This is a genomic window from Aquirufa aurantiipilula, assembly GCF_019923745.1.
Lineage (GTDB): Bacteria > Bacteroidota > Bacteroidia > Cytophagales > Spirosomataceae > Aquirufa > Aquirufa aurantiipilula.
In genome coordinates, this window is the sequence record NZ_JAANOG010000004.1 from 1 (window position 1) to 57,671 (window position 57,671).

Here is a 57,671-nt window from a genome sequence, read left to right on the forward strand (position 1 = left end):
TGACCTGAAGATGAGTATTCCATGAAGGGTCCGTGTAGACGACACGGTCGATAGGCTACAGATGTAAAGGCAGTAATGTCAAAGTCGAGTAGTACTAATTACCCGAAAGCTTACTTTTATAAAAAAAATGCAACGACTGTTTATTTTATCTCACAATATGGAAAAAGGCTAAAACCTTGCAAGATTTATGGAGCCGATAGGACGGGTGTTCACCTCTTCCCATCTCGAACAGAGAAGTTAAGCCCCGCACCGCTGATGATACTGGGATCAAACCCGGGAAAGTAAGTAAGCTCCAAGTTATTATTATCAAGCCCGCTAGTCTTCTAGTGGGCTTTTTTTATTATTAGGGTTTAGTGATTAGGGAAATGTAGAATGTAGAATGAATCTATTTATAATTCATCATTAACCATTTACCATTTACATTTCTCCCCTCTTGTCTATATTTTTAAATACCTTACCTTTTAATCAATTCATTTAGAGCCTTATTTTATTTATTTAATACATTTACGGTATGAAGCATTGCTGCCTCTTATTGTTTCTTTTTATTTTCCCTTCTTATATCAGGGCTAATCAATTCGCCTATTATTTAAGTAATGTAGACCATCAAGCATACCGTATTGATTTATACAAAAAAGAAATCGCTCGATTAGATTCCAATTCAATTTGGGTTTTCTATCACAGCCTTAGCACTGATTCCACCTATCACCCTGATTTTATGAAGACCGCTGAATTTACGGTCTTACAAAAGAAAAACACCAACCGTATTCATATCTTTCAGGAATGTACCAATCAAATTTATGTGGTTGATCTTACGGATTTTCAGTTGAAACGAAAAGACGATACCTATTACCGTGGCGACAATTGTTTGGCATACCGCTTTTTTAGAGGAGATGAGATATTTTCTTTAGGAGGATATGGTTTCTGGAGAACTAACAACCATTTGATTTATTTTGATAAAAAAACCAAAGAATGGGAAGCTACTAATTCAAAGGGTCAATCTCCCGCTGGTATGTACCACGGGTTCGTCTCTTTTATTCCTGAAAAAGATGTTATCGTATCATTTTCTAATTATTTCACGGATGTAAGTGATGATTATGGAAAATTGAAACTGGATCAAACAATTTACCAATTTTCATTTTTCACTAAAACCTGGAAAAAATTGGGAGAAATTACTCATCCTATCATTAAGCAAATTTTGGAAGAATACAGCTATGATGATAGACAACATTTATTCTATACCGGTAAGTATTTTGTATTTGAACCTTCTAGTAACAAAAATGGCATTCATAAATATTATTTTATTAACCCCCGTAATTTTGAGGTATTAGAATATAATGATCTCGAGCTTAAGTATGCACGTATTGCCTTGGGAGTTTCTCAACCGCAAAATCCAAGTACCTTTAGAAATGGGCCTTTATTATTAACGGTTTTGCAAAATCCCAATCCTACTTCTTCTGATACTTTTTTACTTATAAACTTTGATGAATTAGCTTCTCGTGCCACCTTTATCGGTTACTTGACAGATTTGCCTTGGTATCAAAGCGACTGGTTTTATGGTGTTATTTTACTCCTTTTGGCCTCTATTCTTATTCTATTCATGAAGAGAATTAAACCAAAGCGCAAGAAAGCTATGGCAAGCGATTCTCCCATTCAAGATGCCAAATTGGACATTGATCTTACCTCTTTACGTTTACTGAAATCAATTCTTGAAAATCAAAAAGAAGATGGATTAGCCATTGATGAGGTTAATCGGATTCTGGATATTGAGAATTTGGCATTTGATACGCAACGCTATAGAAGAAGTGCCATGATTAACCAAGTGAATCAAACACTTACTTTATTAACAGGGGAAAAGAATAGCATCATTCGAGTGAATTCTGAAGAAGATCGAAGACAGAAGCGTTACAAAATTAATCCTAATTGTCTCGAACTACTTCAAAAGAAACTAGCTAATTAAGCTTGATTGCACAAATTGCAAATTCCCTGTATCAGTAGATTACTTTCTTTTTTTGTAAAATTGGCTGGTAAACTAATGCTAGGTATATGTACCAATTCCAAACATGTAGTTTGCCCACATTGGTCGCATTTGAAATGCACATGATCATGTTGATGAGCATGTCCTCCCTGATGACATAACTCTTTACACAGCGCATATTTGATACCTCCAATATCATCTAATACTTTATGGATTAGTCCTTGACTTAGGAACGTTTTAAGTGTACGATACACCGTAACACGATCAAATTGACTACTTAATTCCTGTTCAATATCTCCCTGACTTAAAGCATAATCATGTGACTGCAATAAACCAAGTACCTCCATTCGACAAGGAGTAGGTCGAAGGTCAAAGTCAGATAGACTAAGTGCTTTTTGCTCCATCGTATTAGATATGATCAGACTGCAATTTGACCATTTTTTGATAAATTCCATCGTTCAAGTTCATCAATTCCTCATGATTACCTGTTTCAACGATCTGACCTTCTTGCATCACTATGATTTTATCAGCAGAACGAATGGTCGATAAGCGATGTGCAATGATCAAACTGGTACGATTCTTCATTAACTCTTCCAAAGCGGATTGAACCCACTTTTCCGACTCTGAATCTAAAGCACTCGTTGCTTCATCCAACAATAAGAACTTAGGGTTTTTTAAAATGGCTCGAGCGATTGCAATACGCTGCCTTTGCCCACCAGATAATTTAACTCCTCGTTCTCCAACCATCGTATCCCATTTTTCTGGAAAGGATTCAATGAATTGTTTAGCAAAGGCTAATTCTGCAGCTTTCTCAATTTCTTCCATAGATGCTCCTGGCTTACCATAAGCAATGTTTTCACGGATACTTCCTCCAAATAATAAAACTTCTTGTGGTACCAATGCCACTAATTTTCTCCAATCACTCACGTCAAATGATTGTATCTCTTGATTACTCAAGGCAATTGTACCAGAATTTGGTTCATAAAAACGCATGAACAACTGAGCCAAAGTGGATTTACCAGTTCCTGAACTACCTACAATGGCCACTTTTTCTCCTGGTTCAATGGAGAAAGTAATTCCTTTTAAAATAGGGACATTGGGTCTGCCAGGGTAGGTAAAATGTAAATCTTTTACGTCAATCTTGCCAAAAGGAATTTCTAGGTCAGATTCCTTTTCCATGTTTATTTCCGATGGATCATCTAAGATTTCTAAAATTCGTTCTGATGCCCCAATGGTTTTTTGTAACTGAGCATAAATGTCACCCAGTCCACCCACAGAACCTCCAATGAATGCCGTATAAAATATAAAAGTTAATAATTCCGCTAAAATTAAATCTCCAGATGAAACCAATTGCGCGCCATACCATACTACGCCAACGATACCACCAAATAGGGCAAAAATGATAAAGCTAACAAAGCCTCCCCGGAAGGTTGCAGCCTTTAAAGCCTGCTCAACTACTAAATTTAATGATTGGGTATACCGATTAACCTCCCATTTTTCATTGGTAAAGGACTTAACTGCTTGAATGGATTGAAAAGTCTCCTCCACAATGATGTTGGTAGAGGCTAATTCATCCTGAGATTTTTTGGAAACTTTGCGGATAAATCGACCAAAAACTAAAGCCGCAATCACCAATACGGGAAATGTTGCCAACATGAATAAGGTAAGCTTCCAAGAGATATAGGTTATCAAGGCTATCCCTCCAACAAGTGTAAAGATTTGTCTGAAAAATTCTGCCAATGTAATGGAAAGTACATCTTGTAATTGAGTAATATCAGAGGTTATTCTACTCATCATTTCACCCACCCGGCGTTTTTCAAATTGAAAGATAGGGAGCGTAATGATTTTGGAATACAGATGTTGACGAACATCACGCATCGCTTTTTCCGACACTTGAGCAAAGGTGTAAATCCTAAAAAAAGATAAAACTGCTTGTACAACTAGTATGGAAAAAAAGAAGATGGTTACCTGATTGATGGAAAACTGCGATTTGCCTTCCATTACCTTGGTCATTTCTCCAATCAATAACGGGAAACTCAAGGTGGTTAAATTGGAGAAAAATAAAAAGAACATTCCTGCTACGAAAGTCCATTTATACGGTAAAATAAATTTGTATATACGTAATGCTTTGCGAATTCCTTCTTTATTGACTTTTTTGGCATCTTTAGGATCAGCTCCTTCTCCAAATTTCTCGTGTCTCTTAGCCATATGTTTATTCTTTCGCTTTACCTCTATATCCTGAGGCCTGGAATAGTTGATTGGCATCTGGTTTTGCCATTACTTCTGCCAAATTTTCTTTTGGATGATTACTTTGATAAGCATCAATGATTTTCCAACCTAACCATCGACCAATAGAGCCTGGACATGCTGGACCTATTTCAATGGTTTTAGGTCTTTCTCCTAGGTATTTAGCTTTGGTGAATTCATCCTGTTTGTACAACAAGGATTGATCAATAAAATGTTCCCAAATTTCTTGTTGGAACATTTCTGATTCAGCTAATTCCGTTTGTGTATACCCAAATAACAAGCTATCCGCTAAGGCTGGAGCCATATTTTTGGCAAATGCATAGCTTTTCCCATACCAAATCATATCACTGAGCATGGTGGCATTTTCTGCCTCGTGTTGATTGAAATATCCTGCATACAATAGTAAAATTTGACCCACTAGTGCTCTAGGCTCTAAGCGCCTTAATTGGTAGTCATATACATTCTGTGGGAGATACAACCCATTTTTTCCCATGAAATAATCTAAACCAATGACAATTAGACTATCACTAACTACTAAATGTTGCGTTTTGAAATTTCCTACAGCACCAAATCCAGTAAATACAGTTCTGATTTTTGGGATTTTAGCTTGTGGAAACTCATTCTTTATTTCTTGAAATGCAGCTTGCAATTCTTTTTCCAATACTTTGCCTCCAAAATAGGCTGCCTCTTGGCTCTGTTCATAAAACTTCCGAAGGGCAGGGTTTTGGAAAAGAGCAAAGAAATTTTTTGCTAATTCTGAAGATCGATTTGTTCCAACAGAAAAATAAGCCTGTAAAACCTCAGGATGCTTACGAAGGATGCTGTCAATTTGCTGGACATTTTGACTATTTGCAATCGATTGATCTAAACGCTGAATATCCAACTGAATGGCAGGGGCCTTGATTTTAATTTCCTTATTTTCATCCTTGCTTCCACAAGAGCCCATGAAAAAAGAGGAAATCAATAGCAATAAGAATCCCAAACAACGTTTATGGTTTTTCATCTAGCTTAAACGGGCTAATAACTCTTTCAAGGATTTGATTTTATTTTCAGCATCCGAAAGTTTTTGTCTTTCTCTTTCAACCAAATCCGCTTTCGCATTCTGAACGAATTTTTCATTAGCTAATTTTGCTTCTACCGATTTTTTAAATCCTTCTAAATAAACTAACTCCTTTTCAGATTCTTCTTTTAATACTGCAGGATCCTCGTCGTTGGCTAATGGAACAAAGAACTGATCCGATTTTACTACAAAAGTTTGAGCCTCTGAAATAGATTCTTGAATGAATACGACCGAATCTAAATTCGCCAATTTAACCAGTATAGCTTCAAGTGAAGCATAGGCTTGTGGCTGTTCCGACTTAATGCATAAACTCAAAGCCACTTTAGGTGAAATTTGTTTGGAATTTCTGATTTCACGGATTTTAGTCACAATCTCAAACAAAGCATCAAACTGAGCAATGATGGGAGCTTGGACAGGTTTCGCTTTCGGGAATTCAGATTTACAAATACTGATTCCACCTTTTCTTTCTTCCATATTTTGCCAAATTTCTTCTGTAATAAATGGCATATATGGATGTAATAAACGCATCAATTGATCAAACAAACCTAAGGCCGTAGCTAAGGTTTCTGATGCAATAGGACTTTGGTATGGAGGTTTGATAATCTCCAAATATTTGGCACAGTAATCATCCCATACCAAATTATAAATGCTTAATAGGGCATCCGAAATACGGAATTTTTGAAAATGATCTTGTACATCTAGTATCGTTTGAGATATTTTAGACTCAAACCATTCTGTAGCCAACACATGTTCTGGCAAGGATGGCCCATCCTGAATTTCTAATCCTTTTAAAAAACGGAAGGCATTCCAAATTTTATTAGAGAAATTTCTCCCTTGTTCGCACAATTTATCATCAAATAATAAATCGTTTCCTGCTGGCGCAGAGAACAATAAACCCGAACGTACTCCATCTGCTCCAAATTTCTCAATCAATTCCAATGGGTCCGGTGAGTTGCCCAAAGACTTAGACATTTTACGGCCCTGTTTATCGCGTACTATACCCGTTAAATACACATTTCTGAAAGGTAATTCACCTCTCCACTCATATCCTGCCATGATCATACGAGCTACCCAAAAGAATAAGATATCGGGACCTGTAACTAAATCATTGGTAGGGTAGTAGTAGTTGATTTCTTCATTATCTGGATTTTCGATACCATCAAAAACAGAAATTGGCCATAACCAAGAAGAGAACCATGTGTCCAATACATCCGGATCCTGGGTTAAATCATCTTCTACCAAAGCAAATAGCTGGTATTTATCTCGAGCTATGCGTAAGGCTTCTTTCTTATCTTTCGCCACAATCAGCGTTCCATCTTGCAAGTAAAAAGCGGGGATTTGTTGGCCCCACCACAATTGACGTGAAATACACCAATCGTGCACATTTTCCATCCAAGAACGGTAGGTATTTTTAAATTTGGCTGGATGCAATTGGATGTTGTCATTCATGACATTTTCCAAGGCAGGTTTCGCCATATCCTCCATTTTCAAAAACCATTGCAAGGAAAGCTTCGGCTCAATAACCGCTCCAGTACGTTCAGATGTACCAATAGTGGACTTGTATTCTTCAGTTTGAATTAAATAACCTTCTTCCGTTAATTGTTTAACAATGCGTTTTCTGGCTTCAAAGCGATCCACGCCGACAAATAAAACGGCCTTTTCATTTAATGCACCGTTGTCGTCAATGATATCAATAACAGGTAATTTATGCTTAATGCCTAGTTCATAGTCATTTAGATCATGTGCCGGTGTTACTTTAAGGCAGCCAGTACCAAAGTCTGTACTTACATACTCATCAGGTATGATGCTGATTTCACGATTGATTAAAGGAATAAAAACTTTTTTACCATGCAGGGAAAGGTAGCGCTCATCTGTTGGATTGACACAAATGGCGGCATCAGCCATGATGGTTTCTGGTCGAGTAGTCGCTATGGTAACATGTCCTGAACCATCTACCAATGGATATTGGATATGATATAATTTGGCTTGAACGTCTTTGTAGATAACTTCTTCATCAGACAAAGCTGTTTTACCTTGAGGGTCCCAATTGACCATTCGCACACCCCTGTAAATCAAGCCTTTGTTGTATAAACGAACAAAAGTATCGATAACAGCCTTATATAATTTGGGCTCCATGGTGAAACGAGTACGGTCCCAATCACAAGAAGCACCTAGTTTTTTTAATTGATCAAGAATAATTCCGCCATACTTATCTTTCCACTCAAAGGCATATGTTAGAAATTCTTCTCGACTAATATCTTTTTTCTCTATGCCTTTTTCTTTCAACATCGCTACCACTTTGGCTTCGGTGGCGATGGAGGCATGGTCTGTTCCTGGTACCCAACAAGCCTCTTTTCCTTCCATACGTGCTTTACGAATTAGCACGTCTTGGATGGTATTGTTTAACATATGCCCCATGTGCAAAACTCCCGTAACATTGGGTGGAGGGATGACAATGGTATAGGCTTCTTTATTCGGATCGGGTTTAGAAGCGAATAGCTTATTTTCCAACCAGAAGGCATACCATTTTTGCTCTATTTCTTGGGGGGCGTAATTTTTGTCAATCATAAACGAAGGGTCTGACCGTTTTCCTCGAACGGTTTCATTATAGCCTACAAAGATAATTGATTTAGCTCAAAGAGGAAGGTGGAATATTAAAACAATTCGATGTAATTTCGGTTGAAATTGAAAACGGAAATCATGGAAATACTATTGTGGCTAGGAACTTTTTTATTCATGGAGGGAATGGCCTGGTTTACCCACAAATACATCATGCACGGTATCATGTGGAATTGGCATGAGTCGCACCATGTCCATCATAAAAATGTGTTGGAAAAAAATGATTTGTTTTCGGTGGTATTTGGCGTCATGTCAACCTTAACCATTATCATAGGTGCTGAAATGGAAGCTTATAGACCCTTATTGTGGATTGGCTTAGGGATAGCAACCTATGGGTTATGCTATTTCATCTTTCATGATATCATCGTACACAGAAGAATCAAAATCAAGTTTAAGACAAAAAATACCTATTTAAAACGCTTGATTAAAGCACATTATGTACACCATGAAGTGCATGAAAAAGAGGGCGCAGAAGCTTTCGGTTTCTTGTACGCCCCCAAAAAATACGAATAGGTTTATTTGACGAAACCTACTCCGACAGTTGAGTTCGAGAACTCATCAATTAATATAAAAGCGCCATTAGAAGGATTTTCTGCATAGACATCAGCCATGATAGGCTGGGCAGTCCGTAACTGAATTCCTCCAATTTCATTGAGTTTCATGGAATCCACATCTTGGCTAGATGTTTGTGCCACTACATCCAATCGCTCAGTAATTTGTGAGATTTTGGCTTTGGTCAAGTTGACTCCGTGTTGTAATAAGTAGGTTTTCCCAGGACTTAATGCTTGATGGTCCAACCAGCATATATGAGCTGCAAAATCTTTTAATTGTGGAGCTTGGGTATCAGAGGCTAATACCAAAGAGTTTCCGCGTGAAATGTCAACATCAGTCGTTAAGGTAATAACAACCGAATCACCTGCTTCGGCACGCTCTAATTGCTCACCAAATTTTTCAATGGATGCAATGGTGCTTTCTTGTCCTGTAGGCAATGCTTTGATTACATCCCCAACTTGAAAAGTTCCTGAACTAATTTTTCCAGCATAACCTCGGTAGTCGTGGTATTCTTCTGTTTTAGGGCGTATTACCCATTGAACAGGAAAACGGGCTGGAGCATGGGCGAGGCTTTCAGCAAATTCAAATGCTTCTAATTCCCCTAACAAGGTGTTTCCTTGATACCAAGGCATTTTATCTGCTGCTTGGGTGATGTTTTGTCCAAACAAAGAAGAAATAGGTAAAAAGCTAATTTCTTGACCTACAAAGGTGGTTTGGGCAACTAAAGAACGTAAGCTTTCTTTGATGGCTTCAAATTTGGCTTCATCGTATTGAACCAAATCCATTTTATTTACACAAATGATGACTTTGGGAATTCGTAGTAAAGCCGCAATGGATAGATGCCTGGCGGTTTGTTCTACAACACCTTGACGAGCATCCACTAAGATTAAAGAGACTTTGGCATTCGAAGCACCCGTAACCATGTTACGCGTATATTCTACGTGACCAGGAGTATCTGCAATGATGTATTTGCGCGTGGGTGTGGAGAAATAAATGTGCGCCACATCGATGGTGATGCCTTGTTCTCTTTCCGCTATTAAACCATCTGTTAAAAGAGAAAGATCTAAAAAATCTAATCTTTTTCTTTTGGAAGCACTTTCCAATGCTTCAATTTTATCTTTAGTAATTGAATTGGTTTCATACAATAATCGACCAATCAATGTACTTTTTCCATCATCTACAGAACCTGCAGTAGCTATGCGTAAAATATCCATATTCCTTTCTCTCTCCTATTAAAAATATCCCTGTTGCTTTCTTTTTTCCATGGCGGCCTCGGAGCGCTTATCGTCGATACGGGCCCCGCGTTCTGAAATTTCCGCTGATAAAATCTCTTCAATGATGATGTCAATTTCTACTGCATCTGATTCGACAGCAGCAGTACATGTCATATCTCCGACTGTTCTAAAGCGAACAGTGGCTTCAAATGGAATTTCATCGGCTTCTTTATTCAAGTATTCTGAATCAGCCCAAAGCATCCCATCGCGCTCAATAACTTGGCGTTGGTGTGAGAAATAAATGCTTGGGATTTCCATTTTTTCTTCTTTAATGTAATTCCACACGTCTAACTCTGTCCAATTGGAAATAGGGAAAACACGTACATTTTCGCCAACAGCAATACGACCATTTAACATATCAAATAGTTCAGGTCTTTGTCTTTTGGCATCCCATTGGCCAAAATCATCGCGAACAGAAAAGATACGTTCTTTAGCTCTCGCTTTTTCTTCATCTCTTCTGGCTCCACCGATACAGGCATCGAATTTAAATTCTTCGATAGTATCTAATAAAGTGACTGTTTGTAGCACATTACGGGAGGCATATTTGCCTGTTTCTTCTTTGGCTTTTCCCTGGTCAATGGAATCTTGTACATAACGTACAATTAGCTCAGCTCCTGTTTCCTTGGCCAGCCAATCTCTAAACTCAATGGTTTCAGGGAAGTTATGTCCCGTATCTATATGTACCAAGGGGAAAGGAATTTTCCCTGGGAAAAATGCTTTTTGGGCTAATCTAACTAAGGTAATGGAATCTTTACCTCCAGAAAATAGTAAAGCGGGACGCTCAAATTGGGCGGCAACTTCACGCATAATATAAATAGATTCATCCTCCAATTTTCTTGGAAACTGTCCTATTTTGTCCTTAATGGTTGAATTTGTCATAAAATGGATAATAAATTAGGCGTGTAAACCACATTCTTTTTGGGAGTTTTCCCACCACCATCTTCCTGCCCTTGGATGCTCTCCTTCAGCAATGGCTCGAGTACAAGGTGCGCAGCCAATGGAGATAAATCCTTTTTTGTGCAATGGGTTTTGCGGTATTTTATGGTCAACTAAATATTGATTTAATTCATCAAATGTCCAATCAATCAAAGGGTTAATTTTGATCAATTTTCTTTGTTCATCCCATTCTACAATAGGCATATTGGCTCTGTTTTCAGATTGCTCAGCTCGTAATCCAGTAATCCAAACTTTTGCTCCTTGCAAAGCTCGGGATAAAGGTTCCATTTTACGAATAAAGCAACATTCTTTTCTGTTTTCTACCGAACTATAAAATGAGTTGAAGCCCTTTTCCTTGACTAGTTTCTCTACCGATTCCGTTTTTGGGAAATAAGTATCAATCGTAATTTGATACTTTCTGCTTGTCAAATCCATTAACTCATAGGACTCTTGAAATTGACGGCCTGTATCTAAAGTGAACAGGTGAATGGGAAGAGATTGGCTAGCAATGGCATATAAAATAGCCTGATCTTCTTGTCCAAAAGAAGTAGAAAATACAATTTTCTCCTGAGGGAATAATTGAGTTAATACCTGCAATCGTTCTTCTAGGGAGAGATTTAATAAGGCTTTTTCAATGGTTGAAATATCCATACTCTTAAAATTTTCACAAAAATACACAATGTCTATTGAATTGCTATACTTGATTTTAAAAAGATTTACAAGACTTCATATGAAGGAAATAAATCTTTTGTAAATTCATCACAATAAACAAAGTAGGATGTATCAAGGCTCAGAGATTTGGATGAATGAGGGAATGGAGGATGATAAATCTCCTTTTTTGGACTTGAAAGCAATAAAAAGCTTGGTAAAGCAAGGTGAAGGGCATCGCTTGGAGTTTAAAATGAAAGTTAAATTTCCAGAAAAGATTATCAAGGAAATGGTAGCTTTTGCCAATACAGACGGAGGGACGCTCTTAGTTGGGGTAAGTGATGAGGGCCAGGTACAAGGAGTGAAGTTTGTGGATGAAGAACAATTCCTATTAGATCGTGCCATTGAGAAGTATTGTTTTCCTGTTTTTTCCTATACCAATTATCGAGTTGAAATTGATTCTCAAAGAGCTATTTTAGTTTATCATATATTTCCTAGTATCGATAAACCGCATTTTGTGCAATTATCCGATGAACCACAGCCTAAGTGTTATGTGCGCATTAAAGATCGTACGGTACAGGCGAGTAAGGAAATGAAACAAATATTGAGACGGGAAAATGAAGAGGGAATTCAATTTAATTTTGGTCCATCTGAAAAATGGTTGATGGAGTATTTGCATGAAAATCAACAGATTACATTAGCTTTGTTTGCAGAGAAGCAATCCTTACCACTTTGGCTAGCTTCAAGAAAATTAGTTCTATTAGTTTTGGCACGTGTTTTACGTATTTTGCCAGGCGAAGTATACGATATTTATACCTTACGATGAAAAACAGTTATTGGGCATTATTTGCTTTAATCATGCTTTTTTCTGCTTGCACCAAGCAATCAGTTGAGCCTGTTAATTCACCCAATCCAGCTAGTTCGCTGACCTCTTCATTTGATTTAATTCAGGATCGCATATTTACGCCAACTTGTGCCACTTCGGGATGTCATCTTTCTAATACTGATGCTTCTTTTGCACAGCACGGTTTAATACTAGCAAAATCTTCTTCATATGCACAGTTGGTAGGAGTGGCTTCTAAAAACCCGAATGCCGTTCTCAATAAAATTTTACGAGTTACCAAGTTTCAGTCTACCCAAAGTTTACTGTATCATAAATTAAATTGGGATGTAGCGCATCATTCTAGTATTGATTATGGTGTACCCATGCCCTTGGGAGGGAAGCCCCTTTCTGTTGGTCAATTGAAATTTATTCAAAATTGGATTGAGGCTGGAGCCCCAGAAAAAGGGGAAGTTGCCGATGCCAAATTATTAGATGATACCACCCCGAGTTATGCTGTTAGTTCCGATTTTAGTCCTTTAATAGAACCTTCTGCTGAAGGAAAGGAAGGGATTCAATTGAAAGTTGAGAAATTTTCTGTGGCACCAAATTTTGAACGTGAGTTGTTTGTGCGCAAGCCATTGAATAATTCTGCACCTGTGTATGTTTCGCGGATCAAGTTAAAGTCAAGACCTAATAGCCATCACATGGTCTTGTACGATTTTGAAAGTAAACAGTCTTTACCAAATCTGAATGAAGTAAGAGATTTACGAAACAGTGATAATAGCATTAACGTGTTTACTTTCCTGCAGATGCAAAACCACATTTTTTTAGGGGGAGGTACGGATCCTAATTCAGATTATTCTTTTCCTGAAGGAACTGCTCTACTGCTTCCTGCCAATAGTTCGATTGATTTGAACCCACATTACTTTAATAAAACCAACGAAGTAATCTTTGGAGAGAACTATGTCAATCTATATACCGTGAAAGCCGATCAGGTGAAAAAAGTGGTACAAATGATTGATTTTAATAATACCAATTTGACGATACCTGCCAATCAAAAGACCGTTATTTCTAAAGATTTTATTTTTGATAAAGCAGTAGCCATCGTTTCATTAACCTCTCATACCCATCAGTGGGGCAAGTTATTTCAGATTAAAATCAAAGGTGGTGCCCGGAATGGAGAGGTGATTTATGAAAGTACAGACTGGGCGCACCCTACTGTCATTAATTTTCCCAAAGTGATTGAGCTAAAAGCAGGAGAGGGATTAACTTCGGTGGTTACCTATGAAAATAATACGAATCGCATCATCCGTTTTGGTTTAACTTCCGAAGACGAGATGAACATCATATTTGGATATTACTACGCACTTTAAGACAGAGCCCATAATACATATTCACTCACATGCTTAAATGAAAAAAAGATGGATCAGAAAATTATTAACCTGTTTGATGAGTACACCCACAAACCATTAAAAAGGGAAGTGTTTTTAGCTAAGTTGAGCAAATTAGCTGGTGGAACAGCGGCGGCATTAGCTATTTTACCTATGTTAGAAGGCAATTATGCCATGGCCAATCAAGTATCTGTACAAGATGCCGATTTATTGATGGAGGATGTTTCATATCCTTCAAAAAACTGTACCATGAAAGGGTATTTGGTACAGCCTAAATTATCCAAAGGGAAATTAGGCGCTGTATTGGTTATCCATGAAAACAGAGGATTAACCCCACACATCAAAGATGTTACCCGTCGAATTGCTAAAGCAGGATACATTGCTTTAGGTATTGATGCGCTTTCTCCTTTTGGAGGAACACCAGTCAATGAAGATGAAGGACGCGCTTTGTTTGCTAAATTAGACGCAGTTCAAAATTTAGAAAATATTAAGAGCGGTCTTGATTATTTACGAGGATTGAAAAACAGCAATAAGAAAACCGGTGTCGTTGGATTCTGTTGGGGTGGAGGCATGGTCAATTCCATGGCTGTGATGGATCCTGAGTTAACTGCTGCGGTGGCTTATTATGGTCGACAAGCCGAAGTGGCTGATGTGCCAAAAATAAAAGCCAAGTTAATGCTTCAATATGCTGGTTTAGACGAAAGAATAAATGCTGGAATTCCTGCATTTGAAGAAGCATTGAAAGCCAATAAGAAGGATTATCAAATCTTCGTATACGAAGGAGCGCAACATGCTTTTAATAATGATTCTTCACCTGCACGCTACAATGCAGAAGTGGCCAAGTTGGCTTGGACAAGAACCATGGGTTTATTTGACCAAACATTGAAATAGTCATAAATGGGGGAAGCAAAAAGCTTCCCTTTTTTTGTAGTCCAAATGAATGCTTTCTCCCACTTAATCGGTATTTATCAGGCATAGCTAATTTTATTTCTTTTGAATATGTGCGAATTAAGCGCTGTAAATCAATTTTTTAAGTCATTTTTAAGAAAATGAAAAATAGCTGTTTTTTATATCAAAATTGAAGGTATATTTGCTGCCGTTTCTTGAAATATGTCAAGAAATTAACCAATAATAGTACAATTTTTTGCAATTTTTGCATTCTTTCGATAAACAGATTCGCTTGGTAATAATTTTACGCTCCCACACATTATAATGGAACAAAAACACAAAAACACGGCTACTGCTGCTGGACTGCTGGTAGCCATGGGTATCATCTACGGAGATATTGGGACATCTCCTTTGTATGTTATGCAGGCCATTATTGGAAATGATCCAATTAATGAGCTGATGATATTGGGAGGATTGTCATGTATTTTTTGGACACTGACTCTCCAGACCACTCTCAAGTACGTTATTTTAATTTTACGTGCCGATAATAAAGGAGAAGGTGGAATTTTTGCCTTGTTTGCTTTGGTTCGTCGACATGCCAAATGGTTGACACTTCCTGCCATCATCGGGGGAGCAACACTGTTAGCAGATGGTATTATTACACCCCCCATTTCAGTTTCTTCAGCTGTAGAGGGTTTGAAAATGCTTAAGACCAAAGAAGGCTTGCCTTACGTTACAGACACAGTACCGATAGTTATTGTCATCTTAACCGGATTATTCATTTTTCAAATTTTAGGTACCAAAGTTGTAGGTAAACTGTTTGGTCCTATTATGCTACTTTGGTTTAGCATGTTAGCCGTAACTGGATTATTATGGATTGAGCATGATTGGAGTATCCTACGCGCGGTTTCACCTCATTATGCATGGGAACTATTGACTTCTCATCAAGCAGGAACTGCTGGATTCTGGACTCTCGGAGCCGTGTTTTTATGTACTACAGGAGCGGAGGCATTGTATTCCGACCTAGGACATTGCGGCCGAGATAATATTCGTATCAGCTGGATTTTTGTTAAAATTGCTTTGTTGCTTCAATATTTTGGACAAGGGGCTTGGTTATTGCACCATCAAGGTATGTTGCTTGGTGGCAGAAAACCTATTTTCGAATTATTACCTAGAGAGTTCTTGTTTACAGGTATTTGTATCGCAACGGCCGCTGCAGTGATTGCTAGTCAGGCCTTGATCTCAGGATCATTCACCTTAATTTCCGAGGCCATCCGTTTGAACTTTTGGCCCAAGGTGCGCTTGATTTATCCATCCGATCAAAAAGGTCAGTTGTACGTTCCTTCCATCAATATCTTTTTATGGTTAGGCTGTGTCGGGGTGGTGCTTTGGTTCAAAGAATCCTCCAATATGGAAGCAGCTTATGGTTTGGCAATTACCTTAACCATGTTGATGACTACTTCCTTGATGGCATATTATTTGCACATTAAGAAGATTGACATGTGGTGGATCCTCTTGTTTTTGGTGGTTTATATTTCCCTAGAAGGGGCATTTTTAGTCGCTAATTTGCAGAAATTCTCTCACGGTGGTTATGTATCCTTATTCATTGCTGGAGTCATTTTATTAGTTATGTATGTCTGGTTTAGGGCCACTCGTATTAAAAAGGATTTGACGGAATACGAAAAGCTATCGGATTATGTAGAACCACTAAAAGAGCTTAGTCGCGATGAAACCATTCCTAAATATGCCACACACTTGGTATTTATGTCCAATGCAGGTAGAGTTTCAGATATAGAGTCCAAGATTATTTATTCCATCTTCCAACGTAGACCTAAGCGGGCAGATATTTATTGGTTTGTACACGTAGATACCTTGGATGAGCCCTATACCATGGATTACAAGGTGACCGTAATAGAGCCAGATGATATCATCAAAGTGAATTTTAAATTGGGTTTCCGAGTGGAACAAAGAATCAATTTATACTTTAGAAAAGTTGTGGAGGAAATGGTTGCCCGCGGAGAGGTAGATATCACGTCACGTTATAAGTCTTTGAATGAGCAAAATGTAATTGGTGATTTCCGATTTGTGGTATTGGAGAAATTCTTATCTTTTGATAATGAATTGCCATTGATGGACAGACTGGTGATGAAGTTTTATTTCTTCTTAAAGCAGTTTATGAATTCAGAGGATAAATGGTTTGGTTTAGATAGTGATGCGGTGAAATTGGAAAAAGTACCGTTGATTATTAAACCTATTTCAAGATGTAATTTGAGACGTGTAGACTAATATGAGCACAATATTTAGTAAAATTATTTCAGGAGAAATCCCTTGTCACAAAATTGCTGAGAATGAGCATTTTTTGGCATTTTTAGATGTCATGCCTTTGGTAGAAGGTCATGTGTTAGTGGTTCCTAAAGTGGAGATTGATTATATTTTTGATATGGTACCTGATCAATTGGCTGACATGATGAAGTTTGCTCAATCGGTAGCTCCGGCCATCAGAAAAGCCATTCCATGCAAAAGGATCGGTGTAGCCGTTATTGGTTTAGAAGTTCCTCATGCGCACGTTCATTTAGTGCCCATGACTACGGCCAATGATTTGAATTTTACCCGTGCCAAATTGCAAGTTAGTCAAGAATCTTTGGCAAAAACAGCTGATTTGATTCGCTCTTTTTTGTAATTACTTAAGGAAGCCCTTCAGTTTGTTCATTTCCAACTGAGGGTTAGCTTTCTCATAAACAATCGCATATACTGCCTCTATGATAGGTAATTGGATTTTATGTTGTCTGGAAATATGGTAAATACTTCTTACGGCATAGTATCCTTCCGCAATCATGTTCATCTCAATCTGCGCTGATTTGACGGAATAGCCTCGTCCGATCATATTTCCAAAAGTTCTATTTCTAGAGAACTGGGAATAAGCCGTAACAAGTAAATCGCCCAAATACCCTGAGCTATTTAAATCACGATTGGTTTCTGGATATACGGCATCCAAGAATAGCTTAATTTCCTGCATGGCATTGCTGACCAATACTGCTTGGAAGTTATCTCCAAATCCTAGTCCGCGAGTAATACCACACGCCATGGCAATGATGTTTTTAATAACCGCACAATATTCCACACCATATAAATCTTCGATGGCATGGGATTGCAAGAAACGACTATTCAATAGGTTGGAGAAAGACTGTGCTAATGCCAAATTAGGAGAGGCAATGGTCAGGTAAGATTGTTTCTCCAATGCTACTTCTTCTGCATGACATGGACCCGCAATCACGCAGGTTTGACCCAAGGGTAGATTAAATTCTCGTTCGATCCAATCAGTCACTAGCATGTTTTCATCAGGAATCATGCCCTTAATGGCAGATACTACTTTTTTACCCTCAAAATGCTTTTTATTTAGGTCCTTTAAAGTGCTGGGTATAAATGCAGCAGGAACGGCTAAAATGATGTATTCCACTCCATGAAGGGCATCAGACATTTTATGGTATGTCTTTACTTTCCGCGGATTTATGGCCACATCTGTTAAATAGCTTGGATTATGGTTGTATTTACGGATAAAATCAACATCTGATTTTCTTCGTATCCACCACTTGATTTTCACTTGATTTTCAGACAATATTTTTACGAGAGCGGTAGCCCAACTTCCTCCTCCCAACACCGTAATGTGGGTAGGGATTTTTTTCTTAAGTTCCTCGATTTGACTCATAGCGCAAAATTAATTTAAAAAGATGGAATGAGTTTAGATTAAAAGGAATATGTAAGTACACCACCGAAATTATAGCCTAGACTTGGGTAATTCAGGTATCGTTGGAAGTTTCTATTCAGTAAGTTATTTAAATTAACTCCTAAGGCAAGCTTTTCATTAAATTTAAAGTTGACATGGCAATTTAAATCAAAAATCTCTTCCATAGCCCTCACTTTTGATTCTGTAGGGCTCCAGGCAAATAAGCCATTGATGTATTCAATGGTTGGAATGATGGAAAGTTTATTGCCCAATAGAATGGTTCCATTCCAATTGATTTTCCATGCTGGTCGATGGAATGCTTTTTCTACATCTCCCAATGATTCGTAGCTGTCATAATTAAATCGAACTGCACTTTTTATAGAACGGCTCACTTGTAAATCGAAGTTGCCAGAAAAGGTAGTCACTTGCACCTTTTTTAAACCTCCAACGTAACTTAAAACAAATTGGGTGGGATCTACTAGGGAATTGGAGATGATAGGAAGATCTGTGTATTCCGAATAGGCAATTTTGAATTCAAAGTCGATATCCCCCGCCTTATCTTTATCTGTTCTATTCGTTCCTTTAATTCCTGCATAGAGATTTCCTACTTGAGAGGAGTTTTTTAGGAGAATATTGGGAGCCATCCAAGGGTTTTGCTTCACGAAATTGGCATAGGTGTTAAATTGGACATCCCCGCCTAATCCTGCAAAAAAGTGAATGTAATCTAAGCTAGAAAAGTCGATTAAAAATTGAGGGAAAAAACTTGTTTTAGCGGGCTCTGGTCCATCGCTGGTTTCTTGTAAGAAATGGGCTCCAGCAGATACCGTCACAAAATAACTAGAGAAAGTATAAAATGGTCTTAACCTAGAAAAACTTCTCGTAAGGGTCATGGCAGGCGTTTTGTACTCTGACAGGATCATTTCCCCACTTAAATTAATGAAGGAGTTGGACTTCAATTTAATCTTGGAATAGAATGAACCATTGCTGGTTAATTCGCTCACATCACTCAAATTACTGATTCTTGAGACATCGATGCTGGCATTAAAATCAAAAGTTGATTTAGGTATATTGGTGCCAAATTTTCCGAAAAAATTATAGGTATCATACACCAAACGCTGATCACGGAAACTAGGGATTTTTTGTCCTGGTTCAAATCCATAGTAATTTGTACCCAGTTGAGAATAGGCCACATGTGTCTCTAATTCTAATTTGCTATCGGCTCTTGAACGGCTCCAAACTTTGATATTATTCAGTTTTTTCTGAGAAAAAATATCAGCTACCGGCCCTTCTGCGTAGGCATCATGGGATAAATAAAAGCCCAGTCTTTGATCCGCTTTATTGAGGTTTAAGTTTAAATAAGTATATCCAAAACTTCCAGCCCCAACCCGAATGATGTTGTTGTTTAAGGAGTCCAAACCAAAAACTTCTCCTTCTCTTGGATTGATTTTGGACCATTTTAAGGGATGTTCTTCGTGGCTATTCCATTCTAATGGAACTTCTACGGGTTTTTGATTGCTTTTCTTATCTCGAAATGTGGGTAATTTTATTTTCTCTTGCGAAAGTTTCAGCTCTCCCAAATTGACTTCTCGGTATATACGTATGGTATCTGCCGTTTGTGGAACAAAAGACATGGCCATTTCGGCCTTTAAAATGAAGCCAATGAAAATAAGGATATAGCGTAGGTATGAATTGCTCATTGTTGTTTCAATCTATTTTAATCGACTCTTGGCTATGGTTCTAACATCATTTTCTTTGGCCATGTTTTGGGATAAAGCCGTATAATATCCCATGGCTTTATCCTTTTGGTCGAGTGCCATTAAATTATCTGCATACAATAAAAGTCCTCTAAAATAGGTTTTTTTGGTGCGGATATTAGTAGCAATAACTTTACGAATTAAGGTCTTATCCAGTAATTCATCCAATTCTTGGTGTTTCTTTTCTTGGTATAAAATCTGAGCCAATTTCAGTTCAGCTTCAGCGCCAATGATAATCTGCTGAAGTACCGGACTTAGATGATTATTGACACTGATTCTTTGTAACCATTTTTTGATTAAGTCGGGTTGCTGTGCCTCCATGGCCAATTGTAGGTAATTTTGGAACAAAGCATTTTTTTCATCTACTTCATACAATTCATCCCAAGTAGAAGTCAAGTTATAAAGTGAATCCAGTTGTTTCGATTGTAAGTAAATGTTAACCAATTGATCATTGGCCATTTTTTGATGACGGCTGACTTTGGTAAATGATTTGATAAATTGAAAAGAGCGAATAGCCGTTTCCATTTGTTTATTCTCTAAAGCGAGCTCTCCTGCTCTTTTGGCTGCACTGATGACTTCTGCTTGCTTAAATTTCTCTTTTTTTAGGATAATTTGTTGGTATTGTTCGATAGCACTCGGAACATCATGTAGGCTATCAGAACAAGCGGCAAGATTCTTGAGTAAGGTATTGCTGTTGAGGGATTTAGGATAGATTTTTTGGAATTCCAAGAAAGTAGTTCGTGCCACATCCCAGCGTTTGTTTTGATATAATTCTAAACAATCTTCCCAAAATTTCTCTTCGCTACCATATTCTTGATAGTGCTTCTTCACCCATTCTACCTCTAGGTTCAATCGTTTGTATAGGTTTTTAAGCTTATTTACTACACTGACACGAATGGTATCCCCTTGACTACTAGCTAATTGTTCTTCTTTGTCTTGAATGGCTAAACGGCCAAAAGACATTTGTTCATCTCCTTGAGCAAGAATGGATAGCTTTTCATAGCTCTGAGAACGGAAGTCCAACGCTCTTTTATAAGGAACGGAGGTTTTTGCATTTTTTTGCAAAATTTCCGTGAAACCTTTGATGGCTTGAACGTAGTTTTCTCTTCCTCCTTTTTGGTATAAACTGATCCATTGATTTAATGTAGCGATCTCCTTGTTTTTGGAATTAGGAAACTCTCGTAAGAATTTTCCGTATAAATCACTTACATCATCATATCGACGAAGCTTTTCTAGAATCTTAATTTTGTCCCATAGATAACCTTCTTTTTCCAGAGTACTTCCTTTGTCGTAGGCAATATCCAATAAGCCAATTGTTTGGGCCAAAATGTTGTTTTCTTGGTACTCCGTTGCCTCTTTGGTAGAGTTGTATTTCCAAACCTCAATGACCTTTTTACGAGTAGAGGCATCGGCTAATGGGGAATGAAATAAAAAGGATGCTAAAGCCAATTGTGCTGGTCTCTCTTGATTTAGGTCAATCAAGGCATTCAATAAAGCTGATTTTAGTTGGTATTTTAAAGCAGAACTATCCAGTGCTAATTCTCTTCCTGGATTGGTTGGGATAGTGCTTTGGTGTAAGGGTGTATAAATGTGAACGAGAGAATTCAAATAAAACTGATAAACTTTTTCTTCCTCTTTGTTTAGGGTTTTATTTTTCTTTTGTTGGTAAGCATTTGCCAATAATCCATATGTTTCTCCTTGTAAGACCTTAGCTAAATAAACTAATTGAGGGTTGTAAGGATAGGCTTTCACTTCCTCGATCAAACCGAACAATTGATCCACTTGGGCAAGGTTATTTTCTTGATCAAATAAGGTTACTGCTAAGCTATACGCTCTCTCTTGATAAGCTTTTTTAAATTCTTCTGTTTGTAAGAAATTGAAGCTAAAAAATTCTTTTACTTGATAAATGCCAGAGGATTGCATACTACTTTCACTGATGCCATGAACAATCATATTGTTCAATTGAGCCAAATGCTTGCTTTGAGGGTACTGCTGTAAAAATCCTTTGATTTTACTCAATAAGGTATCCCATATTCCTTGATTTTCTAAGGCCACAAGTTGATTGAAATAAGCGTCTTCGGACAAGGATTTATTCCAATTGATTTGAATGGCTTTATCCAAACTGAGGCTTGCCGCGGAATATTCTTTCAAATGAAATTGAGACATTCCAATTTGGTAATAAACCAGTTGACTTAAAGAATCACTTAGGGTTTCAGTATTGATTACTTTATTCAGCAGACTTACGCTAGCTTGGTATTGGCCAGACTTAAATAAGGAAAATGCTTGTTTCAATGGAACATCTTCAATATTACTTTGTAAAACAGACTTTTTGCTTTCATTCAAAGTCAGGTACTTCGCATATATTTCTGCCGATTTGTTGAATTTCCCTTGATTGAAATAAATATCTCCTAATAGCCTGGCTATGTCGGCCTTTTCCACCTCCCTTGTGTCTAACATGACAATAGGTTCAGCATAAGCTATGAATTCAGCATATTTTTCTGGACCCATTTGGTAATACGCTTGGCTAATCATGGTAGGGATTTGTCGCTTGATTTTCACCCAAACCGAGTCAGAAAGCGGAACTTGTGCCAATTGGAAAGGTGCTTCATCAGCTTTTTTTAGATCAAAAATGGCCGCAGAGAATTGCTTTTGATTGAGTTTTAATAATCCTGAGTAATAGGAAGCCGCGTAAGCTACTGATTCATTATCATCATTGCTTAATAATTCAAATAAGCTTTGGGCTTTGGTACTAAGTCCAACTTGCAAATAGCAGATAGCTAACTGAAATCGTATTTCTGGATCTAAAATGGAAACACGCTGTTCTATGTATTGAATGGCATCTTGGTATTGCCCTGCCTTGTAAAGGAAACTACCTATTTCCTTGACCAGAATAGAGGTCTTCAAGCTAGATGGATGATTGGCAATAAAGCGTTCAACCGCTACTTTAGCTCTCGTAGTATTGATGTAAAAATCACACAAAACGATGAAAAACTCAGCATCTACTATTTCATTGGAATTGCGATCAAAGTCTTTCGCATTTTTTTCTAGAAAGATAGAAAATTCCATTCTGGCTGCGGCATAATTGGCTGCATTGTAATAATCTTTGGCTATTCTAAATTGCTCGGAAGGGCTTTTATTGATGTTTGAATCTTGTGAATTTGCCTGATAGGGTATCATGCTCCCCATTCCCAATAGGAAGAAGAAAAGATATATGCTAGTATAAAAAAGGGCTGGTTTATTTGCCTTCATCATGTCAATTTTCAATTGGGTATCGCGCATTAATTCAAAATGTAATCTTTTTTTGAAGAGACAGCTTGTCCGATCCCCACTTTTTTGGTGTTTTGCAATACAAAACGGTGGTTTTTGAAATAATTAGTTAAAATGCCTTCTACATTGCTCTCACAATCGCTGTTGGCTTGAATTTCTTTTACGGTTCCATCTGCTTTAATCTTTATCCTAAAATCAATGGAGCAGGCCGTAGAGCCATTGGGAATTAGGCTCTGTAGACTTTTACCACTAGGCCATTCCCAAATCCCATTGTTTAATGGAAAGGGTACTACAGGAGGTTCTTCCTCAATTTCGGGGCCATCAGGCTGACCTTCATTGACATCTCCTATGGCATCAATTCTACCCGGGTTACCTTTGATTTTATCTTGTTCAGGAGGCCTTACCACAGGTGTTGGATCATCATCTGGCCTGATTTCTGGGGGTAAGAACTTCGTGCTTGTAACTTTCGGAATTTCCTTGGGAGGAGGAGGGGCTAATTCATCTTGTTTTTTAACAGGAGGGGCAGGGGCCAAACGCATGACTTCAGCAGTTACTTCTTTACTGAAATCGGTTTTATCTTGTTTTGAATCCAACCATAGATGCACGCAAAACATCAGCAAAATGGCGATGGTAAAAATAGCTGCACCTTTAATAGCTGATTTATATAGCGTAGAAGGGTAACTGTTCCTTATTTGAAATGCGCCGTATTCTTGATTTCTATGCTGAAATACGATTTCATCTAAAGTAGTAAGTTCTTCTAAATTTGCTGACATAATTAATCTGGCTAACAAAAAATGCTAGGAGGTTGATAAACCGCTTTAACTTATAAAACGACCGCAACCATCACATATTTCCTTTGAAATTTTCTTTGTAACATGCCTAAATAATATATAAATTTCTAATGCTCATGAAATGACCATAGACGAAAAGAATTTAGGCTAAGGTCATTTAATTACCATCAATTCCTTCCTAAAATTCGGATGGTAGGATAAGTCAAGGCTATGGTTATTTTGGTTTTTGTTAAGTTCAAAGTAAAATTACATCAAAATACAGCTTTTCGGCCTTAATTGCAAGATGTATAGACCAATGGGACTAAATTTAGTATAGTTCAGTCAGGTAAGTCGGGGAATGAGTTGCAATAAATAGTTTCATTTTACCTTAGGATGAAATGATTATTGGAATAATTTCGGAACTTTGGCATGGAAAAATTAATGTATGTCAGTGAAATTTTTTACCATCTTATTGTTTGTATTTAGTGGGGCCTTTTTTTCCATGGGACAAAGGGCCAACGTCAAAGCTCCTCAAGAAAAATTGGGGGGGTATTTAATTTTTGAAAAAGATAACCATGGCTTAGTCGCAACGACCAAAGATATTGGCCAATTTGATTATCCCAATGCGAAATCAGCCTGTGAAAATCTGGTTTTGAATGGATTCGATGATTGGAGATTACCTACTCAGGAGGAATTTGAATTAATTCATCAAAAATTGAATCTCAAAAAAATGAAGTCCAATAATGTCTTTAAATCGGCATGGTACTGGACTTCCACAGAAATAGATCAAGAACACGCAGTAACGCATAACCTCAATACAGGTATGCAGACCAACTATTTCAAACGCTTGAACATGCGGGTTATAGCGGTTAGATCTTTCTAAATTATACACCAAATTGTTTCAAATGGTGATCTAGGTGCTTATACAGCATGTTATTCCATTCTGTCTCATTCAACATGCCTAAACTTAAGGATGCTTGCAAGCAAAGTTGTTCAGCACCCATTTTTTCAATAGCTATTATGTAGTTTTTCAGGCGACTTTTCTCCCATTCAAAATCATGTACATCTACTTTGAGAAATGCGGGTGCTGTCGGGGAATTTTTTTGATAAGGGACCTCATTGGTTAAGATTTTTTTGAGAAAGATTTTTAGTATCAATTTCATGAACCAAGGAGGCTGCTGGGTATTTTCCCCCTTAATTTGTTCATAAGGAACACAAACATGGGCCAGCATTTGGGCAACATTCATTTTTCCCCATAAAGCTGGAGAATGTGGATGAAGTGCATCAATTCGGTCAAAAAGCTGTTGACTTGTCTCAGGAGAGAAAATAGATGGATAAGGCATATTAGTGGGTTTATTTATCCAATGTTAGCTCTTTCCCAGAAAATTTCCAATGTTGAACATGATAAAGTTCGCTTTTGATGTTTTTGTTTTTTGTAAATATAACCTGCTCTAAATCAATGCCGTCGGCTTCAATGGCCCGGTAAGCTTGTTCACATTCCATTTCAATATCCTGTAATTTGATTTGTCGGATGGGCATTTCTGGTAATCCCCGAATGAGCAAGCCTGTGGCGGCTCCTTTCACACGAATCCGCTCAGCCCAAATAGATCTAAATTGCGGGGTTCCATCGTTGACAGGCATAGCTGCTATAACAGGCTTTTCCTCGCCATTCCCAAAGGTGCTTAAAGGATCTTTCCCTTGGTAGTACATGTCGAACAGAATAGCTTCTCCAGCAATGTTTTTCATCAGGATATCCCGGATATACACATTTTCAACAATTCCGCCGCGGCCCCTAGCTGTTTTAAACCGAAGCCCCACATCAGTTCCTAAAAACTGACAATTTGAAACAAATAAATCATGTACACCACCCGACATTTCACTTCCCACTACCACACCTCCGTGTCCATGGAATACTTGGCATTGGTCTATCCAGATATGTGCACTTGGTCGAGCTCTTTTTCGACCTTCTTCATCCTTTCCTGATTTGAGACAAATCCCATCATCACCTACATCAAAACTGCTATTTTTAACCTTTACATATTCGCAAGATTCAATGTCTATTCCATCTCCATTTTGTGCAAACCAAGGATTTTTCACTTTGATTTGGTTAACAGTTACATGCTTACATAGAAGTGGATGAATATTCCACGCAGGGGAATTTTGAAAGGTTACACCCTCCAACAATATTTGCTCACATTCAATCAGGCTGATCATGTTGGGCCTTAAAAATTCTTTTATTTCTTGAGCCTTTTCAATGGTCCAACCTGCTGCCACAACTCCAGGTCGGTCTAGATTGGCTGCTTTTAATGCACCTGCCGTTGGGTACCATGTATCTTTTGATTCGTTCAACACTCCTCCTGATTTAACTAAGTTTGCCCATTCTCCTCCAGTTAATTTACCTTTCTTGACTGGTCTCCATGCTTCACCAGCCCCATCAATGATTCCTGCTCCACTAATGGCGATATTCGTAGCCTTAAAGGCAGAAATAGGGGATTGTGCTCGAATGGCCTCTACGCCTTCCCAAAATGTTTTAACCAATGGGAAGTCTTTACTTTGATGGCTGAATTGCAATAAAGCCCCAGATTCAAGATGCAGATTAACATGAGATTTTAAAACAATGGGGCCACTCAACCAAAACCCTGCGGGAATGTTAACCACACCACCACCTTGGGCAGAACAGAGATCAATGGCCTGTTGGATGGCACTTGTATTTAAAAAGGTAGGGGAAGATTTTGCCCCATAGGAAACAATTGAAAAGGTATCTTTTTTAAATACAGTTCCAGCTACCAGGGGTAATTCATATTGGTATTTTTGACTGAAAGCTGATTTTTTTAAAAAGCTCCTAAGCGCTTCATTGGAATCAAATATAGCGGAGGCAACAGCCTGAGCCATCCATGAAGCACCATAAACAGAAAAATGAGTGTCATCTACTACCCCTTTCATGAATTTTTTGAAGATGCCAGCAGGGTAGTGTAGGTATATTTTTTTGGACAGTTCAGGTCCCAGTTTTTCAATTTGTGCCCGACTGATTTTTTCTAAATCGATAAGTAATACTTTTTCTTGTTTGGCAACTTCTCGTACTACTTGAGGATATTCCCCATGTTGGTCTACAAAAGTTCCTGTAGAATCAAATTTTCTTCTTTGAATCGAAGTTAACAATACGGGTATTCCGCCTTTGGAACGGGTTTCCTTTACATAGCGGCTTAAGTTTTCACGGTAATCGGTTTGTGCAGCGGCATAACGGCTTGTGTCTGATATTTTGGCATCATTATGCCCAAATTGGATAAAGACATAATCTCCTTTTTTGATTTGTTGAAATACCTTAGCCCACCTTCCTTCTCGACGAAAACTTTTGGTACTTCGACCGTTGTAAGCGTGGTTTTGTACTTCTACGGCCTCATTGAATAAATGAGCAAATGGCATTCCCCAACCCGTTTCGGGAAAGTCGGCAGGGACTTTGTCGGCCATGGTGGAATCTCCAATCAGAAAAACCCGCAAAGGTTCTGTGGCTTGAAAGCTAAAAAGAGCTAGGCTCAAAAAAAGAAATAGTAAACGCGTTTTCATAGACAGGGATTTCATTGCCTATAAAAGATAATCGAGAATTAAATTTACCCGTTTTCCTATCGATTAATCGCGACGCTACTTAAAATAGATTGGATAATCTGAAGCGTGCTGATATTATCTGCTTCTGCCACATAATTTAAAATGATACGATGATTTAATACATCGGGAGCCATTTCTTTGATATCTTCAGGCAACACATAATCGCGTCCTTCTAAATAAGCCATCACTTTGGCGGCAAGATTTAAGTGGATACTAGCTCGAGGAGATGCACCAAACTGAATGTAATTAGCTTCTTGAACTAGGCCATATTCATCCGGGTTTCTTGTAGCAAAAATAAGTTCAATGATGTATTTTTCTAGCGTTTCACTAATGGTAATTTGATTAATTTCTTTTCTGATCTTCTGAATGTCTTCCAAATTCATGATGGTTTTCACTTCATATTGGAAATCCATGTTCGACATTTTACGCATCACTTCTAATTCCTGTTCTTTATCTAAATAGTTCAGGAATACTTTCAGCATGAAACGGTCTACTTGAGCCTCAGGTAATGGAAATGTTCCTTCTTGTTCTACTGGATTCTGCGTAGCTAAAACCAAAAAGGGTTTATCCAAAGGGTAGGTGGTATCGCCTATGGTTACTTGTTTTTCCGCCATGGCCTCCAACAAGGCAGATTGAACCTTTGCTGGAGCACGATTAATTTCATCGGCAAGGATGATTTGCGCAAAAATTGGCCCTTTTTTTACTTCAAACTCGTTTTTTAGAGGATTGTAAATCATGGTACCTACCAAATCAGCAGGAAGTAAATCAGGAGTAAATTGAATACGGTGAAAATTGAGATCCAGTATCTTGGCCAATGTATTGATGGTCAATGTTTTTGCTAAACCTGGCACACCTTCTAAAAGTACATGACCGCCGGTGAATAAGCCCACTAAAAGTCGATTAATCAACCGCTCCTGGCCCACCACCACCTTACTCATCTCGTTTAATAGGGCATTTATTTTTTCTCTAGATTCCATCGTATCAGTATTTTATATCCCTTCGGAGCTTACCATTTTTTAAAAATAACATAAACTGCCAGAAGTATTAGGCCAAATCCCAAGAAATGATTCCAAGCTAGTTTTTCGGACTTGACAACTAAAATAAGAAAAAGGGTGAAGACTATCAGGGAAATAGCTTCTTGAATGGTCTTTAATTCGAAAAAGGAGAACGGGCCTCCATTTTCTTTAAATCCAATTCGGTTGGCAGGTACTTGCATGACGTATTCAAAAAAAGCGAGTCCCCAGCTAAAGAGAATGATGGCCCAAATGCCTGCATGCTTCAGCCAGGAACTTTCTTTCCATTGTAAATGTCCATACCAAGCCAAGGTCATGAAGACATTGGAAAGTACCAACAATGCAATGGTGATTACGCCTCTCATTTAACTTAATTTCTTGTATCGAATACGTTTAGGAATGATGTCATTACCCAAGCGTTTTTTTCTAGCTTCTTCGTATTCCGAATAATTACCTTCAAACCATGTCACTTGAGAATCCCCTTCAAAAGCTAAAATATGTGTTGCTATGCGGTCAAGGAACCATCTATCGTGGGAAATAACTACAGCACATCCTGCAAAATTCTCCAAACCTTCTTCTAGGGCACGCAGCGTATTCACGTCCAAGTCGTTGGTTGGCTCATCCAGAAGCAATACATTGGCCCCTTCTTTCAACATCATGGATAAATGCACTCGGTTGCGTTCTCCTCCAGAAAGGTTACCAATTTTTTTCTCTTGGTCAGCTCCGTTGAAGTTAAATTTGCTCACATAGGCACGGGCATTACTTTGCTTTCCACCCAACATGACCCAATCATTTCCATCAGAAATGGTTTCAAAAACGGATTTTTCAGCTTTTAATTGATGGTGTTCCTGATCTACATATGCCAATTGTACAGTTTCTCCTACTTCAAAGCTTCCCGTGTCGGGCTGTACTTGTCCAGTGATTAGTTTAAACAAAGTTGTTTTACCCGCACCATTGGGTCCAATAATGCCCACAATACCTGCTGGAGGTAAAGAAAAACTTAGGTTTTCAAAAAGTAATTTATCTCCATAAGTTTTGGATACACCTTGAACTTCGATGACCTTATTCCCCAAACGAGGGCCTGCAGGGATATAGATTTCTAATTTGTCTTCTTTCTGTTTGTTTTCTTCAGAAAGAAGCTTTTCGTAGGCACCTATACGTGCTTTCGATTTAGCTTGTCGGGCCTTTGGAGCCATTCTTACCCATTCTAATTCACGCTGTAAAGTCTTCTGACGACGAGACTCTGTTTTTTCCTCTTGGGCCAAACGATTTTGTTTTTGTTCTAACCAAGAGGAGTAATTGCCTTTCCATGGAATACCTTCACCACGGTCTAGTTCCAAAATCCAACCTGCCACATTATCCAAGAAATAACGATCGTGGGTTACGGCAATAACGGTTCCTTTGTATTGGCGTAAATGTTCTTCTAACCACCAAACAGACTCGGCATCCAAGTGATTAGTTGGCTCATCAAGTAATAATACATCGGGCTCTTGAAGTAAAAGTCGACATAGCGCTACACGTCTTTTTTCTCCACCTGATAAAGTACTAATCAGGGCATCGGATGGAGGACAACGCAAGGCATCCATGGCTTTTTCCAAGCGATTATCCAGTTCCCAAGCATTGAAATGATCCAATTTTTCTTGCACTTCCCCTTGGCGAGAAAGCAATTTATCAAAGTCGGCATCTGGATCACCAAAGGCTTCATTGATCTCATCAAATTCCTTCAATAAGTTTTTAATTTCAGATACACCTTCTTCTACTACATCTAGTACCGTTTTATTGGGGTCAAGCTGAGGTTCTTGTTCTAATAAACCCACTGAATATCCGGGTGAAAAGACGACTTCTCCGGTATAGGATTTATCGATACCAGCAATAATTCGAAGTAAGGTTGACTTACCTGAACCATTGAGACCGAGTACGCCAATTTTGGCTCCGTAAAAGAATGAAAGGTAAATATTTTTTAAAATGGTTTTCTGAGGAGGGATGGTCTTGGAGACCCTTTCCATGGAAAATATGATCGTTTCGTTGCTCATGCGGGGTTTGAAATTTTAATAAGCTACAAATATCGGAAAAAGCTGGAAACAGTTTCTTGATTATTTTTGGATTGCCTATATTTTTAAAAAGATTATTAATTCAAAATGTTTAGAGATTTATTAAAATTTAAATAATTTAGGGCTTTGTTATAAGATTATTTAAACCACACCTAATTTTTGAGCCAGGGCATTTGCCTAAAGCTCACTCAGATCAAAAAGATGGAAGCAACCACCTCCAATGAATTCGGATTTTGTCGAGACGGCAAAGTCTACATCAAAGCATTTCTAAACTTTCCCGAGCGTGAAATAGGCTTTGTTCGTAACACCGAACAAGAAGCACTTCAGTATTTTGTCAATCGATTTGAACTGGCAAAGAAAAAAGTAGCTGACTTATCTAGTGAAGTAAAGGAAGTTCAAAACAAAGGGTCATTTTTGACAAAGGTAGTTCAAATGAAAGCCTATTTGGCGGAGTTTGATGGTTTGGGTGATTTCAAGCCTTTGTTTGATGAACTAGAAAGAATAGAAGAGTTTTTACGCTCTTTGATTCAACAAAATCAAGTTAAGAATTTAGAGATTAAACGTGCGCTCATTGAGGATGCTAAACAAGCGGCTCACGGAGAGGATGTGTTGTTGGCCACAGAACAATTGGTGGAAATAAAATCTAAATGGGTGAAAACAGGTCCTGTTGATCGCCAATATCAAGATGAATTAACCGATACTTTTCAAGCTATTTTGGAAGCATTTTTCTTACGTAGAAGAGTGTATTTTGAAGAAAAGAATCGCATTATAGATGAGAAAATTGCCAAACTTCAAGGATTTATCGATGGTGTGCACCAGCTAAGGAAAGCACCCGATATCGATGATTCGGTGGGTAAGGTAAAAGATTTACAAAGGGAGTGGAAAACGGTTCTTGGTTTGCCTCCTAAAAAACAATCGATGCTTTGGAAGAATTTCAAAAAGGCAAACGATATGTTTTTTGAAAAATACAATCGAATTAAAGGTATAGAAGTTAAGCCACGTATTGACCCTCGTGTTCAAGAGTTAGTGGCTATGACTCAAGAGTTAGAATCTAAATTGAGCGATCAGGTTAATATGCCTGCCATTGCTGATAAGGCGAAAGCCTATTTAGTTAAATGGAAAGAAATAACTGCTCAAATGAAATCCTTGGATCGTAGTTTAGCTGAGCGATTCAGAACCATTTGTGATAAGATATTCGAAATGAATTACTTATTACGCGTTATCTCCTACCGTCATCCGGCGTTGAATGATAAACCAAGAATTGAGCAATTGAAAATCATGATTAATCAGATGGATTACATGACAAAAAAAGAGCGCAGTGAATTGGAAAGTTTTATCGCCCAAGCTGAACAAGATCGCCAAATGGAAGAGAAGCCAATTCAAAGTAAGATAAATACGCAAAAGCGTAAAATCAGCATGAAGGAGATTCTCTTGACTGGATTTAAAACAGAATTAGATCAATTACTCAACGCTTAGTCCCATTTGACGGGCTAAGCCTACAAAATCGAGTCCATCAAAAGTGCCTGATGACATCATCAACAGGTTGCTTTCTGACCAAGACTGATTTTGTAAATGGGCTAATAAATTAACTGGATTTCTTAGAATGAGTAAATTCGGGTGCTCAAAATATTGTTGCACTTGCTCATCTTCCATTCTATCCATCCTTTTTATTTCTCGAGCATGTTCGCTTAGATAGATGACCGCGGCATCAGCAGCTTGTAGCGTCTTGGCATAATGCGGTAAAAAAGCGGGATTTAAACTGCTGAACGTATGTAATTCTAGGCAGGCAACTAGCTTTCTTTGTGGATACTGATCTTTAACGGCCTGTGTCGTTGCTTTTACTTTTGATGGAGCATGAGCAAAATCCTTATAGAATAAGCAAGAATCTGATTTCCCAACAAGCTCTAGTCGCTTGGCAGCCCCTTTAAAAGTTTGTATGGCTTGATAAAAATTACTGGTAGATACGCCTACTTGTTCACATAATAAGCGAGCACCATTCAAATTCTTCAAGCTATGTTCTCCAAAAATCTGGATTTCGTATTCTTTTCCATCCAAACCTTTTAAAATCGTTTGTCCGTTTTTAATGTAGGAAGGATGTGCCGAATAACCAGTTTTATCCGTATGGTCTGGACAAGAATCGGTTAATCGAGCAAGTGTATCATCTGTTTGGTCGTAAAATAAAGTACCAGCTTTTGGCATGGAATTTATTAATTCCTCAAATGAAGCTGTATAGGATTCAAAAGTGGGGTATACATTAATATGATCCCAAGCAATGCCAGAAATCAAGGCGATATGTGCTTGGTACAATAAGAATTTGGCGCGACGGTCTATGGGCGATGCTAAATATTCATCGCCTTCTATGATGATGATAGGGGCATCAGATAGGGATGCCATTAAGTCAAAACCTTCAATTCTGGCACCTACTAAGTAGTCGAATTTTTTATTGAGGGTCTTAAGAACATGCAGCACCATAGAAGTAATGCTGGTTTTTCCGTGACTACCCGCTATGACAATTCGTTGTTTGTTTTTACTATGCTCGTATAGGAAGGAAGGATATGATTCTACACGTAGGCCTAATTCTTGCGCTTTTATTAATTCAGGGTTATCTGCACGGGCATGCATACCAACAATCACATAATCTAAATCTGAGGTGATTTTCTCGGGAAACCATCCGAAACTTTCGGGTAATATACCATGTTGAGCTAGTAAGCTTTTGGAAGGTTCGTAGATTTCATCATCAGAACCTGAAATTTGATACCCTTGAACCTGAAGTGCTAAGGCTAGATTATGCATCGCCGCACCACCTATAGCGATAAAATGAATTTTTGGCATGTAACATTGTATAGAATAGTTTGCAAAGTACATACTTTTATTGCAGTTTTGCACGTTTTTCCACAATTCGAGAGTACTCGTTTTATAATTTGGTAAGTATCCATGAAAAATTACATCGATCTAATTGATCAAACCATTGAATTCCCCACCCGGGAATTTAATATCAATGAGAACAATGAGTTATTGTTTAATAATGTGCCTTTGATGGAGATTATTAAACAGTATGGTACGCCATTAAAATTATCCTATTTACCCAAGATTGGAGAGCATATCGATAATGCCAAATTATTGTTTAGAAATGCGATCAAAAAGTACAATTACAAAGGGAATTATACCTATTGCTATTGCACCAAATCATCCCATTTTTCCTTTGTTTTGGATGAGGTAATCAAGCAACATGTGCATTTGGAGACGAGTAGTGCCTTTGACATACCAATAATTCGGGATATGTATGAGCGTGGAAAAATCTCAAAATCAACGTATATTTTGTGCAATGGTTATAAGCAACCCTTGTATACTCAATACATCTCCGAGTTTATCAATGAAGGCTTCAATTGTATTCCAATTTTGGACAATTTGAAGGAAATTGATTTTTATGAAAAGTCGGTTACTGCGGATAAAGTAAATTTAGCCATTCGTATTGCTACGGATGAGGAACCAGATTTTGCTTTCTATACTTCACGTTTAGGGGTACGTTATTCGGATGTTAATTCTTTGTATTTAGAGAAAATTAAGCCAAATCCTCGTTTTAATTTGAAGATGTTGCATTTCTTCATCAATACGGGAATCAAGGATAGTGCTTATTATTGGTCGGAGTTAAGTCGATTTATTTACAAATATTGTGAGATTAAAAAAATCTGTCCAGAATTGGATTCCATCGATTTAGGAGGAGGCTTGCCGATTCAAACTTCTTTGCAATTTAATTACGATTATCAAGCGATGGTGGATGAGATTGTGGAATCAATCTCGTGGATTTGTAATAAAAATAATGTGCCTGTTCCCAATATATTTACAGAATTTGGTTCATATTCTGTCGGAGAAAGTGGTGCAGTTTTGTACGAGATTATAGATCAAAAGTTACAAAACGATAAAGAGCTTTGGTACATGATTGATGGTTCTTTCATTACTCAATTACCGGATTCTTGGGGGATGAACCAAAAGTACATCATGCTACCCGTAAATAATTGGGGTTCTCCATACCAAAAAGTGAATTTAGGCGGCTTGACCTGTGATTCCATGGATTTTTATAATACGGAAGCGCATAGTTCTGACTTATATTTGCCTATTTTTGAGGAAGCTACTGAGCGACAATACGTTGGGTTCTTCCACACAGGAGCATATCAAGAGTCCTTAGGCGGTTATGGCGGAATTCAACATTGCTTAATTCCAGCACCTAAACATGTGATTATTGACCGATTGGAAGATGGAACGGTGACAACACGTTTGTTTTCTGAGGAGCAAAATAGTAGTTCTATGTTGAATATTTTGGGTTATAACCAAGCGGTTACGATTCAACAAGAAGAGGACTTGAAGGCGAAAATTGAGCTTGAGATTAAATCAAAAACGAAATTAGCATCTGTTTAAAACTAATTATATGAAAAAAGTATTGGCCATCGTGTTGCTTGCCACTTTTGTTTGTGCTGCATGTTCACAAAATACCAATTGTCCAGCATACGGTACAACCCGTGCTGATGCCCCTAAGGTAAAGAGAGGTTAATCCTCCCAGTTAAAGCTTTTTGAGACGGCTTTCTTCCATTGTTTTTTCATGTGGGAACGTTGGCTGTCTTCCATTTGGGAGTTCCAACGATGTTGGATGGCCCAATTTTTCTTCAAATCTTCCAAGTTTTCCCAATAGCCTACAGCTAATCCTGCGGCATAGGCAGCGCCTAGAGCAGTAGTTTCAATAATTTTTGGGCAAATGACTTCTTGTCCCAATATATCTGATTGGAATTGCATCAATAATTGATTGACCACCATACCACCGTCAACACGTAAAGAGGAAATGGAGATACCAGCATCTTTTTCCATGGCTTCTAAAACTTCCCATGTCTGAAATGCTGTTGCTTCTAAGGCTGCTCTTGCGATATGGCTTTTGTTGACGTAGCTAGTAAGGCCGACTAATACTCCACGGGCATCTTGTTTCCAATAGGGTGCATATAATCCTGAGAATGCTGGGACAAAATAGCAGCCCCCATTATCTTCCACCTCTTTGGCTAAATTTTCAATATCGGGACTGTTTTGAATGAGGCCTAAATTATCACGAAGCCATTGTACTAGGGAGCCAGCAATAGCCACAGAACCTTCTAAAGCATAATGTACAGGCTCATTTCCTAATTGATAAGCCACGGTAGTTAATAGGCCAAATTGGGAATGAATGGCTTGTTTTCCTGTATTCATAAGTAGGAAGCATCCAGTACCATAGGTATTTTTTCCTTGTCCAGGATCAAAACATGTTTGTCCAACTAGCGCCGCTTGCTGGTCGCCAAGTATGCCTGCTAAAGGTACACCTTCCAAAACACCTGTTGCCTTTCCATAAATCAGGGAGCTGGCTTTAATTTCTGGAAGCATAGCTTTGGGAATGCTAAGTACCTGTAAAATTTCATCATCCCAGGTGCAAGAAGCGAGGTCCATGAGTTGTGTTCTACTAGCATTGGTAACATCGGTAATGTGAATGCCGCCTTCTGTACCTCCAGTTAATTGCCATGAAATGTAGGAATCCATGGTGCCAAATAGGGCCTCACCTTGCTCGGCATCTTCTCTTAAACCTGGCACATGATTGAGTAGCCAACGTAATTTTAGTCCACTAAAATAGGTGGCCAAAGGCAAACCTGTTTTAGCTCTGAAACGGTCCATACCACCATCTTTAGCAAGTTCTGCTAATTCTGATCCAACGCGCGTGTCCTGCCAAACTAGGGCATTGTGGTAAGGTTTCCCTGTTTTTTTATTCCAAACTAGGGTAGTTTCTCGTTGATTTGTAATTCCAACAGCTGCGATATCGCGGGCTGATAATCCAGCTTTTCCTAAGGCAAGCCCGATTACTTCTTGTACATTTTGCCAAATTTCTACGGCATTGTGTTCTACCCAACCAGCTTGAGGATATATTTGCTCATGTTCTTTCTGCCCCATGGAGATTATTTCTCCCCCTTTGTTAAATATAATGAATCTAGAACTGGTTGTTCCTTGATCAATGGATCCGATATACATGAGCTATTATGAGTTTAATGTAAGTAAATAGGCGCCAATTAAAGCACCAGCTGATGGACCTAACACGGGAATCCAAGCATATTCCCAGTCGCTTTTTCCTTTGTTGGGAATAGGTAAAATAAAATGCATGATACGAGGACCTAAATCTCGAGCAGGGTTAACGGCATATCCTGTGGTCCCTCCTAAGGCTAAACCAACTGCCCAAACCAGAATTCCCACTAAGAAGGGTCCCAAGCCATGTTCTATGGTAGAAAATGTACCTAAAGCCAGAATGATTAAAGCCGAAGCAAAAGCCTCAGATATGAAGTTGAAAGGCCAAGATTTAATAGCTGGATCTGTGCAAAAAGAAGCTTTGATAGCTCCTGGATCTTCGGTTATTTGATAATGAGGATGATAGTGTATCCAAACCAATAATTGTCCTAGCATAGCACCGAGTAATTGGCCACCCACATAGGTTGTAAAAAGGGACCAATCTCCAGATTTAACGCATCCGGCGATGGTAACGATGGGGTTTAAATGAGCTCCGGGGCTACCAAAATAGGTAGAAATAAAGATACCAATGGTAACAGCAAAGGCCCAAGCAGCAGCTATGGCCAATAATCCGGTTTGATGGCCTTTGGTGCCTTTTAATAAGACATTGGCAACAACACCATTACCTAAATAAATCAAACTGGCTGTACCAGCTAATTCTCCAATAAAAATAGAACTCATTGTTTAAGGTTTAAATACTTTCAAAAATATGAAATTTATCTATAATAAATAGGCTTTTTTTTAGAGTTCAGTTTATATTTTATGAATTTAATTTTTTTAGAATGGCCATTTATTGCAGGCTAAAATTTATCTTTGATTAACGATTGTAAATTTTCAAGTTTTATGCGTGAAGACTATTTGAAGGGAGATTCTGAGTCATTACCTCAGCAAGAAAAAGAGATTGATAAGGCTTTACGGCCTTTAAGTTTCTTTGATTTCACAGGTCAAGGAAAGATCGTTGAAAACTTAAAGATATTTGTAGGAGCGGCAAAGGCGCGAGAAGAGGCTTTGGATCACGTGTTATTGCATGGTCCTCCGGGATTGGGTAAGACAACACTTTCTCACATAATTGCCAATGAATTAGGTTCCACTTTGAAGATTTCTTCTGGGCCAGTTTTGGATAAACCTTCAGATTTAGCTGGATTATTGACCAATTTACAGCCTTATGATGTGTTATTTATTGATGAAATCCATCGTTTGAATCCGATCGTAGAAGAGTATTTATACTCCGCTATGGAGGATTATAAAATAGATATTATGTTGGATTCGGGGCCCAATGCAAGAAGTATTCAAATTGGATTGAATCCGTTTACTTTGATTGGAGCGACTACCCGTGCAGGATTATTAACATCTCCTTTGCGCGCAAGATTTGGGATAAATGCTAGGCTTGAGTATTATGATGCGAAATTACTAACCACCATTGTAAAGCGTTCAGCAACTATTTTGAATATGCCTATTGATGAAACCGGGGCTTTTGAAATCGCGAGAAGGAGTAGAGGCACACCTCGTATTGCTAATAATTTATTGAGAAGAACAAGGGATTTTGCTCAAATCAAAGGTACTGGGAGCATTGATGTGGAGATAGCCAAATTTGCTTTGGAAGCCTTGGATGTGGATATGAATGGTTTAGATGAAATGGATAATCGTATCTTATTAACCATCATTGAAAAATTCAAAGGAGGACCAGTGGGATTAACGACCATAGCTACAGCTTGTGGGGAAGAGGCGGAAACTATTGAGGAAGTTTATGAGCCTTTTTTAATTCAAGAAGGATTTTTGAAGCGTACCTCTCGTGGTCGTGAGGCTACAGAAAAAGCTTACCGACATGTAGGTATTGAACCTAGATCACAGACGGGGACTTTGTTTTAATTTTTGATTTTTTTGATAACGCTGTCAAGGTTTGAAACCTTGACAGCGTTGGTAAAAGTCCACATTTCTCAGTAACATTTCAATCAGTTTTCTGGTTATTATTACACAATATCAATGAATTGATATTGTGTAAATTATATCAGTTTTTTAAAACTGATTGGTGGGAAGAAAGAGCTAGATTTGCCTAACGCTGTCAAGGTTTCAAACCTTGACAGCGTTGTTGAAACTAGGCGTTTTTACATTAAGCGGATTGAATATTAATCTATTTTTACTCGGATGACAGCTCCGTCATTTCCTTGTGTTACTTGTACAAAATATACACCAGTGGCGGCCTTCTTTAAGTCTACTTGACCTAAATATCGACCTTGAAAATCTTTGACTGTCTCAGATGCTACTTCCTTTCCGTTTACATCTCTTACGGTAATAGCTACATTTCCTTTTTCAGGTGCATGGAAACGGATATTTAATTTACCATTAAAAGGATGATTCGGGTTTGCAAACAGCCCTTTGATTGTGCTAGAAGCTTGTCCCCAAGCCAAATTTTGTCCTCCCATTGGGAATCCTTCTTCTTGAAGTCTTCTTAAGCCACGAAAATCGGGGCCATTCTCATCAAAATCAAATTTGAAATTTTTTCCACCAGGCAAATCCTCTACATGGATTTCCATATCCTCTGGGCCATGTCGGAAAATACGCACTTGCTTGTCATCCATCTGATTTTTGAATTTTTTCATCATTCGCTTCTCAACGCGTGCCATTCGCTGCTTATCCAATTGAGGCATCGGTCCCATAGCATCCATTTGCATTCTGTTTCCACCTCTCTTACGGATATCCATCGTAATGATTTTTGTTTTCCCATCAGATTTTCCCATTTCCTTGTTTAGGGAATCGTTCAGCTGTTTCATCCCAGCTTCTGCCAATTCTGGATTAGCAAATGTTCTTTCAATAACCTTTTGCTTGCCATTTTCATCTACCACAATTTTAATAGTAGATTCCGATTTCGGAGCATCTTGTGCCATGGCTAAGGTTCCCATCGTTCCCAATAGGGCCGATAAAATGAATGTTTTCATAAAATTTTGATTTTTGTGATGGCACAAACTTAGATAAAGCATTCAATACTTGACTGTTAAAGAATGTTAAGTGGCCTTTGAATAGAAAAATGGACCAATAATTCGATTAATTTTGTTATTACATGGTTTTGTAAGATATGACCCAAAAGAAAATTCGACTCATTATTGGCTTGATGACATTGGCATTGATTGGCTTAATTTCCTTTCAATCTTATTGGCTTGGTTTTATGCTGGAAACCAAAAAAGAGCAATTAGCTTCCGACATCCGTGATGGAATGGAAAAAGTAGTTCGTAAGTTAGAAAAACAAGAACTATATGTCCTTTCCCAAAAGCAAAGAGAATACGAAAGTCAGCAAAAGGAAATTGCAGAGATGGAGAAAAAATTAGCTTCCAAAGCTGTTCCTACACCTCCTCGTCCTCCTCAATTGAAGGACCCAGCTCTTGCCCAACATGACCCTTTGGACCTACTAACAGAAGATATTTCTCATGAGTTTAAGTTCAATCCAGCTGAACTTCAAGCCTTAAAAAGATTCCAACAAAACGAAATGCCAAATGACATTTTGTATGTTCGTAAATCTTTTATGTTACCCAATGGCCAGATTGCAGAGGTAACAGAAGAATACCAAATCAATGCTGATTTGAAAGCGATTAATCGTCGTTTACGAGAAGAAAAACAACTAAATGATATGATGGGGGCCGTAAAACCCCGTGTTTTACAAGAGTTGAATCGAATCAAAGAAGCTAATCGATTGAGGGCTAGAGAAGCTAAGCGAATCAATGAGTTGAACCGAATGCGTCCTAGGATTTTGGCCCAATTACATCAAGAAGATCAACAAAAAACCAAGAAAATCAATGCCCTTACCATCAATGCTCAAAAGCTAAAAGAGGAAAAGGCGGAGCTTCAAAAAGTATTAAAAAAGACCGAAATGGCGAAGGAGGTTTTTGCCGACTTCTTGTTTAAAGAAAGACCTATTACTCAACGGGTTTCTACCAAGCACATAGATAGTTTAATCAGGCAAGAATTAGCAGAAAAGGGCATTAATATGCCTTATGTTTTTGGTATAGGTCCAAAAGAATCTGCCAAAAATAAAAACTGGGTGTATACCTCCGCCGGCTTAATGAAAACACCTAGAGCCCAATCCGCTTCGTTTATAACTCCATTGTTTCCAAACGATTTACGTCCGAGCGGTCAATATCTACAAATCTACTTCCCTAATCAAGAAGCTTTAGTCTGGGAAGCAATGAGCTTTAGCTTTTTAGGATCAGCTTTATTATTGCTGACCATGTTAGGATGCTTTTATATTGCCGTTACCACAATTTTAAAACAAAAGAAACTGGCTGAGGTGAAAAATGATTTCATTAATAACATGACTCACGAGTTTAAAACGCCGATTTCAACTATTTCTTTAGCCGCTCAATTAATCCAAGAAGAGTCTAATGGTATCCATAATGACTCCATCAATAGGTATGTAGGGATTATCAAAGAGGAAAACATCCGTCTAGGCCGACAGGTAGAAAGGGTATTGCAAACCGCTCAAATGGAAAAAGAAAGCATTGTATTGAAAAAGAAAGAAGTTAATCTGAACTCCTTAATTCAACAAGTGGCGGAAATGAACGGTCCTTTAATTCAATCGCAAGGTGGACATTTAAATTTACTACTCGATGCACCTAATGCTGAAATTGAAGTAGATGAAGTGCATATTTCCAATGTGCTTTTTAATCTTCTCGACAATGCCATCAAATACAGTAAAGAGAAGCCAGAAATTACGATAAGTACAAACTCTAGCCCAACATCTCTCAGTATTCGTATTTCGGATCAAGGCATTGGGATGGCCAAGGAGGTACTAGGTTCTGTGTTTGAGCCATTTTATCGAGTTCCAACAGGAAACGTACATAATGTCAAAGGTTTTGGCTTAGGATTGAGCTATGTGAAAAAAATTGTAGAAGCACATGGTGGTACTGTTCAAGTTTCTAGCCTGCCACAAATAGGAAGTACGTTTGAGATTAATTTACCTTTTCACCCAACAGTTTAATATCAACACAAATGGAAAATAGTCATCCATCAATTTTATTGGCCGAAGATGACCCAAATTTGGGATTATTGTTGTCTGAATTTTTAAAAAAGAAGGGATACCAAGTACAGTGGGCACAAAATGGAGATGAGGCTCTGGATATGTTCGTCAAAGCTACATTTGATATTTGCCTTTTGGATGTCATGATGCCTAAAAAAGACGGCTTTTCTTTAGCCAAAGATATACGAGCCACTCACCTAGATGTTCCTATTATTTTCCTAACAGCTAAATCCATGGAAGAAGACACCTTACAAGGATTTAAAGTGGGTGCAGATGATTATCTGACCAAACCTTTTTCCATGGATGTGTTGGTTGCTCGTATTGAAGCAGTTTTAAGAAGAACACATTCCGGAAAATCAGTACCTAGTTTAGCAGATGAAATAGCTTTGGGCGATTTTATCTATGTTCCTCAAAAAATGAAATTGATTTTAGGTCAAACAGAACAAAAATTCACACCCAAGGAAAATGACCTAATGAAGCTTCTTTGTGAAAATTTGGGAAGACCCGTTAGTCGAAGCTATGCGCTGAAATTAATTTGGGGAGATGATACCTATTTCAATGCCAGAAGCATGGATGTATACATGACCAAACTGCGAAAAATGCTGAAAGAAGACCCCCGCGTGCAGCTAATGAATCTGCACGGCGAAGGATTTCGATTAAGTGTGGAAGGGCTTAGTTAATGTATTCAAAGCCGCAATATGGCACGAGTACTTTAGGAATCTTGATTCCATCGGGGCCCTGATTATTTTCTAAAATGGCCGCTACGATGCGTGGAAGTGCTAATGCAGATCCATTTAAGGTATGGCAAAGGATGGATTTTCCGTCCACCTTGGTACGTAATTTCAAGCGATTAGCCTGAAATGTTTCAAAATTGGATACCGAACTTACTTCCAACCAACGGCCTTGTGCAGCTGACCAAACTTCCATATCATAGGTTAGAGCAGAAGCAAAACCCATATCGCCACCACAAAGTCGTAATACGCGATAAGGTAATTCCATCTTTTGCAATAAACCTTGAACATGCTGCGACATTTCCTCTAATGCTTGATACGAAGTTTCAGGTTTGTGAATCTGTACAATTTCAATCTTGTCAAATTGGTGTAAGCGGTTTAAACCTCTCACATGGGCACCCCAAGAACCCGCTTCGCGACGGAAACAAGGAGTATGCCCTACGTTTTTAATAGGTAGTTCTTTCTCATTGACAATGACATCCCGATATAAATTGGTGATAGGCACCTCAGCCGTGGGAATTAAATAAAGACCTTCTTCTTTAGTCACGTACATTTGACCTTCTTTATCTGGTAATTGTCCAGTGCCAAAGCCCGAATCTTCGTTGATTAAAATGGGAGGTTGAATCTCATAATAACCTGATTTAATAGCTTCGTCTAAGAAGAAATTGATTAATGCACGTTGCAAACGAGCACCTTTACCTTTATAAACAGGAAAACCAGCTCCTGTGATTTTGTTTCCTAAATCAAAGTCGATGATGTCATATTTCTTAATCAAATCCCAATGAGGTTGCGCAGCATCCCCTAAATTGGGAATAGAACCCCAGCTCAAAACCACTTCATTATCTTCAGCAGTTTTACCTTCAGGAACTGAGCTATGTGGAAGGTTAGGAAGGGTAACTAATAGTTCATATACTTCTTGTTCTGCATTTTTAGCTGCATCTCCTAACTCTTTAATACTGGCTTTTAAAGCTGCTGTTTCCGCTTTTTTCGATTCAGCTAAATCAGCTTGGCCATTTTTCATCAAAGCCCCAATTTCCTTAGCAGCTGCATTGGATTTCTCTAATGCTTGCTCCGCCTGTTGCAACAATGTTTTACGTTTGTCGTCTAAGGTAATTAATTGCTCGACTACCTTTTCAGCTTCAAAAAAACGTTTTTTCTGTAAACCTTGAATGGTTACTTCAGTATTTGCACGGATAAAAGCAAGCGTTAGCATAGGATCAAATTTAGAAGAATAAACCTTCGTTTAAGGCATTTAGGGACTCATTTTTATGTTTGGCATCTACCAAAAGGGAGATATTATGCTCAGAGGCACCATAAGAAATCATGCGAATCGGAATGTTTTTCATTGCATTCAAAACTTTGATCGCAATACCTTCTTTATCAGCCCAGAAATTCCCAACGATGCAAATAATCACTTGGTCTTTATCTGGATCTTCCAATTCCGCAAATTCTCTCAATTCACTCATGATGGAATCAAGGTGGGTGGTTTGGTCAATAGTAACCGAAACAGAAACCTCTGAGGTGGTAATCATATCCACCGGAGTTTTATATTTCTCAAATACCTCAAACACTCGCTTCAAGAATCCATATGCATTCAACATACGAGTTGAATGAATGTAAATGGCGGTAATATTATCTTTGGCAGCAATAGCCTTGATTTCAACATCAGTTGATTTCTCCGAGATCAAGGTACCATAAGCACTAGGCTCCATAGTGTTTTTTAAACGAACCGGAACACCTTTTAATTTGGCAGGAGTAATCGTACTTGGATGTAAGATTTTAGCTCCGAAATAGGCTAATTCAGCTGCTTCAGCAAAAGATAATTCACGGATAGGGAAGGTATTCTTCACAATACGTGGGTCATTGTTGTGCATGCCATCGATATCTGTCCAGATTTGAACTTCCTCAGCAGCAATGGCTCCTCCAATCAATGAAGCCGTATAATCCGAACCACCACGTTTCAAGTTATCTACTTCTCCTTGTGGATTACGACAAATAAAACCTTGGGTTATATAAATTTGCTTTCCTGGTTGTTTTGCTAAAATAGCGCCTAAATTCTCTTCAATTTTCTTTAAGATAGGCTCATTATCTTCATCAATGACCATAAAATCCAATGCTGGAAGCAATAGAGAATTGACGCCTTCCTCTTGTAGATAGGCTTCAAAAATTTGTGTAGACAACAATTCACCAAGAGCAACCATTTCTTTTTCCTGCTTTGTGCCATACGGGCTCGTAGCAATTAGTTGATCAATGAATGCAAATTCTTTATCCACAATGGATTTTCCTTTTGCTAAACCTAGTTCAGTTTGGTATAATTCCGACAAAAATGTATCATAGTGATCACGCAGAGCTTTAGCCTTGGATTGAGCCTCAGCTATTTGACCAGCTAATAATGATTCTGAAATAGATAATAAGGAATTGGTACTTCCCGAAAGAGCTGATAATACCACAATTTTAGCTTTTCCGTCTTCGGTAATCAATTGACGGATTGACTTCATTCTTTCTGGTTTTCCAACGGAGGTCCCTCCAAATTTCCAAACTTGCATATGGGTTATATTATGGGTTTATATAGCTAGCATTTTGATAGCAGTTATGGCCGCTTCATCGCCCTTGTTTCCATGTTTTCCTCCCGCACGATCCATTGCTTGTTCCTGAGTATTCGGAGTTAATACACCAAAAATGACAGGCTTATCATATTTTAAACTCACATCTGTAACTCCTTTAGCCACGGCATCACAGATAAAATCAAAATGTCGCGTTTCGCCTTGAATCACACAGCCTAAACAAATGACCGCATCAATCTCTGGTTTTTGGGCCAATTTTTGAGCTCCTAAGCTTAATTCAAAACTACCTGGAACTTGAACTCGGTGAATGAATTCAGGTTTAGCTCCATGGGCTAATAAGGTATTCACACAACCTTGGTATAAAGCTTCAGTGACCTCCGTGTTCCATTCTGAAACAACCACTGCAAATTGCTTATCATGAATAGCAGGAAGGCTTTCCGTAGAAAAATCACTTAAATTTTTATGTTGGGATGACATCTTGAATGGATTAAAACAATAAGGGATAAAAGCTGTTGCTCTTATCCCTTCCTGATATAAAAATTTATCTAATTATTCAGAGATAGAGCTTTCTAATTGAGCTTTATATTTCTTAGCAGGTACAGCTTCTGCCGACTCTGGGAATTTTTCCGTGATATCTGTATAAGTTGCTAAAGCCTCTTTTCCTTGTTTATTAGCTTCATAAGCAGTAGCTAATTTCAAAAGATAGGTAGGGGTAAAGAAATTGTTTGGCTTATAATCAGCAGCTTTTTTGTAATAATCAATGGCTTCACCGAACGATTTCTTTTCTACGTAAGCATCTCCAATTAATGAATACGCTCTTGCCTGAACCAGTAAATCACCACTGCTGAAGTTCTTCAATTTTTCAATTGATTGATCAAATTTACCTTGTTTTAATAAAGCAATACCTTGATATAAATCAGCTAAATTTTGTGTATTTCCACCAAATTCATCAGAAATCTTATTTAATTCCTTGGTAGCTTTTGATAAAGAATCAGATTCAAAAGCATAAACAGCTTTGAATAATTTCTTCTCGCCTTCTTCATCTTGAGTCTGTGTGTACCACTTATACCCTAAGGTTCCAACGACTAAAGCCACGATGATGGCTCCTAAACCTAACACAGATGTTTTATTTTTTTCAAAAAATCCAGTGACCTTGGTTAATTCTTGTTGTAGCGCCTCTGGGCTTTCAATAATTTCAATCGTTTCTTTAGTTTCTTTCTTTGCCATATTACGTCCTTATTTCAGGAGTCTAATTGTATTGTCCTTATTTTAATGGGGATAGACCCATCAAAGGTTTGCAAAATTATAAAATCTCTTTCATTTATATCAATATTAATGGAATCTTTTCGGTTTTATTTTCCTGATTCTTTAGTAAATTCGTCGGATTGCGGATTTTTCAAGCATAAATTTAGTTCATGGCATTTTCCCGGATTGATCAATTTCAAAAAATTAAAGCAAATGAATCGGAATATGATATTTGTATCATAGGGGGTGGAGCAACAGGTGCCGGGGTAGCGTTGGATGCGGTATTGCGTGGTTACAAAGTTTTATTGATTGAAAAAGGGGATTTTGCAGGACAAACCTCCTCGAAATCTACCAAATTAGTACATGGCGGTGTTCGTTACTTAGAGCAAGCTGTACGGAATGTTGATTGGCAACAATTTAAAATGGTGTATAAAGCTTTACATGAACGTAAAGTGATGTTGCAAAATGCACCACATCTAGCTCATCCATTGGCATTATTGACTCCCTGCTATTCTTGGTGGGACCGAGTTTATTATGGTATTGGGATGTGGTTATACGATCGAATTTCAGGAGTAAGCAATCTGAAAAATAGTCAAGGTTTAGGTAATCAGCGTATGGCGAAACTTCTTCCTAATCTGAAAGTGAAAGGGATGTCTGGTGGGATTTTGTATTACGACGGTCAGCTAAACGACGCACGCTACGCTTTGGCGATATTACAATCAGCCGAAAAAGAAGGTGCTGCCATATTAAACTATTGTGAATTAAGCCATTTTAGTTTAAGTCCCAAAAGCTTAAAAATCAAAAAGATACACTTTAAGGATTTAATTTCTGGAGATGAACATGAGGTAAGCTGTAAAGTAGTAGTGAACGCAACTGGACCTTTTACTGATCATATCCGCCAATTAGCCAATCTTAAGTTGAAACCCAGAATGAAAGTTTCACGAGGCGCTCATATCGTTTTACCTAATTCCTTTTGGTCAGGAGAAACAGCTTTATTAATTCCTAAAACAGACGACGGGCGGGTGGTCTTCATTATCCCTTGGAGAGATTATGTGCTTGTGGGTACCACAGATGAGCCTGATGAATTGTTGGAAGATCCTGCCATCAGAGCAGAGGAAGAAGCTTATTTATTGGATTACTTTAATCGTTTTGCCTTACAAAAGGCTAGCCAAGCAGATGTTTGTTCTGGTTTTGTAGGTCAAAGGCCTTTATTGCAAGTGGGACTTTCTAATGCCATGCAATCAGATACTAAGTCATTAGTCCGCGATCATGAGGTAGAAGTAGACCAAAGAAGTAAGTTAGTGAGTATTATGGGTGGGAAGTGGACAACTTATCGAGTAATGGCAGAAGATACGATGAATGTGGTAGAGGAAGAGGTTTTGCACCGTCATAAACAAAGCTGTCATACCAAAGATTATCTACTTTTTGGGGGAGATAAAATGGACGAGGAACTATGGAATAAACGAATTAAATCACTGAATATTAGCGAATTGAGTGCAAGTCATTTGCGTGAAATTTATGGTTTCACTGCTTTGAAAGTGTTGGAGCATTGTGAAGGAGAAAAAGGAGGATTGGAATTAATCCACAGCTCATTACCTTATTTACAAGGGGAGTTGAATTATTTGAAGAATTATGAAATGGCGGAATGTTGGGAAGATATTTTGTACCGCCGTTGGGGGATTAGCTTACGAGATCAAGCGAAGGGACAATTGATTATGGACATAAAAAAAGAGGCTTTCGCCTCCTTTCATTAATATTCGTCTTCGTTGAAGAAGAAGTCGTCTTTTGTTGGGTAATCCGGCCAAATCTCTTCAATGCTTTCAAAAGGTTGTCCATCATCCTCTAATTCTTGCAAGTTCTCTACTACTTCTAGTGGAGATCCTGTACGAATTGCGTAGTCAATTAATTCATCTTTTGAAGCAGGCCATGGTGCATCTTCTAAATAGGAGGCAAGTTCTAGTGTCCAGTACATATGTTTAATTTTAATTCTTAAAGATTCAAATTTTGGTCCTATTCTCTTTTAGATTCTTAAGAATCAAAGATTTATCGGACTGCAAAAGTAAAATAAAAAAATATTTATGAAAGATTTATTTTTTAAATTTTGAATAAATAAAAATAAACTGGTTTTAACGCTTACAGAGCCCCATTTTTTATGTCAAAATCCCGTACTATCTCGGTTGAAGTTTGTAGCTATTCCCTATATTCCTGTTTAGCAGCTGACCAGGCAGGAGCAGATCGAGTGGAATTATGTGCCTCCCCTTGGGAAGGAGGAACAAGTCCCTCTGCCGGTTTAGTGGTAGAAGCATTATCTCAAACTTCTTTGGGAATTCATGTGATGGTGAGAGCTAGAGGTGGCGACTTTTGTTATGATTCGCATGAAAAAAAAACGATGCTGGCCGAGATAGATCAATTTATTACTTTGGGTGTACATGGTATGGTTATAGGAGCACTTACACCGACTGGAGATATTGACATAAATTTTTTGAAGGAAGTCAAATACATTGTGGGAGAATCAGCTGAATTAACCTGTCATAGAGCTATCGATGTTTCCCGAGAGCCCATAGAAGTGATGGAAGCTTTGATTGAATTGGGCTTTGATCGTATTCTGACTTCGGGTCAAAAAAATAAAGCCATGGAAGGGATCGAGGCGATAGCCACTATGGTAGAAGCTTCCCAAGGAAGAATTCAGATTATGGCAGGAAGTGGAGTTAATCCTCAAAATTGCTTGCAACTCGTGGATGCGGGTGTGGATGCTGTTCATCTTAGTGCAAGAACCACACGCGAGTCGGACATGATCTACCGTAGACCAGGAATTTCCATGGGGGGAGTTGCAGAAATATCAGAATTTGAGATCGCTTATTCCAGTCAAGAAATTATCCGAGAAACGGTATTGAAAATCAAAAATTGTTAATCTTCGTATAAAGGAGTTTCAATCCATTCATCTTGTGGAATTCGACTCAAATCATACAAAGGAATTTGATTTCTTTGATAGGTAGGTATGGCAAAGTCGCTTTCATCTGGCCCGCCTTTTTTATAATGGTCTACCATTTTTTGGAAACGTACTTCTTCACTTTCAGTGGAGGCAGAGCTAGTAGATCCAAACTCATCAAATTCTACGGTGGCACCTGATGTCAGTGATGCTGGCTTATTAGCTGTTCCGTAGTGTCTAGTATCACTGAATAAGAAATCATCCAAAGCATTTTGCTCATGTTCAAATCCTGCAGCTATTACTGTTAAGTACAAATCTTCTCCTAAATCATCGTCAGTAGAGAAACCAAATTTCACCATATCTGCTTGGTCATTAATACGACCATTTAGGTATTCTATGATGATATTTTGCTCGCTCATAACTAGAGCGTGTTCTGTACTCGTAGACACTGTTACCAATATACGTTTGGCCCCTTTAATTTCTTGAGAATTCAATAAAGGAGATTCTAATGCTTCAGCAATGGCCTGAAATGCACGGTCTTCGCCTGTTCCTAAGGCAGAACTCATCATGGCTTGGCCTGCATTTTTCAATACCTTTTTTACGTCCATAAAGTCCGTATTGATATCCCCAGGTTTGGCAATAACGTCTACCACACTTTTTACCGCTTTGGCCAATACATCATCTGCTTTGGCAAAGGCATCTTTGACAGCTAGTTTCTCATAAATTTGAGCGAGCTTATCATTCATGACAACCAGTACAGTATCGCAATACGTTTTTAATTCTTGAATACCCGTTAAAGCATACTGGATTTTTTCACGACCTTCCCAGGCGTAGGGCGCAGTAACTACAGCTACCGTCAATAAGCCTCTTTTTCTGGCAATTTCGGCCACCACTGGAGCTGCACCTGTTCCTGTTCCTCCTCCCATACCAGCAGTGATGAAAAGCATTTCGGTGCCATTGGTTAATACCGCATTTATTTTTTCAATACTATCTAAAGCAGCTAATTTACCCACTTCTGGATCTGTTCCAGCTCCTAGCCCCTGTTCTCCTAATTTGATTTTGGTCTTAACAGGATTCGATGCCAAGGCTTGTGAATCTGTATTGCAAATAATCAAATCCGCTCCTTTGATCTTCATATTATCCATGTGGCGCACCGCATTGGAGCCGCCACCACCAATACCAATTACTTTGATGATGGATTTGAAGGAAGATTCAGGAACAATTTCCATTTTATGATCGAAAAAGGAAGGGTTCTGGTTATTCATAATGTTACAATGCTTTTAGGGAATTATCTACTAATTGAAATCTAAATCTAAATGGTATACTTTTAATCCTTACCCCAGCGCCATTCATTACCTAACTCTAAATCTCTTCTCAAATTTTGTTTGATAAAGAAATCACGAGTGGAGTAAAAATCTAGTTTTTTTGCTGGAATGGAGTTGGCATTGGCCACACCATATAACAGCATTGCTGTGTATTTTACGGTATTTTCTAATTCTTTTTTATTGACCAAATCAAATGAGTCACAGTTGGCATGATAGCAATCTAAAACTCGTTTTTCTAATCTACCCATGGGAGCACTCGCTGGTATTCCTTCTAGTAAAAACGACTGATGGTCAGAATGTAATCCAGCACTGTTGCTAATCTCATTTCCAAAAGCAGGGTCTATTGCCTTGATTTTATTACCAATTTCTTTCAACAAAGTAAGTAACTCGTCTCTTCCCCCGGCATTAAAACCAGAAACATTATTGGTCATGTCCAGATTAATCATATACACGATTTCATCAATTTCTCCCGTCTTTTTGGCTCTTTCAATGTAAGCCTTGGAACCAAGTAAACCCTCTTCCTCACCCATAAAGGCAACAAATTCAATGGTTCTTTTGCTTTTTAATCCCAAAGCCTTAAAGGTTCTAGCAATATCAATCACAGAAAAAGAACCAATTCCATTATCAATGGCACCGGTGGATAAATCCCATGAATCTAGGTGTCCTCCAATAATGATTTTTTCCTTGCGGTATTTTTTGTTATCTCCTTTTAATGTAGCGACCACATTGCGAGCTTTAATGGGTTTGCTCACATTATGCATTTCAATTAAACTCAAAAGTCCAGGTTGTTCCAACATCCACTTGCGGATTTCAAGTCCACTTTCCCAACTAATGCAAACCGCAGGAATGGATATCAAATTACCTGTCACAGAGGCTGTACCCGTTAGTAATACTTGGCCCTTGACCGTATTGACAAATATTACCCCTATAGCCCCATATTGGATAGCTAATGCTGTTTTTTCAGACCGGTGTAAGTTCTTTTGTCCAGGCTTGGGTTCAACCAAACCTATATTCATCACAGCCACTTTACCTTTGATTTGATCTTTTTTTGCTTCAAAATCCACATCAAGTCCATTTCCCATGTCCACCATGGTACCCGTAATATTAGCTTCTACCGGCGTCATAGCCAATGAAACGACCGGCACTTCTCTGAAATCGTCTGATTTAGGAGGGGCAATAGACAATGTTACTGTATCTCTAGCCCAGGCTTCTACTTGGAAACCTTGGAATTTAGTATCGCGAAAACCATATTTTTTAAAGAGGTTAAAAGCAAATTCCTCCGCTTTTTTTCCTTTTTCACTGCCAGTCAAGCGATGACCCAAGGTCTGACATGCCGTACCTAATGATGAATAAGCCAATGAATTTTGGTCAACCTCCTCTTTAATGCGCTTAAATACCGACTCTAAACTTTCTTCCCCACCGATAGTTGGTGTGAATCCAAAAGAAGTGATTAAGAAAACAAATACAAAGATGGATAATATACTTCTCTTCATGGATTAGTTTAAATAGGATGCAGGCGTATGATTCAGAAATTTACTTTTTTTTGAGCAAAATACCAATTCGTTTCAACAGGTTTTTACAGAAATAAACATTTATTAAAGCAAGCATTCAGTACTTCCCGGTTTTTTCAAAAGTTTACACCAAAACTCCTTTTCTTTTTCTGGAATCGCTTTTTCTCCGTAATAATTTTTAACCCTTACTACTGCTTGGTCAACCTGCTTTTTATCCAAATCAATTAACACTTCCAAGTAGATAAATCGTGCGGCAATTTGCTGAGGTTTTAATCCTATGGCCTGTAATCCATTTTTCAAACGCTGTAGTCGCTCAGGACTGTAGGTTCTAGCTCGACCACTGTATAAACTTGTCATGATTGTGTTTTCCGCCGTTTGTTTCACTTCCAAACTATCAAATTTACTTTCGTAGTTTTTTAAATGAGTGATGAAATGTTGGAAAAGGGCATTATTATCATCCATCATGACTTTTTGAATCAGCAAAAAACTGGTTTGCCCCTCATACTCCTCTGGCTTAATCAATTGAACTAAGTCATTGACCAAGGTCACATTTTTCAGCGTATCTAAACTTAAACGTGTGAAATAGGCAGCCGAAATCATGTTTTCTTTATTTCTCTCACCAGCAGTATATCTTTCGAGTAACTGAGCTTGGTTTTGCATCGGGTTTTTAGCCGCATCCAACAATTGAATTATACCTTTCACGGAATTAGTAGCCTCTCCAACAGGTTCTATATTCCAAACTTTCCCTTGGGGAGAAAAAACAATAAATGAAGGTGTTGACGGGATGAATATTTTGCGAGAACGTAAAAATGCATTGTTTTCTCGCTTGCTTAAATCTAACTGATAAGCATGGTAGTTTTTGTCTAAATACGTCTTGATAGCAGGTAAAGCCAAGGTTTTGTCATAGGCGATACAATGCGAACATGTGGGTAAAAAGGCTTCAAAAAATACCGGCATGTTTTCTTTTGCCGCTTTTTTGAATATTTCATCTAGGGAAATAAATGGTCTAAAAGATTTATTTTGATCAATTTTTTGTGCTAAAGTCGGTTGCAACAAGCACAAACTGAGAAATAGTATCAAAGAAGATAGGCGCATACACATATTTTTTTTCAAAAATACATCATCCTGCCCAATTTTCTCTATCTAAATTTCGATAGGTAATCGCTTCTGCAATATGTACTGACAGAATATTCTCCGACTTGGCTAAATCAGCAATTGTTCGAGCCACTTTCCGAATTTTGTCAAAGGCCCTAGCGGAAAGTTGAAGCTTGTCCATAGCCACTGCTAATAATTGTTGGGATCCTTCATCCATGGTGCAAAATTCATTCACCTGATGACTGGACATCATGGCATTAGAATGGATTTTGGGGTATGGTATGAAGCGATCTTGTTGAATTAGTCTGGCTTCCATGACTCTTTTTCTAACGTATTCGCTGGATTCAGAGGCTCGTTCTTGGCTCATTTCCTCAAATTGAACAGGAACAATTTCAATATGCATGTCTATTCGATCCAGCAAAGGCCCAGAAATGCGATTCAAATAGCGCTGAACTTGTCCTGGCCCACAAACGCAGTCTTTATTGGGGTGGTTGTAATAGCCACATGGACAAGGATTCATGCTGGCTACCAGCATGAAATTGGCAGGAAACTCCAAGGACCATTTAGCTCGGGAGATAAAAACTTTGCGATCTTCCAATGGTTGCCTCATTACTTCTAATGCATTTCTATTGAACTCAGGAAGTTCGTCAAGGAATAAGACACCATGATGAGCTAAGGATATTTCTCCAGGTTGAGGAAAAGATCCTCCTCCGACCAAAGCAGCATTGGAAATGGTATGATGTGGACATCGAAAAGGGCGATGGGTTAATAAGGAATGTTTGCCCATTAATTTCCCCGCTACAGAATGAATTTTAGTCACTTCCAAAGCTTCAGTTAATGAAAATGGAGGGAGAATGGTGGGTAGCCTTTTTGCTAACATGGTTTTCCCAGCTCCAGGAGGTCCAATCATAATGAGGTTATGCCCTCCAGCAGCAGCAATTTCAAAGGCTCTTTTGACACTTTCTTGTCCTTGTACCTGCGAAAAATCTACATCAAACACATCCTGAGTTTGATTGAATAGAGCATGAACATTGACTTGCGTAGGAGCAAGGGTAATTTTACCTCGGATGAATTGGATAGTTTCCCTGAGATGGCTTAGTCCGAATACCTCAATTCCTTCTACCATAGCTGCCTCTACTGCATTTTCTTCAGGTAAAATAAGCTTGGTAATACCACGACTTTTTGCTTCTAAAGCCATGGGCAATGCCCCTTTTATTGGTCGTATGCTTCCATCAAGAGCCAGTTCGCCCATGATAACATATTCATCAAGCCCCTTTAATTCAACTTGTTCTGATGCTTCTAAAATGGACAGAGCAATGGGTAAATCGTAGGCAGATCCTTCTTTTCGAATATCTGCGGGAGCTAGATTAATGATGACTTTCCTTCGAGGGAAAAAGAAGCCATTATTTTTTAAGGCAGATTCTACCCGTTGAATGGATTCTTTGATAGTGGAATCGGGTAGTCCGACTAAATAACATTTACTTCCTTGCCCCACATGCGTTTCAATGGTGATTAGGTTGGCAGATACACCGAATACGGCACATCCATAGGTTTTGGCTAACATGGTTTTTTGTTAGGCAAATTAGCAGGAAAGCATATAGAACTTAATCAGTTAATTGGACATTATCAGCATTTACCAATAGCTTGATTTTTTTACCAAAAACTAAGGGGAAATTTTGAGCAATATGTCCCGATGGAAATTCAAAGGCAATGGGATATTGGCTGCCTGCTGTATGTTCTAATATAATTTGATTGACCGTTTTTCCCACACTTAAGCCCGCTTCTTTGCAGTCGCTAAACCCACCTACAATCAATCCAGCTAAATGATCTAACAAACCAGCTCTTTTTAGTTGTAAAACCATGCGGTCAATGTGGTATAAATTTTCTCCTACATCTTCCAATAATAAGATGTTTCCTGCAAAATCTGGAAGGCTTTTACTTCCAATAAGGTGCACAATCAAGGATAGATTACCTCCTACGATTCCGGCCTCAGCTTGACCTAATTTATTTTCAGGTTCAGAGGGGATTTCAATCTGAATTTTTCCTTCAAAAAGTAAACTGCGAAGACTTTCTAGCGCTTCATCTCCACCTACTTGGCAGAAATTATGTGGCATTGGGCCGTGAATACTAGCGATATCTAGTTGAGCTACATGATTTAGAATCGCAGTAATGTCGGAGAATCCTATTATCCATTTAGGATGATGAACGAATGTATTAAAATTCAAACGATCTAAAATTCGGCTAGAACCGTAACCTCCTCTAATAGGAAAAATGGCTTTAATATTAGGGTCATCTAGGGCTAGCTGAAAATCGCTAAATCGCTCTTCATCACTTCCTCCAAACCCAAAATAGTGGGATAATGCATTGGGAGCAAGACGTACTTTCAAGCCCCAAGATTCTAAAATTTCCACCCCTTGCTTCCACTGATCACTCTTTGGATGTGAGGCAGGAGACACTAAAATCACTTCATCGCCAGGACGTAATAAAGGAGGAGTTTTCATGTTGGATAGAATGGTAGGCAAATATGAATTATTTTTCCCTTTAACCCAAGCCTTAATTTTCGTATTATTGCAAAAAATTATCCCTGTTTGACTACTCCAAAGACAAATAAAAGCTTAGACCTGGTTCATCCATGTTACAACCCTCATTCGGGCTGGGCGGAGGATTTAATTCGTCATTATACTTTGTTTATGTCGCGTATTCCTTCTGATGTGGAGGTGAATGTTTATGTGGTGGATGATGGAAGTAAGCATGGGGTCAAAGCAGAGGATATAGCTGCTTTGCAACAAACCATTCCACATTTTACCTTTATTCCATTAAGTCAAAATCTAGGAAAGGGCGGTGCTTTAAGGCATGCCATTCGTCAATGCAAAGGAGATTTGGTTATCTATACTGATGCTGATTATCCTTACCGAATGGAAAATGCTTGGGAAATGTATCGAAGGCTAGAACAAGGGCAAGCGGATGTAGTAGTGGGTGTTCGAGATGAACAATATTATGATCAATTACCTTTTCGCAGGAAGATTTTTTCTCTTTCCCTCAAATTGATGAATTACTTATTTTTTCCAAGTCTAAAAGTTAAAGATACTCAGTCAGGCTTGAAAGGATTTAATGCCAAAGGGAAAGCTCTTTTTCTAAAAACCACCATAGCAGCCTTTCTCTTTGATATGGAATTTTTGGTATTAGTGTCCAAACAAAAGGATATACAGATGGAATGGATATACGTGCAGGTGCGTGAAGGAATACACTTTTCTACCATGAAACCTAAAACCATTTTAACAGAGTTATTCAATTTTGTTTCCATATTAATCCGAGGCGTCTTTTTTAAATGAAACAAGCCCCCGCCATTTTATTGACCATTGATGTGGAAGAATGCGATATTCCATTGGAGTACGGTTATTCACTGGATTTAGAGGAGCAATTGGATCAATCTAGAAAGGGATTGGCAGAATTCATGTCAGTTATTTCGCAAACACAAGTTCCTTGTACTATATTTTGTACAGGAGTGTATGCTCAGCATAATTCAGAATGGATCAAAGGACTTGATGCCAAGCATGAATTAGCTTCGCATGGATTTTATCATAGTAAGTTTGAGCCCCAGACAGACTTATTATCTTCACGACTGCTTCTAGAAGAACTAAGTGGAAGAAAAGTCGTTGGATTTAGAATGGCTAGAATGCAGCATGTGGAAGAAGCCGATATATTGAAAGCAGGATATACCTATCATTCATCATTGAATCCAACTTGGATTCCGGGCAGGTATAATCACCTCAAAGCATCTAAACTGCCTTTTTTTGAAAAAGGACTTTGGAACATACCTGCTTCGGTCACTCCCAATTTTAGGATTCCTTTATTTTGGTTAGCCTTTAAAAATTTCCCCTTATGGGTTTACAAACAAATGTGCAAGGAAACCTTACTGAAACATGGCTTTTTGAATTTGTATTTTCATCCATGGGAATTTGCAGATTTATCCAAATATCCATTGCCAGCTCATGTAAGTCGAGGTTCAAAAGGTGAATTGGTATCCAAGTTGAAATCCTTGATTTTGTATTTGCAAGAAGAAGGACTGGGAGAGTTTATGACGATGGAAAATTTTGTCAAGCAATTAGAAAATGGAAAATAAACCTGCATTTTATGCTCGCTACGAGTTTTTATTAGGACTATGGCTATTTGCGGGCCTTTTTACTGGGATTAAACAATATAGTCTTGGGGAGATTAATTCCCACATCAATAATTTCATCATTTTCAAATCGAGTTACGGTCATTTCTTGCAAAGAATGCCCTTGTATCTAGAGTACCCTAAGGAATATTTCGATTTATACTTGTACGGACCCATTTTTGCCATTTTGATGGCTCCATTTGCATGGTTGCCAACTAGCATCAGCGTGACAGTTTGGAATGTTGTCAATGCCTTGGTACTTTTTTTAGCGGTTTGGAACTTACCGTTGGATGAAAGGAAGCGGGTTGCCATTTCCTGGATAATAATGAACTCGAGCATGACGGCCTTGTTGAATACCCAATTTCACCCATTGTGCATTGCGTTGATTTTATGGTCATACATCTGCATTCATCGAGGACAAGATGCATGGGCAGCCCTGTGGA

The 57,671-nt window shown here is 38.3% G+C and carries 49 protein-coding genes and 2 rRNA genes (1 of these 51 running past the window's edge); 21 read left to right on the forward strand and 30 right to left on the reverse strand.

All coding sequences use genetic code 11. The features are described 5' to 3' along the window. The 3 genes from G9H60_RS05295 to G9H60_RS05305 form a co-directional block, all read left to right on the forward strand. Positions 1-118 (forward strand): 23S ribosomal RNA (locus tag G9H60_RS05295); the annotation flags it as partial. A gap of 68 nt (positions 119-186) precedes the next feature. After that, a 5S ribosomal RNA gene (gene rrf, locus G9H60_RS05300) occupies positions 187-298 on the forward strand. Positions 299-511: 213 nt separating this feature from the next. After that, positions 512-1,957 (forward strand): Kelch repeat-containing protein, encoded by a 1,446-nt coding sequence (locus tag G9H60_RS05305; RefSeq protein WP_223143057.1) that lies wholly within the window; start codon positions 512-514, stop codon positions 1,955-1,957. Here the strand turns inward: G9H60_RS05305 and G9H60_RS05310 are convergent. The 4 genes from G9H60_RS05310 to G9H60_RS05325 are packed head-to-tail and all read right to left on the reverse strand — an operon-like array spanning position 1,954 to position 7,850. Continuing rightward, positions 1,954-2,379, reverse strand: a complete 426-nt coding sequence (locus G9H60_RS05310; protein WP_223143058.1) for a Fur family transcriptional regulator — start codon at positions 2,377-2,379, stop codon at positions 1,954-1,956. The two genes, G9H60_RS05305 and G9H60_RS05310, sit on opposite strands and share 4 nt — an antisense overlap. Positions 2,380-2,383: 4 nt before the next feature. Further along, on the reverse strand, positions 2,384-4,183 hold the full coding sequence (locus G9H60_RS05315; RefSeq protein ID WP_223143059.1) for an ABC transporter ATP-binding protein: 1,800 nt from the start codon (positions 4,181-4,183) through the stop codon (positions 2,384-2,386). A 4-nt stretch (positions 4,184-4,187) separates the two neighbouring features. Next, positions 4,188-5,225 (reverse strand): gliding motility protein GldB-related protein, encoded by a 1,038-nt coding sequence (locus tag G9H60_RS05320; protein WP_223143060.1) that lies wholly within the window; start codon positions 5,223-5,225, stop codon positions 4,188-4,190. Continuing rightward, positions 5,226-7,850 (reverse strand): valine--tRNA ligase, encoded by a 2,625-nt coding sequence (locus G9H60_RS05325; protein WP_223143061.1) that lies wholly within the window; start codon positions 7,848-7,850, stop codon positions 5,226-5,228. A 132-nt stretch (positions 7,851-7,982) separates the two neighbouring features. Between G9H60_RS05325 and G9H60_RS05330 the strand changes: the two genes are divergently transcribed. After that, positions 7,983-8,414 carry a sterol desaturase family protein gene (locus G9H60_RS05330; RefSeq protein WP_262899956.1) on the forward strand — a complete coding sequence of 144 codons (432 nt, stop codon included), beginning with the start codon at positions 7,983-7,985 and terminating at the stop codon, positions 8,412-8,414. A gap of 2 nt (positions 8,415-8,416) precedes the next feature. Here the strand turns inward: G9H60_RS05330 and G9H60_RS05335 are convergent, their stop codons facing one another. Genes G9H60_RS05335 through G9H60_RS05345 form a run of 3 tightly spaced genes read right to left on the reverse strand, consistent with a single transcriptional unit; the run spans position 8,417 to position 11,314 of the window. After that, positions 8,417-9,667 (reverse strand): sulfate adenylyltransferase subunit 1, encoded by a 1,251-nt coding sequence (locus G9H60_RS05335; RefSeq protein ID WP_223143062.1) that lies wholly within the window; start codon positions 9,665-9,667, stop codon positions 8,417-8,419. Positions 9,668-9,685: 18 nt separating this feature from the next. Next, the gene (gene cysD, locus G9H60_RS05340) at positions 9,686-10,606 is read right to left on the reverse strand and encodes a sulfate adenylyltransferase subunit CysD (RefSeq protein WP_109324110.1); all 921 of its coding nucleotides are present in this window, start codon (positions 10,604-10,606) and stop codon (positions 9,686-9,688) included. A 15-nt stretch (positions 10,607-10,621) separates the two neighbouring features. Next, the gene (locus G9H60_RS05345) at positions 10,622-11,314 is read right to left on the reverse strand and encodes a phosphoadenylyl-sulfate reductase (RefSeq protein ID WP_223143063.1); all 693 of its coding nucleotides are present in this window, start codon (positions 11,312-11,314) and stop codon (positions 10,622-10,624) included. 127 nt (positions 11,315-11,441) lie between these two features. On the opposite strand from G9H60_RS05345, the gene G9H60_RS05350 reads away from it, so the two are divergent. From G9H60_RS05350 to G9H60_RS05370, 5 genes are all read left to right on the forward strand, one after another. Next, positions 11,442-12,137: an AlbA family DNA-binding domain-containing protein gene (locus G9H60_RS05350; RefSeq protein WP_262899957.1), complete on the forward strand. Its 696-nt coding sequence runs from the start codon at positions 11,442-11,444 to the stop codon at positions 12,135-12,137. Then, a complete protein-coding gene (locus G9H60_RS05355) occupies positions 12,134-13,507 on the forward strand; it encodes a monooxygenase (protein ID WP_223143064.1) in 1,374 nt (457 codons plus the stop codon). The genes G9H60_RS05350 and G9H60_RS05355 overlap by 4 nt, the downstream gene beginning before the upstream one ends. A 48-nt stretch (positions 13,508-13,555) precedes the next feature. Next, a complete protein-coding gene (locus G9H60_RS05360) occupies positions 13,556-14,416 on the forward strand; it encodes a dienelactone hydrolase family protein (protein WP_223143065.1) in 861 nt (286 codons plus the stop codon). A 321-nt stretch (positions 14,417-14,737) separates the two neighbouring features. Beyond that, the gene (locus G9H60_RS05365; protein ID WP_262899958.1) at positions 14,738-16,699 is read left to right on the forward strand and encodes a KUP/HAK/KT family potassium transporter; all 1,962 of its coding nucleotides are present in this window, start codon (positions 14,738-14,740) and stop codon (positions 16,697-16,699) included. A gap of 1 nt (position 16,700) precedes the next feature. Further along, positions 16,701-17,093 (forward strand): HIT family protein, encoded by a 393-nt coding sequence (locus tag G9H60_RS05370; protein WP_223143066.1) that lies wholly within the window; start codon positions 16,701-16,703, stop codon positions 17,091-17,093. Here G9H60_RS05370 and G9H60_RS05375 read toward each other — a convergent pair whose 3' ends face one another. Genes G9H60_RS05375 through G9H60_RS05390 form a run of 4 tightly spaced genes read right to left on the reverse strand, consistent with a single transcriptional unit; the run spans position 17,094 to position 23,931 of the window. Then, entirely contained in the window at positions 17,094-18,119 is a 1,026-nt protein-coding gene (locus G9H60_RS05375; RefSeq protein ID WP_109324099.1) for an NAD(P)H-dependent glycerol-3-phosphate dehydrogenase, read from the reverse strand. Positions 18,120-18,157: 38 nt separating this feature from the next. After that, positions 18,158-19,834, reverse strand: a complete 1,677-nt coding sequence (locus G9H60_RS05380) for a hypothetical protein (protein WP_223143067.1) — start codon at positions 19,832-19,834, stop codon at positions 18,158-18,160. Between the two features lie 12 nt (positions 19,835-19,846). Continuing rightward, positions 19,847-23,170: a tetratricopeptide repeat protein gene (locus tag G9H60_RS05385; RefSeq protein WP_223143068.1), complete on the reverse strand. Its 3,324-nt coding sequence runs from the start codon at positions 23,168-23,170 to the stop codon at positions 19,847-19,849. After that, positions 23,170-23,931 carry a hypothetical protein gene (locus tag G9H60_RS05390; protein ID WP_223143069.1) on the reverse strand — a complete coding sequence of 254 codons (762 nt, stop codon included), beginning with the start codon at positions 23,929-23,931 and terminating at the stop codon, positions 23,170-23,172. The genes G9H60_RS05385 and G9H60_RS05390 overlap by 1 nt, the downstream gene beginning before the upstream one ends. Before the next feature lie 442 nt (positions 23,932-24,373). Here G9H60_RS05390 and G9H60_RS05395 point away from each other — a divergent pair, with 442 nt between their 5' ends. After that, entirely contained in the window at positions 24,374-24,811 is a 438-nt protein-coding gene (locus tag G9H60_RS05395; RefSeq protein ID WP_223143070.1) for an Lcl domain-containing protein, read from the forward strand. Position 24,812: 1 nt separating this feature from the next. Here the strand turns inward: G9H60_RS05395 and G9H60_RS05400 are convergent, their stop codons facing one another. The 5 genes from G9H60_RS05400 to ettA are packed head-to-tail and all read right to left on the reverse strand — an operon-like array spanning position 24,813 to position 30,577. Continuing rightward, positions 24,813-25,271: a DUF1569 domain-containing protein gene (locus G9H60_RS05400; RefSeq protein WP_223143071.1), complete on the reverse strand. Its 459-nt coding sequence runs from the start codon at positions 25,269-25,271 to the stop codon at positions 24,813-24,815. Positions 25,272-25,281: 10 nt separating this feature from the next. Then, a complete protein-coding gene (locus tag G9H60_RS05405) occupies positions 25,282-27,492 on the reverse strand; it encodes a glycosyl hydrolase family 28 protein (RefSeq protein ID WP_223143072.1) in 2,211 nt (736 codons plus the stop codon). A gap of 56 nt (positions 27,493-27,548) precedes the next feature. Continuing rightward, positions 27,549-28,508, reverse strand: coding sequence for an AAA family ATPase (locus G9H60_RS05410; protein WP_223143073.1), 960 nt, complete (start codon positions 28,506-28,508; stop codon positions 27,549-27,551). 29 nt (positions 28,509-28,537) lie between these two features. Continuing rightward, complete coding sequence (locus G9H60_RS05415) at positions 28,538-28,909, reverse strand: DMT family protein (RefSeq protein ID WP_223143074.1); 372 nt, start codon at positions 28,907-28,909, stop codon at positions 28,538-28,540. After that, positions 28,910-30,577 carry an energy-dependent translational throttle protein EttA gene (ettA, locus tag G9H60_RS05420; protein ID WP_223143075.1) on the reverse strand — a complete coding sequence of 556 codons (1,668 nt, stop codon included), beginning with the start codon at positions 30,575-30,577 and terminating at the stop codon, positions 28,910-28,912. Positions 30,578-30,796: 219 nt separating this feature from the next. On the opposite strand from ettA, the gene G9H60_RS05425 reads away from it, so the two are divergent. Next, positions 30,797-32,071, forward strand: coding sequence for a DUF349 domain-containing protein (locus tag G9H60_RS05425; protein WP_223143076.1), 1,275 nt, complete (start codon positions 30,797-30,799; stop codon positions 32,069-32,071). Here the strand turns inward: G9H60_RS05425 and G9H60_RS05430 are convergent. Continuing rightward, on the reverse strand, positions 32,057-33,427 hold the full coding sequence (locus tag G9H60_RS05430) for a UDP-N-acetylmuramate--L-alanine ligase (RefSeq protein WP_223143077.1): 1,371 nt from the start codon (positions 33,425-33,427) through the stop codon (positions 32,057-32,059). The two genes, G9H60_RS05425 and G9H60_RS05430, sit on opposite strands and share 15 nt — an antisense overlap. 102 nt (positions 33,428-33,529) lie before the next feature. On the opposite strand from G9H60_RS05430, the gene G9H60_RS05435 reads away from it, so the two are divergent. Then, positions 33,530-35,011: a type III PLP-dependent enzyme domain-containing protein gene (locus tag G9H60_RS05435; protein WP_223143078.1), complete on the forward strand. Its 1,482-nt coding sequence runs from the start codon at positions 33,530-33,532 to the stop codon at positions 35,009-35,011. A 10-nt stretch (positions 35,012-35,021) separates the two neighbouring features. Next, positions 35,022-35,144 (forward strand): hypothetical protein, encoded by a 123-nt coding sequence (locus G9H60_RS13425; RefSeq protein WP_262495125.1) that lies wholly within the window; start codon positions 35,022-35,024, stop codon positions 35,142-35,144. On the opposite strand, the gene glpK is transcribed toward G9H60_RS13425, so the two are convergent. Continuing rightward, positions 35,141-36,631 (reverse strand): glycerol kinase GlpK, encoded by a 1,491-nt coding sequence (gene glpK, locus G9H60_RS05440; protein ID WP_223143079.1) that lies wholly within the window; start codon positions 36,629-36,631, stop codon positions 35,141-35,143. The two genes, G9H60_RS13425 and glpK, sit on opposite strands and share 4 nt — an antisense overlap. 6 nt (positions 36,632-36,637) lie before the next feature. Next, the gene (locus tag G9H60_RS05445) at positions 36,638-37,342 is read right to left on the reverse strand and encodes an MIP/aquaporin family protein (protein WP_223143080.1); all 705 of its coding nucleotides are present in this window, start codon (positions 37,340-37,342) and stop codon (positions 36,638-36,640) included. Positions 37,343-37,504: 162 nt separating this feature from the next. Here G9H60_RS05445 and ruvB point away from each other — a divergent pair, with 162 nt between their 5' ends. Further along, the gene (gene ruvB, locus G9H60_RS05450) at positions 37,505-38,530 is read left to right on the forward strand and encodes a Holliday junction branch migration DNA helicase RuvB (RefSeq protein ID WP_166374550.1); all 1,026 of its coding nucleotides are present in this window, start codon (positions 37,505-37,507) and stop codon (positions 38,528-38,530) included. A 257-nt stretch (positions 38,531-38,787) separates the two neighbouring features. On the opposite strand, the gene G9H60_RS05455 is transcribed toward ruvB, so the two are convergent. After that, positions 38,788-39,597: a T9SS type A sorting domain-containing protein gene (locus G9H60_RS05455; protein ID WP_223143081.1), complete on the reverse strand. Its 810-nt coding sequence runs from the start codon at positions 39,595-39,597 to the stop codon at positions 38,788-38,790. Positions 39,598-39,734: 137 nt separating this feature from the next. Here G9H60_RS05455 and G9H60_RS05460 point away from each other — a divergent pair, with 137 nt between their 5' ends. Continuing rightward, a complete protein-coding gene (locus tag G9H60_RS05460; RefSeq protein WP_223143082.1) occupies positions 39,735-41,630 on the forward strand; it encodes an ATP-binding protein in 1,896 nt (631 codons plus the stop codon). Positions 41,631-41,641: 11 nt separating this feature from the next. Next, positions 41,642-42,349, forward strand: a complete 708-nt coding sequence (locus G9H60_RS05465) for a response regulator transcription factor (RefSeq protein WP_223143083.1) — start codon at positions 41,642-41,644, stop codon at positions 42,347-42,349. Here the strand turns inward: G9H60_RS05465 and serS are convergent. The 4 genes from serS to G9H60_RS05485 all read right to left on the reverse strand — a co-directional run bounded on the left by serS (position 42,342) and on the right by G9H60_RS05485 (position 46,191). Further along, entirely contained in the window at positions 42,342-43,613 is a 1,272-nt protein-coding gene (gene serS, locus G9H60_RS05470; protein ID WP_223143084.1) for a serine--tRNA ligase, read from the reverse strand. The genes G9H60_RS05465 and serS overlap by 8 nt on opposite strands. Positions 43,614-43,623: 10 nt before the next feature. Beyond that, a complete protein-coding gene (locus tag G9H60_RS05475) occupies positions 43,624-44,946 on the reverse strand; it encodes an aspartate kinase (protein ID WP_223143085.1) in 1,323 nt (440 codons plus the stop codon). An 18-nt stretch (positions 44,947-44,964) separates the two neighbouring features. After that, complete coding sequence (ribH, locus tag G9H60_RS05480) at positions 44,965-45,441, reverse strand: 6,7-dimethyl-8-ribityllumazine synthase (protein WP_223143086.1); 477 nt, start codon at positions 45,439-45,441, stop codon at positions 44,965-44,967. A 72-nt stretch (positions 45,442-45,513) separates the two neighbouring features. After that, the gene (locus G9H60_RS05485; RefSeq protein WP_223143087.1) at positions 45,514-46,191 is read right to left on the reverse strand and encodes a tetratricopeptide repeat protein; all 678 of its coding nucleotides are present in this window, start codon (positions 46,189-46,191) and stop codon (positions 45,514-45,516) included. 188 nt (positions 46,192-46,379) lie between these two features. Between G9H60_RS05485 and G9H60_RS05490 the strand changes: the two genes are divergently transcribed. After that, the gene (locus tag G9H60_RS05490; protein WP_223143088.1) at positions 46,380-47,963 is read left to right on the forward strand and encodes a glycerol-3-phosphate dehydrogenase/oxidase; all 1,584 of its coding nucleotides are present in this window, start codon (positions 46,380-46,382) and stop codon (positions 47,961-47,963) included. Here the strand turns inward: G9H60_RS05490 and G9H60_RS05495 are convergent. Further along, positions 47,960-48,181 (reverse strand): DUF2795 domain-containing protein, encoded by a 222-nt coding sequence (locus tag G9H60_RS05495; protein WP_109324052.1) that lies wholly within the window; start codon positions 48,179-48,181, stop codon positions 47,960-47,962. The genes G9H60_RS05490 and G9H60_RS05495 overlap by 4 nt on opposite strands. A 180-nt stretch (positions 48,182-48,361) precedes the next feature. Here G9H60_RS05495 and G9H60_RS05500 point away from each other — a divergent pair, with 180 nt between their 5' ends. Next, the gene (locus G9H60_RS05500; RefSeq protein WP_223143089.1) at positions 48,362-49,120 is read left to right on the forward strand and encodes a copper homeostasis protein CutC; all 759 of its coding nucleotides are present in this window, start codon (positions 48,362-48,364) and stop codon (positions 49,118-49,120) included. Here the strand turns inward: G9H60_RS05500 and ftsZ are convergent. From ftsZ to G9H60_RS05525, 5 genes are all read right to left on the reverse strand, one after another. Next, a complete protein-coding gene (gene ftsZ, locus G9H60_RS05505) occupies positions 49,117-50,403 on the reverse strand; it encodes a cell division protein FtsZ (RefSeq protein ID WP_223143090.1) in 1,287 nt (428 codons plus the stop codon). The genes G9H60_RS05500 and ftsZ overlap by 4 nt on opposite strands. 62 nt (positions 50,404-50,465) lie before the next feature. Beyond that, the gene (locus G9H60_RS05510) at positions 50,466-51,956 is read right to left on the reverse strand and encodes a M20/M25/M40 family metallo-hydrolase (RefSeq protein ID WP_223143091.1); all 1,491 of its coding nucleotides are present in this window, start codon (positions 51,954-51,956) and stop codon (positions 50,466-50,468) included. A gap of 102 nt (positions 51,957-52,058) precedes the next feature. Then, positions 52,059-53,069, reverse strand: coding sequence for a thioredoxin domain-containing protein (locus G9H60_RS05515; protein ID WP_223143092.1), 1,011 nt, complete (start codon positions 53,067-53,069; stop codon positions 52,059-52,061). A gap of 25 nt (positions 53,070-53,094) precedes the next feature. Further along, positions 53,095-54,633, reverse strand: coding sequence for a YifB family Mg chelatase-like AAA ATPase (locus G9H60_RS05520; RefSeq protein WP_223143093.1), 1,539 nt, complete (start codon positions 54,631-54,633; stop codon positions 53,095-53,097). Positions 54,634-54,673: 40 nt separating this feature from the next. Continuing rightward, complete coding sequence (locus tag G9H60_RS05525; RefSeq protein ID WP_223143094.1) at positions 54,674-55,570, reverse strand: S66 peptidase family protein; 897 nt, start codon at positions 55,568-55,570, stop codon at positions 54,674-54,676. 87 nt (positions 55,571-55,657) lie between these two features. Here G9H60_RS05525 and G9H60_RS05530 point away from each other — a divergent pair, with 87 nt between their 5' ends. The 3 genes in view from G9H60_RS05530 to G9H60_RS05540 are tightly spaced (each overlapping or abutting the next) and all read left to right on the forward strand, a layout consistent with a single transcriptional unit that may run on beyond the window. Further along, a complete protein-coding gene (locus G9H60_RS05530) occupies positions 55,658-56,401 on the forward strand; it encodes a glycosyltransferase family 2 protein (RefSeq protein WP_223143095.1) in 744 nt (247 codons plus the stop codon). Then, positions 56,398-57,192 (forward strand): polysaccharide deacetylase family protein, encoded by a 795-nt coding sequence (locus G9H60_RS05535; protein ID WP_223143096.1) that lies wholly within the window; start codon positions 56,398-56,400, stop codon positions 57,190-57,192. The genes G9H60_RS05530 and G9H60_RS05535 overlap by 4 nt, the downstream gene beginning before the upstream one ends. Then, positions 57,182-57,671 carry the start of a glycosyltransferase family 87 protein gene (locus G9H60_RS05540; RefSeq protein ID WP_223143097.1) on the forward strand. Its footprint extends 680 nt past the window's final position, so the window shows 490 of its 1,170 coding nt (coding positions 1-490); its start codon is at positions 57,182-57,184; the stop codon falls past the right edge of the window. The genes G9H60_RS05535 and G9H60_RS05540 overlap by 11 nt, the downstream gene beginning before the upstream one ends.

Excerpts from the sequence above, each read along its gene's own strand:
- G9H60_RS05305 (WP_223143057.1), top strand. The coding sequence starts at position 512 with ATGAAGCATTGCTGCCTCTTATTGTTTCTTTTTATTTTCCCTTCTTAT.
- G9H60_RS05310 (WP_223143058.1), bottom strand. The coding sequence starts at position 2,379 with ATGGAGCAAAAAGCACTTAGTCTATCTGACTTTGACCTTCGACCTACT.
- G9H60_RS05315 (WP_223143059.1), bottom strand. The coding sequence starts at position 4,183 with ATGGCTAAGAGACACGAGAAATTTGGAGAAGGAGCTGATCCTAAAGAT.
- G9H60_RS05320 (WP_223143060.1), bottom strand. The coding sequence starts at position 5,225 with ATGAAAAACCATAAACGTTGTTTGGGATTCTTATTGCTATTGATTTCC.
- G9H60_RS05325 (WP_223143061.1), bottom strand. The coding sequence starts at position 7,850 with ATGATTGACAAAAATTACGCCCCCCAAGAAATAGAGCAAAAATGGTAT.
- G9H60_RS05330 (WP_262899956.1), top strand. The coding sequence starts at position 7,983 with ATGGAAATACTATTGTGGCTAGGAACTTTTTTATTCATGGAGGGAATG.
- G9H60_RS05335 (WP_223143062.1), bottom strand. The coding sequence starts at position 9,667 with ATGGATATTTTACGCATAGCTACTGCAGGTTCTGTAGATGATGGAAAA.
- cysD (WP_109324110.1), bottom strand. The coding sequence starts at position 10,606 with ATGACAAATTCAACCATTAAGGACAAAATAGGACAGTTTCCAAGAAAA.
- G9H60_RS05345 (WP_223143063.1), bottom strand. The coding sequence starts at position 11,314 with ATGGATATTTCAACCATTGAAAAAGCCTTATTAAATCTCTCCCTAGAA.
- G9H60_RS05350 (WP_262899957.1), top strand. The coding sequence starts at position 11,442 with ATGTATCAAGGCTCAGAGATTTGGATGAATGAGGGAATGGAGGATGAT.
- G9H60_RS05355 (WP_223143064.1), top strand. The coding sequence starts at position 12,134 with ATGAAAAACAGTTATTGGGCATTATTTGCTTTAATCATGCTTTTTTCT.
- G9H60_RS05360 (WP_223143065.1), top strand. The coding sequence starts at position 13,556 with ATGGATCAGAAAATTATTAACCTGTTTGATGAGTACACCCACAAACCA.
- G9H60_RS05365 (WP_262899958.1), top strand. The coding sequence starts at position 14,738 with ATGGAACAAAAACACAAAAACACGGCTACTGCTGCTGGACTGCTGGTA.
- G9H60_RS05370 (WP_223143066.1), top strand. The coding sequence starts at position 16,701 with ATGAGCACAATATTTAGTAAAATTATTTCAGGAGAAATCCCTTGTCAC.
- G9H60_RS05375 (WP_109324099.1), bottom strand. The coding sequence starts at position 18,119 with ATGAGTCAAATCGAGGAACTTAAGAAAAAAATCCCTACCCACATTACG.
- G9H60_RS05380 (WP_223143067.1), bottom strand. The coding sequence starts at position 19,834 with ATGAGCAATTCATACCTACGCTATATCCTTATTTTCATTGGCTTCATT.
- G9H60_RS05385 (WP_223143068.1), bottom strand. The coding sequence starts at position 23,170 with ATGCGCGATACCCAATTGAAAATTGACATGATGAAGGCAAATAAACCA.
- G9H60_RS05390 (WP_223143069.1), bottom strand. The coding sequence starts at position 23,931 with ATGTCAGCAAATTTAGAAGAACTTACTACTTTAGATGAAATCGTATTT.
- G9H60_RS05395 (WP_223143070.1), top strand. The coding sequence starts at position 24,374 with ATGTCAGTGAAATTTTTTACCATCTTATTGTTTGTATTTAGTGGGGCC.
- G9H60_RS05400 (WP_223143071.1), bottom strand. The coding sequence starts at position 25,271 with ATGCCTTATCCATCTATTTTCTCTCCTGAGACAAGTCAACAGCTTTTT.
- G9H60_RS05405 (WP_223143072.1), bottom strand. The coding sequence starts at position 27,492 with ATGAAAACGCGTTTACTATTTCTTTTTTTGAGCCTAGCTCTTTTTAGC.
- G9H60_RS05410 (WP_223143073.1), bottom strand. The coding sequence starts at position 28,508 with ATGGAATCTAGAGAAAAAATAAATGCCCTATTAAACGAGATGAGTAAG.
- G9H60_RS05415 (WP_223143074.1), bottom strand. The coding sequence starts at position 28,909 with ATGAGAGGCGTAATCACCATTGCATTGTTGGTACTTTCCAATGTCTTC.
- ettA (WP_223143075.1), bottom strand. The coding sequence starts at position 30,577 with ATGAGCAACGAAACGATCATATTTTCCATGGAAAGGGTCTCCAAGACC.
- G9H60_RS05425 (WP_223143076.1), top strand. The coding sequence starts at position 30,797 with ATGGAAGCAACCACCTCCAATGAATTCGGATTTTGTCGAGACGGCAAA.
- G9H60_RS05430 (WP_223143077.1), bottom strand. The coding sequence starts at position 33,427 with ATGCCAAAAATTCATTTTATCGCTATAGGTGGTGCGGCGATGCATAAT.
- G9H60_RS05435 (WP_223143078.1), top strand. The coding sequence starts at position 33,530 with ATGAAAAATTACATCGATCTAATTGATCAAACCATTGAATTCCCCACC.
- G9H60_RS13425 (WP_262495125.1), top strand. The coding sequence starts at position 35,022 with ATGAAAAAAGTATTGGCCATCGTGTTGCTTGCCACTTTTGTTTGTGCT.
- glpK (WP_223143079.1), bottom strand. The coding sequence starts at position 36,631 with ATGTATATCGGATCCATTGATCAAGGAACAACCAGTTCTAGATTCATT.
- G9H60_RS05445 (WP_223143080.1), bottom strand. The coding sequence starts at position 37,342 with ATGAGTTCTATTTTTATTGGAGAATTAGCTGGTACAGCCAGTTTGATT.
- ruvB (WP_166374550.1), top strand. The coding sequence starts at position 37,505 with ATGCGTGAAGACTATTTGAAGGGAGATTCTGAGTCATTACCTCAGCAA.
- G9H60_RS05455 (WP_223143081.1), bottom strand. The coding sequence starts at position 39,597 with ATGAAAACATTCATTTTATCGGCCCTATTGGGAACGATGGGAACCTTA.
- G9H60_RS05460 (WP_223143082.1), top strand. The coding sequence starts at position 39,735 with ATGACCCAAAAGAAAATTCGACTCATTATTGGCTTGATGACATTGGCA.
- G9H60_RS05465 (WP_223143083.1), top strand. The coding sequence starts at position 41,642 with ATGGAAAATAGTCATCCATCAATTTTATTGGCCGAAGATGACCCAAAT.
- serS (WP_223143084.1), bottom strand. The coding sequence starts at position 43,613 with ATGCTAACGCTTGCTTTTATCCGTGCAAATACTGAAGTAACCATTCAA.
- G9H60_RS05475 (WP_223143085.1), bottom strand. The coding sequence starts at position 44,946 with ATGCAAGTTTGGAAATTTGGAGGGACCTCCGTTGGAAAACCAGAAAGA.
- ribH (WP_223143086.1), bottom strand. The coding sequence starts at position 45,441 with ATGTCATCCCAACATAAAAATTTAAGTGATTTTTCTACGGAAAGCCTT.
- G9H60_RS05485 (WP_223143087.1), bottom strand. The coding sequence starts at position 46,191 with ATGGCAAAGAAAGAAACTAAAGAAACGATTGAAATTATTGAAAGCCCA.
- G9H60_RS05490 (WP_223143088.1), top strand. The coding sequence starts at position 46,380 with ATGGCATTTTCCCGGATTGATCAATTTCAAAAAATTAAAGCAAATGAA.
- G9H60_RS05495 (WP_109324052.1), bottom strand. The coding sequence starts at position 48,181 with ATGTACTGGACACTAGAACTTGCCTCCTATTTAGAAGATGCACCATGG.
- G9H60_RS05500 (WP_223143089.1), top strand. The coding sequence starts at position 48,362 with ATGTCAAAATCCCGTACTATCTCGGTTGAAGTTTGTAGCTATTCCCTA.
- ftsZ (WP_223143090.1), bottom strand. The coding sequence starts at position 50,403 with ATGAATAACCAGAACCCTTCCTTTTTCGATCATAAAATGGAAATTGTT.
- G9H60_RS05510 (WP_223143091.1), bottom strand. The coding sequence starts at position 51,956 with ATGAAGAGAAGTATATTATCCATCTTTGTATTTGTTTTCTTAATCACT.
- G9H60_RS05515 (WP_223143092.1), bottom strand. The coding sequence starts at position 53,069 with ATGCGCCTATCTTCTTTGATACTATTTCTCAGTTTGTGCTTGTTGCAA.
- G9H60_RS05520 (WP_223143093.1), bottom strand. The coding sequence starts at position 54,633 with ATGTTAGCCAAAACCTATGGATGTGCCGTATTCGGTGTATCTGCCAAC.
- G9H60_RS05525 (WP_223143094.1), bottom strand. The coding sequence starts at position 55,570 with ATGAAAACTCCTCCTTTATTACGTCCTGGCGATGAAGTGATTTTAGTG.
- G9H60_RS05535 (WP_223143096.1), top strand. The coding sequence starts at position 56,398 with ATGAAACAAGCCCCCGCCATTTTATTGACCATTGATGTGGAAGAATGC.